The 57,671-nt window shown below is 52.5% G+C and carries 51 protein-coding genes and 1 pseudogene (2 of these 52 only partly in view); 26 read left to right on the top strand and 26 right to left on the bottom strand.

The genetic code is table 11. From position 1 onward, the window contains the following. From JI735_RS14905 to JI735_RS37335, 10 genes are all read right to left on the bottom strand, one after another. Positions 1-217, bottom strand: the beginning of a protein-coding gene (locus JI735_RS14905) for a YjgB family protein (protein WP_202677523.1). The gene continues 506 nt to the left of window position 1, outside the view; 217 of the gene's 723 nt are visible here — the first part of the coding sequence; the start codon lies at positions 215-217; its stop codon lies off the left edge, out of view. 47 nt (positions 218-264) lie between these two features. Then, positions 265-474, bottom strand: a complete 210-nt coding sequence (locus JI735_RS14900) for a hypothetical protein (protein WP_039836310.1) — start codon at positions 472-474, stop codon at positions 265-267. Between the two features lie 403 nt (positions 475-877). After that, on the bottom strand, positions 878-5,515 hold the full coding sequence (locus JI735_RS14895) for a chitobiase/beta-hexosaminidase C-terminal domain-containing protein (protein WP_233476407.1): 4,638 nt from the start codon (positions 5,513-5,515) through the stop codon (positions 878-880). A gap of 260 nt (positions 5,516-5,775) precedes the next feature. Then, positions 5,776-6,480: an alpha/beta hydrolase gene (locus JI735_RS14890; protein WP_039836316.1), complete on the bottom strand. Its 705-nt coding sequence runs from the start codon at positions 6,478-6,480 to the stop codon at positions 5,776-5,778. A 48-nt stretch (positions 6,481-6,528) separates the two neighbouring features. Next, positions 6,529-6,957: a hypothetical protein gene (locus JI735_RS14885; protein ID WP_039836314.1), complete on the bottom strand. Its 429-nt coding sequence runs from the start codon at positions 6,955-6,957 to the stop codon at positions 6,529-6,531. 127 nt (positions 6,958-7,084) lie between these two features. Further along, complete coding sequence (locus JI735_RS37345; protein WP_325175606.1) at positions 7,085-7,870, bottom strand: ATP-binding cassette domain-containing protein; 786 nt, start codon at positions 7,868-7,870, stop codon at positions 7,085-7,087. Then, entirely contained in the window at positions 7,867-8,997 is a 1,131-nt protein-coding gene (locus JI735_RS37340; protein ID WP_325175605.1) for an ATP-binding cassette domain-containing protein, read from the bottom strand. The genes JI735_RS37345 and JI735_RS37340 overlap by 4 nt, the downstream gene beginning before the upstream one ends. A gap of 301 nt (positions 8,998-9,298) precedes the next feature. Next, a complete protein-coding gene (locus JI735_RS14875; RefSeq protein ID WP_083886780.1) occupies positions 9,299-9,508 on the bottom strand; it encodes a P-loop NTPase family protein in 210 nt (69 codons plus the stop codon). A gap of 69 nt (positions 9,509-9,577) precedes the next feature. After that, positions 9,578-9,769, bottom strand: a complete 192-nt coding sequence (locus JI735_RS14870) for a hypothetical protein (RefSeq protein ID WP_039836322.1) — start codon at positions 9,767-9,769, stop codon at positions 9,578-9,580. Positions 9,770-10,382: 613 nt separating this feature from the next. Beyond that, positions 10,383-11,147 (bottom strand): L,D-transpeptidase family protein, encoded by a 765-nt coding sequence (locus JI735_RS37335; RefSeq protein ID WP_325175604.1) that lies wholly within the window; start codon positions 11,145-11,147, stop codon positions 10,383-10,385. Positions 11,148-11,484: 337 nt separating this feature from the next. Here JI735_RS37335 and JI735_RS37825 point away from each other — a divergent pair, with 337 nt between their 5' ends. After that, positions 11,485-11,976, top strand: coding sequence for a hypothetical protein (locus tag JI735_RS37825; RefSeq protein WP_408637977.1), 492 nt, complete (start codon positions 11,485-11,487; stop codon positions 11,974-11,976). Positions 11,977-12,142: 166 nt separating this feature from the next. On the opposite strand, the gene JI735_RS14855 is transcribed toward JI735_RS37825, so the two are convergent. After that, positions 12,143-13,129: an NAD(+)/NADH kinase gene (locus JI735_RS14855; protein WP_202677521.1), complete on the bottom strand. Its 987-nt coding sequence runs from the start codon at positions 13,127-13,129 to the stop codon at positions 12,143-12,145. Continuing rightward, positions 13,126-14,181: an SPFH domain-containing protein gene (locus JI735_RS14850; protein WP_202677520.1), complete on the bottom strand. Its 1,056-nt coding sequence runs from the start codon at positions 14,179-14,181 to the stop codon at positions 13,126-13,128. The genes JI735_RS14855 and JI735_RS14850 overlap by 4 nt, the downstream gene beginning before the upstream one ends. Before the next feature lie 337 nt (positions 14,182-14,518). Here JI735_RS14850 and JI735_RS14845 point away from each other — a divergent pair, with 337 nt between their 5' ends. The 3 genes from JI735_RS14845 (at position 14,519) to JI735_RS14835 (ending at position 18,621) form a co-directional block, all read left to right on the top strand. Further along, a complete protein-coding gene (locus JI735_RS14845) occupies positions 14,519-15,556 on the top strand; it encodes an ABC transporter substrate-binding protein (protein WP_202677519.1) in 1,038 nt (345 codons plus the stop codon). 245 nt (positions 15,557-15,801) lie between these two features. Next, entirely contained in the window at positions 15,802-17,466 is a 1,665-nt protein-coding gene (locus JI735_RS14840) for an AraC family transcriptional regulator (protein WP_202677518.1), read from the top strand. 645 nt (positions 17,467-18,111) lie between these two features. Continuing rightward, positions 18,112-18,621 carry a GNAT family N-acetyltransferase gene (locus JI735_RS14835; RefSeq protein ID WP_039836338.1) on the top strand — a complete coding sequence of 170 codons (510 nt, stop codon included), beginning with the start codon at positions 18,112-18,114 and terminating at the stop codon, positions 18,619-18,621. 338 nt (positions 18,622-18,959) lie between these two features. On the opposite strand, the gene JI735_RS14830 is transcribed toward JI735_RS14835, so the two are convergent. From JI735_RS14830 to JI735_RS14815, 4 genes and pseudogenes are all read right to left on the bottom strand, one after another. Further along, positions 18,960-19,928: a sugar phosphate isomerase/epimerase family protein gene (locus JI735_RS14830; RefSeq protein WP_039836339.1), complete on the bottom strand. Its 969-nt coding sequence runs from the start codon at positions 19,926-19,928 to the stop codon at positions 18,960-18,962. Beyond that, positions 19,929-20,660, bottom strand: coding sequence for a ThuA domain-containing protein (locus JI735_RS14825; RefSeq protein ID WP_039836340.1), 732 nt, complete (start codon positions 20,658-20,660; stop codon positions 19,929-19,931). It abuts the gene before it with no gap. 119 nt (positions 20,661-20,779) lie between these two features. Beyond that, positions 20,780-21,856: a Gfo/Idh/MocA family protein gene (locus JI735_RS14820; protein ID WP_039836341.1), complete on the bottom strand. Its 1,077-nt coding sequence runs from the start codon at positions 21,854-21,856 to the stop codon at positions 20,780-20,782. Between the two features lie 7 nt (positions 21,857-21,863). Beyond that, positions 21,864-22,810, bottom strand: a pseudogene (locus JI735_RS14815) (AraC family transcriptional regulator). Between the two features lie 325 nt (positions 22,811-23,135). Here JI735_RS14815 and JI735_RS14810 point away from each other — a divergent pair. From JI735_RS14810 to JI735_RS14790, 5 genes are all read left to right on the top strand, one after another. After that, positions 23,136-24,140 carry a LacI family DNA-binding transcriptional regulator gene (locus JI735_RS14810; RefSeq protein ID WP_039836343.1) on the top strand — a complete coding sequence of 335 codons (1,005 nt, stop codon included), beginning with the start codon at positions 23,136-23,138 and terminating at the stop codon, positions 24,138-24,140. Positions 24,141-24,340: 200 nt separating this feature from the next. Continuing rightward, entirely contained in the window at positions 24,341-25,603 is a 1,263-nt protein-coding gene (locus JI735_RS14805; protein WP_039836344.1) for an ABC transporter substrate-binding protein, read from the top strand. A gap of 91 nt (positions 25,604-25,694) precedes the next feature. After that, positions 25,695-26,561 carry a carbohydrate ABC transporter permease gene (locus JI735_RS14800; RefSeq protein WP_039836345.1) on the top strand — a complete coding sequence of 289 codons (867 nt, stop codon included), beginning with the start codon at positions 25,695-25,697 and terminating at the stop codon, positions 26,559-26,561. Beyond that, positions 26,558-27,379 (top strand): carbohydrate ABC transporter permease, encoded by an 822-nt coding sequence (locus JI735_RS14795; RefSeq protein WP_202677517.1) that lies wholly within the window; start codon positions 26,558-26,560, stop codon positions 27,377-27,379. The genes JI735_RS14800 and JI735_RS14795 overlap by 4 nt, the downstream gene beginning before the upstream one ends. A gap of 42 nt (positions 27,380-27,421) precedes the next feature. Then, positions 27,422-29,110, top strand: coding sequence for a glycoside hydrolase family 13 protein (locus tag JI735_RS14790; protein ID WP_039836346.1), 1,689 nt, complete (start codon positions 27,422-27,424; stop codon positions 29,108-29,110). Positions 29,111-29,454: 344 nt separating this feature from the next. Here the strand turns inward: JI735_RS14790 and JI735_RS14785 are convergent, their stop codons facing one another. Genes JI735_RS14785 through JI735_RS14775 form a run of 3 tightly spaced genes read right to left on the bottom strand, consistent with a single transcriptional unit; the run spans position 29,455 to position 31,901 of the window. After that, complete coding sequence (locus JI735_RS14785; RefSeq protein ID WP_039836347.1) at positions 29,455-30,237, bottom strand: VOC family protein; 783 nt, start codon at positions 30,235-30,237, stop codon at positions 29,455-29,457. Beyond that, positions 30,234-31,046 carry a pyrroline-5-carboxylate reductase gene (proC, locus tag JI735_RS14780; protein WP_039836348.1) on the bottom strand — a complete coding sequence of 271 codons (813 nt, stop codon included), beginning with the start codon at positions 31,044-31,046 and terminating at the stop codon, positions 30,234-30,236. The genes JI735_RS14785 and proC overlap by 4 nt, the downstream gene beginning before the upstream one ends. A gap of 24 nt (positions 31,047-31,070) precedes the next feature. Continuing rightward, on the bottom strand, positions 31,071-31,901 hold the full coding sequence (locus JI735_RS14775; protein ID WP_039836349.1) for a MetQ/NlpA family ABC transporter substrate-binding protein: 831 nt from the start codon (positions 31,899-31,901) through the stop codon (positions 31,071-31,073). Between the two features lie 316 nt (positions 31,902-32,217). Between JI735_RS14775 and JI735_RS14770 the strand changes: the two genes are divergently transcribed. After that, entirely contained in the window at positions 32,218-32,955 is a 738-nt protein-coding gene (locus tag JI735_RS14770) for a glycerophosphodiester phosphodiesterase (RefSeq protein ID WP_039836352.1), read from the top strand. 4 nt (positions 32,956-32,959) lie between these two features. Further along, positions 32,960-34,216 (top strand): SLC45 family MFS transporter, encoded by a 1,257-nt coding sequence (locus JI735_RS14765; RefSeq protein ID WP_202677516.1) that lies wholly within the window; start codon positions 32,960-32,962, stop codon positions 34,214-34,216. 24 nt (positions 34,217-34,240) lie between these two features. Here JI735_RS14765 and JI735_RS14760 read toward each other — a convergent pair whose 3' ends face one another. Together JI735_RS14760 and JI735_RS14755 are read right to left on the bottom strand one after the other, a co-directional pair. Next, positions 34,241-35,149 (bottom strand): GGDEF domain-containing protein, encoded by a 909-nt coding sequence (locus tag JI735_RS14760; RefSeq protein WP_051051920.1) that lies wholly within the window; start codon positions 35,147-35,149, stop codon positions 34,241-34,243. An 857-nt stretch (positions 35,150-36,006) separates the two neighbouring features. Further along, positions 36,007-36,591 (bottom strand): histidine phosphatase family protein, encoded by a 585-nt coding sequence (locus JI735_RS14755; RefSeq protein ID WP_039836354.1) that lies wholly within the window; start codon positions 36,589-36,591, stop codon positions 36,007-36,009. Positions 36,592-36,871: 280 nt separating this feature from the next. Here JI735_RS14755 and JI735_RS14750 point away from each other — a divergent pair, with 280 nt between their 5' ends. From JI735_RS14750 to JI735_RS14695, 12 genes are all read left to right on the top strand, one after another. Continuing rightward, complete coding sequence (locus JI735_RS14750; protein WP_039836356.1) at positions 36,872-38,023, top strand: phosphodiester glycosidase family protein; 1,152 nt, start codon at positions 36,872-36,874, stop codon at positions 38,021-38,023. Between the two features lie 196 nt (positions 38,024-38,219). Then, positions 38,220-38,918 (top strand): response regulator transcription factor, encoded by a 699-nt coding sequence (locus JI735_RS14745; RefSeq protein WP_039836357.1) that lies wholly within the window; start codon positions 38,220-38,222, stop codon positions 38,916-38,918. Next, complete coding sequence (locus JI735_RS14740; RefSeq protein WP_202677515.1) at positions 38,915-39,907, top strand: sensor histidine kinase; 993 nt, start codon at positions 38,915-38,917, stop codon at positions 39,905-39,907. Before JI735_RS14745 ends, JI735_RS14740 begins: the two co-directional genes overlap by 4 nt. 222 nt (positions 39,908-40,129) lie before the next feature. Continuing rightward, the gene (locus tag JI735_RS14735; protein WP_039836360.1) at positions 40,130-41,710 is read left to right on the top strand and encodes a spore germination protein; all 1,581 of its coding nucleotides are present in this window, start codon (positions 40,130-40,132) and stop codon (positions 41,708-41,710) included. After that, entirely contained in the window at positions 41,707-42,810 is a 1,104-nt protein-coding gene (locus tag JI735_RS14730) for a GerAB/ArcD/ProY family transporter (RefSeq protein WP_039836361.1), read from the top strand. Before JI735_RS14735 ends, JI735_RS14730 begins: the two co-directional genes overlap by 4 nt. Then, complete coding sequence (locus JI735_RS14725) at positions 42,807-44,039, top strand: Ger(x)C family spore germination protein (RefSeq protein WP_039836362.1); 1,233 nt, start codon at positions 42,807-42,809, stop codon at positions 44,037-44,039. The genes JI735_RS14730 and JI735_RS14725 overlap by 4 nt, the downstream gene beginning before the upstream one ends. Positions 44,040-44,051: 12 nt before the next feature. After that, positions 44,052-44,285 (top strand): hypothetical protein, encoded by a 234-nt coding sequence (locus JI735_RS14720; protein ID WP_039836363.1) that lies wholly within the window; start codon positions 44,052-44,054, stop codon positions 44,283-44,285. A 9-nt stretch (positions 44,286-44,294) separates the two neighbouring features. Next, complete coding sequence (locus JI735_RS14715; protein ID WP_039836364.1) at positions 44,295-45,392, top strand: GerAB/ArcD/ProY family transporter; 1,098 nt, start codon at positions 44,295-44,297, stop codon at positions 45,390-45,392. A gap of 159 nt (positions 45,393-45,551) precedes the next feature. Further along, entirely contained in the window at positions 45,552-46,322 is a 771-nt protein-coding gene (locus JI735_RS14710; protein ID WP_039836365.1) for an ABC transporter ATP-binding protein, read from the top strand. Further along, on the top strand, positions 46,297-48,243 hold the full coding sequence (locus tag JI735_RS14705; protein WP_202677514.1) for an FtsX-like permease family protein: 1,947 nt from the start codon (positions 46,297-46,299) through the stop codon (positions 48,241-48,243). Before JI735_RS14710 ends, JI735_RS14705 begins: the two co-directional genes overlap by 26 nt. Positions 48,244-48,440: 197 nt before the next feature. Then, positions 48,441-49,400 carry a helix-turn-helix transcriptional regulator gene (locus JI735_RS14700; protein WP_039836369.1) on the top strand — a complete coding sequence of 320 codons (960 nt, stop codon included), beginning with the start codon at positions 48,441-48,443 and terminating at the stop codon, positions 49,398-49,400. A 103-nt stretch (positions 49,401-49,503) separates the two neighbouring features. Next, positions 49,504-49,962 (top strand): SRPBCC domain-containing protein, encoded by a 459-nt coding sequence (locus JI735_RS14695; RefSeq protein WP_039836371.1) that lies wholly within the window; start codon positions 49,504-49,506, stop codon positions 49,960-49,962. 553 nt (positions 49,963-50,515) lie between these two features. On the opposite strand, the gene JI735_RS14690 is transcribed toward JI735_RS14695, so the two are convergent. Continuing rightward, positions 50,516-50,716 (bottom strand): hypothetical protein, encoded by a 201-nt coding sequence (locus tag JI735_RS14690; RefSeq protein ID WP_039836373.1) that lies wholly within the window; start codon positions 50,714-50,716, stop codon positions 50,516-50,518. A 205-nt stretch (positions 50,717-50,921) separates the two neighbouring features. Between JI735_RS14690 and JI735_RS14685 the strand changes: the two genes are divergently transcribed. Genes JI735_RS14685 through JI735_RS14675 form a run of 3 tightly spaced genes read left to right on the top strand, consistent with a single transcriptional unit; the run spans position 50,922 to position 53,291 of the window. Continuing rightward, the gene (locus tag JI735_RS14685) at positions 50,922-51,176 is read left to right on the top strand and encodes a FeoA family protein (RefSeq protein WP_039836375.1); all 255 of its coding nucleotides are present in this window, start codon (positions 50,922-50,924) and stop codon (positions 51,174-51,176) included. Next, positions 51,173-51,904 carry a FeoB small GTPase domain-containing protein gene (locus JI735_RS14680; protein ID WP_039836376.1) on the top strand — a complete coding sequence of 244 codons (732 nt, stop codon included), beginning with the start codon at positions 51,173-51,175 and terminating at the stop codon, positions 51,902-51,904. Before JI735_RS14685 ends, JI735_RS14680 begins: the two co-directional genes overlap by 4 nt. Continuing rightward, positions 51,882-53,291: a nucleoside recognition domain-containing protein gene (locus JI735_RS14675; protein ID WP_039836377.1), complete on the top strand. Its 1,410-nt coding sequence runs from the start codon at positions 51,882-51,884 to the stop codon at positions 53,289-53,291. The genes JI735_RS14680 and JI735_RS14675 overlap by 23 nt, the downstream gene beginning before the upstream one ends. Before the next feature lie 82 nt (positions 53,292-53,373). Here JI735_RS14675 and JI735_RS14670 read toward each other — a convergent pair whose 3' ends face one another. The 4 genes from JI735_RS14670 to JI735_RS14655 all read right to left on the bottom strand — a co-directional run. Further along, entirely contained in the window at positions 53,374-53,925 is a 552-nt protein-coding gene (locus JI735_RS14670; RefSeq protein ID WP_020433452.1) for a hypothetical protein, read from the bottom strand. Positions 53,926-54,153: 228 nt separating this feature from the next. Further along, positions 54,154-55,422: an alkaline phosphatase gene (locus tag JI735_RS14665; protein WP_039836378.1), complete on the bottom strand. Its 1,269-nt coding sequence runs from the start codon at positions 55,420-55,422 to the stop codon at positions 54,154-54,156. A gap of 97 nt (positions 55,423-55,519) precedes the next feature. After that, positions 55,520-56,266 (bottom strand): YqcI/YcgG family protein, encoded by a 747-nt coding sequence (locus tag JI735_RS14660; RefSeq protein ID WP_051051931.1) that lies wholly within the window; start codon positions 56,264-56,266, stop codon positions 55,520-55,522. Positions 56,267-56,403: 137 nt separating this feature from the next. Next, a protein-coding gene (locus tag JI735_RS14655) for an aminotransferase-like domain-containing protein (RefSeq protein WP_202677513.1) crosses the window boundary here: on the bottom strand, positions 56,404-57,671 show its 3' portion. The gene runs 151 nt beyond the window's last position; 1,268 of the gene's 1,419 nt are visible here — the last part of the coding sequence; the start codon falls outside the window, past its right edge; it ends in the stop codon at positions 56,404-56,406.

The raw sequence follows: 57,671 nt of genomic DNA, 5'->3' as shown, positions 1-57,671 counted from the left end.
CCGGGGCTGCGGACGGTGCTGAGGAACTGCTTGCTTCCGGCTGCGAGGCTGCCGGTGAGACGGTTGCTGCATCGTTGCTGCCGGAGCTGCTTGCTCCCGGCTGCGAGGCTGCCGGTGAGGCGGTTGCCTCATGGTTACTGCCGGAGCTGCAGTCGGTAAGGCCCAGCATACCCGCTAATATTAGAATTCCGGTAATTGTTTTCAATGAGTTTGTCATGGTTGTCATCTCCTTGAGTAAGTTATTCCCTCTGCTTAGACCGGCTGTTAGTTCAGACGGCTGGCTGTAAGTAAAGGTTGCAGCAATAAGCGATTGTCCCATGTGCCAAGCAGCAACGGCTTCACCTTCTTCGAAAGGGGTACCCGTTCCAGCGGGAAATATACGGAGGATTTGTAGCCTGAAACATATAAATCCTCATATTTGCACAAAACGGCTACCCCGTCCTTGCACAAAACAGCTACCTTTTCCTTGCACAAAACAGCTCCCCCTTCCTTGACCGAATAAGTCAGCCGTTTTGGATTTCTCTCTAGCGTTGCCTGGAGGCCCTGCATGGATCGTTCGGCAATTCCAAGTGGAAAAAGGGGCACTAATTTGCTGGAACACCCTATTTCTCCACAGGCGAAGTGGAAAAAGGATAACTAATTCGGCTCATTTCACCCCTGACAAAGGAATATTGCCCAATTAAGTTCCCTTTTTCCACTTTAATCTCCCAATTGTTGATTTTGGGGAGAAATAAGCTCCCTTTTTCCAACTGGCACTGCTCACCTGCTTCTTCGAAAGGCGCTAGGGGTAAGCTTTCGCTTCCCACAAAACCTGCAAATTCTATTTAGAAAAACACCCCGGCTGCCAAGCAGCCGGAGGTGTTAGAGTGAGTTTTAGTTATATCAGATTGGACTTCTGCAGCAATCTTTGGACAATAGCAGCAACCTCAGCTCTAGTAATATACGCCTGAGGTGCCAGCTCTGAAGCACTGCGTCCGGAGACAATGCCTGCCTCAATACTGTCGGCAGCGCTGCTCTGCGCCCACTGCGAGACTTTGCTTGCATCCTTGAACGGACTCAGCAGCTCTGCTGACGATTGGACCGGAAGCTTGTCTTGTAACGAGGTAAGCTTCATCGCCTTGGCTATGATTGCCATCGCCTGTTCCCGGGTGATCTTGTCCGCCGGACGGAAAGTACCATCTTCAAATCCATTGACCAGATGATACGCATAAGCTGTTTGAACCGCACTGCTGTACCAGGCTTCGGCCTTCACGTCCGCAAATGAAGCGGCGCTGCTGTCCAGCTTCAGTCCCAGTCCGCGTACGATAACTGCGGCAAATTCAGCACGTGTAATCTCCGCATCGGGATTGAACAGCCCATTTCCGGTACCGTCAATAATCATCCGCGAGCCCATGTTATTTACGATATCCTTGGCCCAATGTCCGGCCACATCCTTGAATTCAAGCGGATGCCAGATGATCGAATAGGTGCTGTTGGTGAGACTGTTCACTTTTGCATAATACTTTTGGTCGATAGTAGTAACCCTGGTTGGCACATGTCTTACCGATCCATTGGGCTCCACTACGATGGCTGTGGTAATTTTATTCGGGTCCACTCCATCCGGAAGGGCAATTTGCCGTTCTACGTAGGCACTGAATTTGGATATTTCGACTGTTTGGCCGCCATATTCGGCCCGCACCACAAAATTGAGCGGTGGCGCAACCAACGTGAATCCTCCCTGCACCGCAGAGTTTTCTACAGTTCTTAAAGTATCCTCCGCAGGGGCAGCAATTTCAAGTTTGACTTTGATATCCCCCAAAGTAGCGGCGGTACCGAACTGGCTTCGGATCGCGTCCATATTGATTTGCCCGGCGGGCAGGGTGTAGGTTGCATTTTCACTTTTCAACTCTAATACTGCCTGTTTGTCTTCCATATCTTTAACCATTTGGCCGTTCAGCTCGGCAATGACAATATCCGATTTCACAGTTACCGGAATCGTAACTACAGCGCCTTGGCCTTCTGCTGCAAGCTTTTCTTCCAGCTTAGTCTGGTCAATGGCTACAGTCAGAGCCGTCTGCCCATTTACTGTAGCGGTTGTTATTGTTCCGGCATTCTCCACCTTGCCATTTACAAGAACGTTAAAACCTGTTACAGCCGGTGGCGCTGCTGCTGGTGCTGCAGGCACGGAGGGTGGAGTGTCTCCGCCACCGCTGGAAGGAGCGATAGGCATTACGGTATTCGACAAGGCAGAGGTGGTGCTGCTGCCTGCGCTATTGACCGCTTTTACTGTAAAAGTGTACCCCGTCCCGTTAGTGAGTCCAGTTACCGTAATGGGACTTGCAGTTCCATAAGCAACAATATTTCCCGGTGAGGAGGTCACCTCATATCCGGTAATCGAACTGCCTCCGTCTGAATCAGGGGCCGTAAAGGATACCACTGCCTGCCCGTTTCCGGATACGGCTGTTACATTGGCTGGTGCTCCCGGAGCCGTTTTTGGCGTAGCGCTTAGTTCATTGGAGGCTGCGCTGTCCCCTTCAGCATTGGCTGCTTTGACTACAAAATAATAGGTTGTTCCATTCAACAAATTCACCGCATTATAGCTGTAGACAGACCCGCTGACGGTAGCCACTTCGCTGCCGTATTCCGTATCGGCCAGTCTTTGGAAGATTTTATACCCTGTCGAGCCTTCCACGGGTGTCCAGATTAATTGGACCTGGGCGTTGCCGAATACGGCGGACTGCAGAAGAGGTACTCCGGGAATTGGAACCGTTGTGTCGGTAATTGTCATGTCCAAAGTCTGCGCTGCTCCTGCACTAAATCTGAAGGTTAAGCTGGTGGTACCTGCCGCCAAAGAAGCGAGATACGTTTTAGAGATCGTTACGGTACTGCCGGACAGCGTATAATCCGTTCCCGCAGTAAGATTGGCTATCCCGTTTGAGATTCCAATAAGGGTATTTCCGTTCAATGTCAATTCGATGGTCACGTCGGCCTGTTGAGTCTGTTTTTTGTCAAAAGCGGCACTCACCGGGCTAATGATACTATCCGGTTCCGGTTCAGTAGAAAGCGTGTAGGCTTCGCTCATGACGGCACTGTCCGTCATCCCCGCCTTCACAGCGATGGCCTTGATCGTCACCGCACCGGTGACCGGAATCGGCCCGCTGTACTCCGGGCTGCTGCTCGTCGGCACGCTGCCATCCAGCGTGTAGTGGATCGCCGCTCCGCTCGTCGAGCTGCTCAGCGCAACCGTCGTGCCTGACGCTACCGCACCTCCGGCTGGATTCGCAGTTGGCGCTTCGACCTGCGCCATAATCGTATATGCTTCGCTCATAATGGCGCTGTCCGTCATCCCCGCCTTCACGGCGATGGCCTTAATCGTCACCGCACCTGTGACCGGAATCGGCCCGCTGTACTCCGGGCTGCTGCTCGTCGGCACGCTGCCATCCAGCGTGTAGTGGATCGCCGCTCCGCTCGTCGAGCTACTCAGCGCAACCGTCGTGCCTGGCGCTACCGCACCTCCGGCTGGGTTTGCTGTCGGCGCTTCGACCTGCGCCATGGTACCCGTTGTCGTCATAACCAGTTGTGAATTCCCGGAAAGAAGCACTCTTCCATCCGCCTCCATCAGCGAATAGATCGCATTCGGATCAATGGAAGACATATCCACACCGGCATTCCGCCAGGTCGAACCGTGGTCGGCAGTGTAATATACGACGGGAGTATTGCTGCTGTCATAGGCCAGCATATAGAGAGTATTGCCTTTTTGCCCCAGCATGGCTGAGGATGAAAAATAGGTATACGTCCCCGTTAATGTCGGATTGCTCCAAGTGGTTAGATCATCGCTGGAACGGGAAAAAACCTCATATGTGCTAGAATCATAACCGGTCAAAACATATTTGCTTCCATCATACAGAAGGTTATTGAAACCGTCCGTCTGGTTGGGGTATGCCCCGGAGCGGTTGGACCAGGTTTCCCCGTCTGCGGATGTCCAAATGCTGGCAGCATTCAAATAACCTTCATCACTATACCCGTATCCCAGAGCAATAAACTGATTATTGGTGTAGGCGATGGAGTACACTGCGTCTATCGACTGCACGGGCAGCGCGGGTTCATGCCAGGAAATACCGTCTTCCGATGTTTTTATTTTGGGACCTCCCGCCCCGGAGCCTACCGCAACGAATTTCCCATTGCCAAAAGCGATATCCGATAGAGTAGTCGAATCATTTATGCCGCTGCGGAGCGTCCAGGTCTTTCCGTCCGGCGAGGTGGCAAGCGCTGTGGTCGTCTGATTGTTCTCACCGATTGCGACATAGGTGTTATTTCCGTATGCAGCTGCTGTGAAACCTGTTGTCCTCGGGGACAGCGTTACCTGGTTCCACTGGGCAAGATCCGCCGAGTTCCAGATCGCCCCGTCGCCGCCTGTTTTCCCGACTGCAACATACTGTGATCCGCTGCCATGAACAATTTCTGTAAAAGCTCCTCCCCATTTATAACGCCAATCCGCGCCATCTGAGGATACGAGCATTCCTTCATTGCCCAAACGAAAATATTTTCCGTCCAGATAACGGGCATTCTGTGTGACAAAATAATTTTTGAACGGCTGCATGGTCCATGTGGTTCCGTTCGTTGAAGTGTATACTGCTCCATAGTTTGGAGATTCATAACCGAACATGTAATACTTGGTACCATCGTAAAAGCCATTAAACATCTGGTTGTTATGTTGAGAGGCATTCTGTTTAAAAGGAGGACCTAGCAGCGTAAAAGTGGAGAGATCCGTAGAGGTCCATATGTAGGCCATCGGATCTGAAATATAATAGCGGTCATTCATCCAGGTCAGCATGTTGGTGCCAATGGACTGTCCGTCAGCGGTTGAGGGCTGGGCCGAGGTCCAGGCCGTGCCATTCGTGGTGGAGTAAATTCTTCCGTTCGCCCCTCCTACCGCTAACCGGGTGCCGCCATTGCCTACGGTAACTTTGGTTAACGTGAGCGAGGAGTCCACACCCGTTGGAACGATTGAAGTCCAGTTGATCCCATCCGGTGAGGTCAGCAGCTTCCCTTGTGTTGTCGCGTAGAAGGCGCTGCTTCCATTAAAAGTGAGAAATTCAGTACTCCAGATTCCAGTGGTGACTCCAGAACTGCGCTGAGTCCACGTGTTGCCGTCCGGCGAGGTCAGGATCACCCCTTCACTTCCCGTAACAACAAATAAACCCTTCCCGTAAGCCGCCCCGTTAAAAGTAAAAGAACCCGGAGCCGTCACCCCCGTGTAATTAATGTCGGCTTTGGTTTTTACATTCACCCAGGTTTCAGCATCTGCCGATTTGACAATGGCCCCGTAATAGCCGACTGCGATATACACATTGTTGCCGTAAGCCATCGCTGACATTGCACTTGAAGGCAAGCTGCTATAGCTCGTTGTTGTGAAACTGTCCGGTGTGGGACCCGCAGCGTACAAATCTGCCGGACGTAAGCAGAAAAACACCGCAATTCCAAGCAGGAACATTCCAATAAGCAAATGTATTGAATGTTTAAAGCTCCTTTTCATAATTCTGCCTCCAATAATTTTAATAAATCTAAGATGGCCGGGCATGTAAACCCTTTAACGATTCCATAATTCGACAGGTATCGGCATGATTCCTTTAATTTTTATATTAAAAAATGGTAATAACGAAATTTTATTTTAAGCCGCAGCTTCCCCGTCCACTGAGCATAAAAAAAGAGCATTCAGCGGATTTCTCCGCCAAACTGCTCCAGGAAATGGGATCTGAAACCAATTTTCTATTGTAATAGAATAAGTTTTGCTTTTTACCAAATATGTTCCTTCAGCCAATGCCGGAAAAATTGCAGCTGCTCTTTGGTGTGAAAATAATGTTCCCCCTGCTCCATCACCTTTAGTCCGCAATGAAAGCGGCTGGCAAACGCAGCTACAACGTCAAACTCGCACAAGTTATCGTCAGAGCCATAAAGAATGGAAGTCGGCTTATACCAAGCGTCAACCGGATGGGAGTTAACATAGCAGTAATAATCCCAATAGAGTGTCTGCCCAACGGGTGTAGCAACTTCTTGTTCAGCCATTAATCTGTCCTCACTTATGCCGAACCATGCCATCATATTTTCAATAATTTTTTTCATGTCCAGCACCGGAGATAAAAACAGACACTGTTTAAGCGGCAGGTCACGATAAGCAAGCAAGCTGAAATACGCCCCCATGCTGCACGCAAAAATACTTATATCATCCGATAGCCTTTGTGCATAACGCATGATTACATCAAGATCATGAACACAATTTTGGACTTTGCAGCTGTAGGCTTCTTCTTTGCGGTCACCGTGTTCGGGTAAATCAAAACTGATTACTTGATACCCTCGTCTTACTGCTTCTCCGGCAAATATAACAATCGCATCATCTGCTTTGTTTGACATATTGCCGTGGATAGCCACAAACAACTTGTCTGACTGGTCTCCCCACAAAATTGCGGGGATCCCTTCTATTCTAAATTCCTGTCTTACCATCATATTTATCCTCGTATATTAACGCCTCTGCATCGGTCTTTGCCATACTCATTGCTTCTGCACTTTAAAAGTAAACGTCCATGTCGCCGTATTTCCGGAATACCGCCCCCGGTTTTCGACTACAGTCACTTCCACGGCTTTGTTGATGGTTTTGGTCATTGCCGAGGCTTTAATAGAAGCAGTAGCCGTGGCGGATTCCGGGATCTTATCCTGTTCTTCCGCGTAGGCTTTCAGCTTCACGCTTTCTGTTGATTTCAGGTCCAGAACCACGGATGAGCCTTCGCTGATCTCTTTGCCGTTAATATATGCCGTGGTATACCATTCATTGCCCACATGATTGTTTTCGGTCAGTTCCGCACTGACCAGGGTAACTTTGACCTTTATGCTTTTGGACGCCGCCGAAGTGGACTGTACCGGTACGGCCATACTGAACAGAAGCAGCAGCAGTACCATGATTCGAATTCCCTTTTTCTTCATTTGAGAGTGCCTCCCTCATATTTTAGCTTTTCCCTTATTGATTTCGCCAAAATAGAACATGATCCTCTACCCAAACTGTTATTTTTTGGTTTTCTTTCACTTTCCGCACCCACGAGGCGGGCGGGGTCTATTGCAGCCGTTGAATGGTTTGCCGCAGCTCAACAATTTCGGCCATCAGCTCCCGGTCCTCTTTCTCCGTCTGCCTGGGTTCACTGTGCATCAGCCGGGCCAGCCGCAGCTCCAGCAGCTGCAGTTCTCCTTCCCGGGATTGCTCATCCGGTGTAAGCATAAGGCTGCGCTCCTTGGCAGCATACTCTTCGTAAGTCCCCGGGAACAGCCGGGGCCTGCTTCCCCGTTCCAGCAGGAGCAGACGGTTGGCTACTGCAGCATGAAGATACCGGTCATGCGAGACGATAACGAGTCCGCCGGGGTAGGCGGCGAGCGCTTCCTCTACCCGTTCCCGGGTGTCGATATCTAAATAGTTGGTTGGTTCATCCAGCACCAGCAGGTTGGCACGCCCAAAATACAGCCGGAGGAAAGCCACCCGGCATTTCTCTCCAAGGCTTAAATCACCGATCCGCTTGAACACATCCTCCCGCCTGAACATGAAACAGCCGAGAATAGTCCGCGCCTCTGTCTGGGTCATGCCCGGCAGTTCCAGCAAACTGTCCAGAATGGTTGAAGACAGAGGCAGATTATCCAGCTCCTGGGCAAAATAACCCACCCGCGTGCGGGGATGCCTGCGAATTTCACCGTGGCCAGGTGCCAGCAAGCCGGCGATCAGCTTCAGCAGCGTGGACTTGCCGGCACCGTTCGGTCCCAGCACCGCAAGCCGGTCCCCGCGCCGCAAAGTCAGATTGAAGTTCTCCAGCAGTGCAGCACCTCCGCCGTAAGCATAACGAATACCGCTCATATCCAGAAGAGCATCCCCCGGAAAACTTCACCTTCCAATTTCATGCTTAGCTGTGGCGCGGCCTGCGGCCGCTCCACCCGGTTCAGCTCCAGTCGCTCCAGACTCGCCTCCTTGGCGTGGAGCCGGGAGACGTTCTTCTTCGCTTTCGCGCGCCGGAAATCGTTCTGGCCGGCGGCCCGGTGAGCCTGCTGGAACCATTCGGCGTACCGCCGGATGCTCTCCAGCAGCTTTTCCTTCTCCAGCTCCTGCTTCCTGTACTGCACCGCCAGCGTCCGCGCCTCTATCTCCTTTTGCTCCCGGTACTGCGTGTAAGCTCCGGGATAGCGGCGGCAGCCTTGAGGGCCCAGCTCAAGCATTGCCGTCGCTGTCCGTTCAATAAAAGTGCGGTCATGGGAAACGTAGAACACCGTCCCTGGATAATCCCGCACCCACTCCTCCAGCCAAGCCATCGTTCCCTCATCCAGATGGTTCGTCGGCTCATCCAGCACCAGCAGCTTCGGCTGGCGGGCCAGCAAGGCAGCGAGTTGAACTCTTGTCTTCTGCCCTCCGCTGAGCTGGCGGTAAGGCAGGTTCCATACCGCAGCATCGAGCATCAGCTGACTAAGGCATTTCTCTGCCTTGGCCTCCCAGCCGTATCCGTCCAGCTGCAGATAGCGTTCGTAGACCTCTCCGTATTCGGCTACAAGTGCCTCATCCCCGCCGTCTGCTTCCTGGAGCAGCCGCCCAAGCCGCTCTAATCTGCGCTTAAGGTCATTCAGTTCTGGCGAACCGGATAATACATAATCCAGTGCGCTCATATCTGACTGAAGCTCCAGCTGCTGGTCCAGCACGCCCCACTCCTCCGGCGGCAGACCGTAATACACGCTGCCTTCGTCAAAAGGATGCCGTCCAAGCAGCCCCTGCAGCAGTGTCGTCTTGCCGATTCCGTTGCGCCCGAAAAGCAGCACGCGCTCTCCCTCCGCAATTTCAAAGGAGACATTCGCGAACAGCGGAATGCCGTTCCATTCTTTGCGTATATTTTTAACTTTGATTAAGGTCATATCCATTCCTCCGCTTCCATGTAAATACAAAAAAACCGCAGCCAGCGGCCTGCGGCAGAGCATGTATGAAGGAGGAAAAGATGCCATGAAAACAGCACCGTGGACTGCACTCCTCGCGTAATGGCAGGGCAAGCCGTCAACTGTTGGCTGCGTTCATCTGTAATAAGCATCGTAAGGTCCCCGATCGACACACGTATCCCCTGACCGTACACCCCAAAAAAGGCGTCCCGTGGCTTGTGCATAAGCACATCACTAATTAATGGTCATTTGAGAAGGAAACGTGTTAGTTATTCATCAGTCGGGTGAACCTCCGTAGTTGTCCGAAATGTACTAATGCTTACAGCATAGTCAATGCCACAGGAAGAATCAAGGTCAAGAACTGTTTTAGTTAAAGTCCCCCATAATAAATCACGCCCATACCACCATCACCCCTCCGTCTGCACAGGAACGCCGTCTCCGGTTTCAACCAAATCGTTGTACAGGCTGAACCATTATCCGTTTCAAAGTAAGGGATGCCATAACGCTTGGATAATTCTCTGGCCGTATAGGATTTTCCGCTCCCGCAGCCGCCAATGATTCGAATTCGGATTTTGCTCACCTTCCACTTTTTTTCACAGCGGACGCTGCATTTCTATCGCTGCTATTTTCTCGCCCTTCTGATTAAACACTATCTCATTGTGCTGTCCGATATAATTACGGTTGGGCTGTACCGGTTCTCCAGTCCATGCAAAATCTGCTCCGGTGTGAGCGGATACTGGAATTTGGGGCCGGCGTAGAACAGCTCTTCCGGATTCCGCACGAAGCCACAGATGGCTTCCAGGTCCCCAGCCTTCAAGCTGCGGTAAGCTAAAGCGGGCATAAAAGCATTCGCTCCTTCATTCGTTATGTCCCTCTAGGGGTCGGCATCCTTTTATCTTCAATATTTATCCTGTAATTCCTGCCGAACCGAAGCTGCACTAAGTAAACCACAAGCAGAAACGGCTTCACCTTCTTCAAAAGGGGTACCCGTTTCAGCGAGAAATATAAGGATGATTTGTGGCGTGAAACAGATAAATTTGAACAAAAAATCACCCTTGGGTTCCTCTACAGACGCGATTAGCACTCTTCACGATCTATCCGCAACCGTTGCGGACCGGAAAGCCTTTATTTTGCCGAATTAGGCGGTTCTGGAAGTTATGCGGACTGAGATGCCTTTATTTATCCATTTCCCCTTTATTCCAGGCTCATTCGAACGATATAACGGCTCCTGGGTCCGTAACTGCTGTAAAAGTAAGATTTTTGGCAAAATAAGATCCCCTCTGTCCGTTTAACTCCGCTGACGGAGTCCAATCCTCCTACACCACCTTAATCATCTGAGGCTTCCAGTGTATTCATATTTTTTCACACATTGAATAATGTCCTAAAGGATAAAAAAACCGCAGCAGGCATTTGCCCACTGCAGTTTAAGACCTGTACGAAGCTGAAAATCCGCCTTAAAAAGTGACGGTCGCCTCCTGCTTGCTCCATTTGAATGAAAGACCAAACAGCTCTGTCAGGCTGCCCAGCGGCAGATATAGACGGTTGTTCACATTTTTGGATGCGGTCATGGATATCGTTGCACCCTGAACCACAGCTTTGGCGGTCAGCGGTTTATGCGTTACGGTCCGGTTGCCTATAGTGATCACCAGCGCGCCGGTTCCGGCTTCCTGCGTCAGCGTACCTCCCAGCAAAGCTACGGTTTCTCTCAGCGGAACAAAAACACGGGAATTCACCAGGACGAAATCATTCTTCAGCTTCGAAGGCTTACCATTAATAATGAAGGTGCCTGCGAACGTTGTGGACCCGATAGAATAGCCGCTTTTCACAGCAATGCTCTCCAGACTGAGTGTGGAAGAGGTAATAACCACAGTTGTATTCTTGGCAATCTGCGGGTACAGCCAGTGGATATCTTCGTTATGCATCCGGATGCAGCCGGCACTGACATATTTTCCGATGGAAGATTCGTTATTATTGCCGTGGATCGCGTACGTTGTGCCCTTTGTGCCGTTCACTTCCAGTCCCAGCCAGCGGTCTCCCAGCGGGTTGGACGGATCGCCTCCGGGGATATGCTCCTTATAATAAGGCCTGTTTTTGATTTTGACGACAATTTTGAAGCTGCCTTCAGGCGTGAGGCTCTTGGATTTGCCTGTGGCAACCGGAAAAGTCCGGACCAGCTTGCCGCTGCTGAAATAGCCCAGCGTGTTCGTTTTTTTGTTCACAATAATCAGATCCGAGGCTGACGACGACGCTGCGGCCGCTCCTGTGAAACAAAACGTAAACAGAAGCATAAACGCAAGTGGCACCGTGATGCTGCGTCTCCAAAAAGTCCTCGGTCTAGCTAAAAAATCGTGCAGATTCATGCTGCTCCTCCTTCAGGTTATGGGTCATTATGGAAAGCTTTTTCTACATAGACGGTAAGAACCCTCAAAAGTTGCTGGGCAGCCAGTACCTTTCTTGATCAGCTCGTCCCTGGACAACAACCATGAATAAACCGTACTTTCATCACAGATAATAACATCGCATTACAAAACAAAACCTGCCAAGGAGGCAATCACTTTGAATTCAAACATTTCCAGCCAGGTCAGCCAGTGTGAACAAATTATTCAGCAGCTGATCTCCCAGACACAACAGGCCAGCCAAAACTATCAGCAGCTTCTTCAACAGGAACAGCAGAATGTCGCTAAGCTTGAAGAATTGGCAGACCGTGAACGCAAAGCCAGCCAAATGATCCAACAGGCTCTGCAGGGTCATCAAACGGCTGTACAGCAGCTGCAGCATGCATCCCAACTGGTTAGACAGATGGAGCAAACGGCCCAGACTTCCAGTTTCGGCACCGGGGCTCAAGGATTCAGCACAGGATCACAAGGATTTAACCCATCCTTCAATCCATCCTTTAACCCGGCCTTCAATCCTTCCTTCAGCCACCAACCATCACAAATGATGCACAGCCCGCTCAATTCATCCTTTAGTTCACAGCAGATGCATTCCCCACTCTCTTCAGGCCAATCCTTTGGTTCTTCCATGAACCAGGGACGCAGCTTTCAGTAATAGCTATATAGATAGAACTTAAGATTTTTCAGCTTAGGGTTGTGGCCGTGAAGTTCAATCTATATAGCACTTAAAAGGGTTCCCAGCAGCCGTTTTTGGCTGGCGGGGACCCTTTCTCTTATCCGGGCGGCACTGGGACAAGCCCGGTTTCTGCTGCATGCCGGGTTCATACCACCAGCCGCCCGCGCTTTTCGCCGAGTGTTATAGTCGCCTCAACACCGGAGTTGAACTCCAGGAAGTCGCTCTCGACGCCGTCGCTGAAGATGACTCCGTCCTCCGGCATTTGCGAGGTGATCTTCAGCGGGGCCCGGCTGCTGATCTGTCCAAAAACCAGCCCGGCTGAAGTGGTCCGGCTGGGAAAAGGCTCCCGAACCGTAAAGTACAGGTTCGGGTGATCCCATGGAAGCCGCTGCTCTATTCCGGCGGCTTCCGCAACACCTGCTGCCCGCGCTCCGGCGGCTGCAGCCCCGTCCATCTGCAGCTGCGCGGCGCTGCGGGCAATCCCCATGGCTCCGGCGAGCACGCTTTTGAGCCAGCCGGTGGAGCCCATCCCGGTGGAGATGATGATGCCGCTGGAGGACTGCTGCTCAGTGACACCGTTCAGCTCCACCTGATAGCGGGCCGAGACATGGGTTTTGCGGCCGACGAACAGATCGTTGACGCCATAGAGGCTCTGCCCGTCGTTAAGCTGCGCTTTGGCAAGCGTGACCTCGCGCACCTGGCGCTGCCCCCGGAACACCTCCGGCACCAAATGCCGGAGATCCTTGACGGTGAACGGCAGCAGCACGCCGTCCCAGCGCTGCGCATCGGGATTGACCCCGATCAGCGGCTGCTCGTGCAGGTATTTTAGCGTATTCGCTACAAGCCCGTCCTGCCCCAGCACAACTACGGTATCCTGATCTCCAAAAATGAAGTTCGGCACATGCTGGCGCTCCAGCAGCTGTACCCGCCCCAACGCACCCAGCTCCATAACTGCGCTCTCCACCGCCTTGCGGTAATGAAAATCCTCGCTGATATAATCGCTGAAATCCGCTCCCAGCCGTTCAATATAGAATTGGGCCTGTTGAATCGTATTGTAGCGGACCACCAGCTCTTCGAGGCGGGTCTTGCGCTTGATCAGGATGATTTTATTCTCTGAGCTGCGCGTGCTCATCGGCCCCCGCCTCCTCTCGCAGCGTTCCCGCCGTTTCCGGCCGAACCGGCCATCAGTCCCTGCAGCAGATCCGGCGAAATGTTCAGCTGTCCGATCTTGCCTGCATTTTCCGCCAGCTCCTGGAAGGCGATCGCAATCAGTTTATCCGGCTTCATGCCCACATTGGCCAGAGCCTGGAGCACACCAGGCGCTACGCCCTGGAGCGAATTCATTACCGCCGACAGCTCATAGGCTTTGGCATCCGCTTCGGCTCTTTGGTTGGCAACGGTCAGCTCGATCAGCTCCTGCTTCTTCGCTTCAAGCGCTGTATCGAAGCTGAGCTGCTCCTCTTTCATCGCATTCTGCTTTTGCTTTACTGAACGTTCGGCGTCCAGCTGGGTTTCGCGGATTTGCTTCTTTTTCGTCTCTACGGCAATTTCCGTGTTCAGCTCGTTCTCCTTCACGCGGCGCTCCTGTTCAATGGAAGCATTGCGGCGCTCATACAGCGCGTTGTCCGCACTGCGCAGAATTTCTTCCCTGGCCTGTGCCTCCAGGGCGCGCAGCGTTTCTTTATTCGGGACAATAGCCAGAATCGACAGGCCCATCAGCTCGATACCCAGCTTCTCGATCTCCTCATTTCGTCCAATATCCTGGGTAATGGTCTTGGCCAGACGTTCGCTGGACTGAATCGCTTCGCGCAGCGGCAGCTGCTCCAGCTGCTTTTTCGTCAGCACCTTGGCGATATTGATCACACGCTGTGCGAGCTTGCCGGGATCGTCGGACAGGTACGTATTTTTGCGTAAATTATAGGTGTAATTGAGGATCTGAGTGGTCTTGCGGTAATCGACAATCCGGTAAGTCAGCTGCCCCTGGACGGTCACTGTCTGATAGTCATTCGTAATTTCTTCGAACATGAACGGAACATCAATCGAGGATACCGGGACCACAACCACCGAAGTCGTAGGCACATAATAATAAAAAGAAAGACCTACTCCCTCACGCACTACTTTGCCGTTCTTGACCTTAAGTACATACTCGCTGGGCTGGAATTTCACGAATCTGAATCCGAACATAGTCATTACCTCCTGTAATGGTTCTGGTGTTTTTTGTTATTAACAATTTGTTATTAACAACATTGTAGCACGGGTTCTTGATATTATCAAGTTGTTAATAACAATTATATGTATGATCCGCACAGCCTTTTGCACAAAAGCAAATCCCTCTCTGCATTTTGTCCATTGAGTCACAGGGCACTTTATTTTATGATAATTCCAGTTAATCAATATTGATAATGATTATCATTACCGTCTGCTATCATGCTGCAAAACTCAGGGTATGCTTTCGAAGCCAGTTTTGCACGAAGCGGAAGCAAGAAAGCTTATGCTACATAACTTTAGGGGGCAAGATTCTATGAGAAAAATAAGACAACCTTTCGCCGGATTATGCGTCATCTTTCTGATGAGCATAGTGCTGCTGGCTTGCGGTAATTCAGAGAAACAATCAGGCGGCAATGCTGCGGACGCTGCGGCAACACCTTCCGGGAGCAACGCAGCCGTGAACGCGGCTCCTTCTTCCGGGACAACTGGCAACGCTGCTGCTGATACTGCGTCTGGGATGCGCGCATATACGGATTACAAAGGCCACAGCATGGAGATTCCCGTGCAGCCTAAGCGTGTAATTTTTTCGGGGGAAACCTATGGCGACCTGCTCGCGCTGGGTGTACAGGCCGTGGGGTATCCTCTTTCGATGGGCGAAGGCCAAGTATATGAGGATAAGCTGCAGGGCGTGGAGGATGTCGGGTTCCCGATCAATCTGGAGAAGACTCTGGAGCTTCAGCCCGATCTGATTATCTACGCGGGAACGGATGAAGCAGATTTCGAAGCGCTGTCCAAAATCGCACCTACGATTATCTTCAATACCTTCGCCCCGCTGAAGGAAAGGATGCTGGAGCTCGGCGGTATCCTCGGCAAAACTAAGGAAGCGGAAGCATGGCTGACGCGGTATAAAACGGGCGAGCGAGCCATGTGGGAGCAGCTCCAGTCAGCGGGCATGAAGCCGGGCGAAACCGCCTCTGTCTTCACTTATTATCCGGGTGACAGACTGTTTGTAATGGCGGCAACCGGACTTTCGCAGGTACTCTATGGCGAGAACGGCTTCAAGCCTGCGCCCGCCATTCAAAAACTGCTGGATGCAGACCCGGATCTGGGCTTCCAGGAGATTTCCATGGAGGTCATTGGAGAATATGCAGGCGACCGGATCTTCATCCTGACCCCTGTAGCCGACGAAGCGAAGCAATCCACGGATAAGCTGATGCAGAGCAAAGTATGGCAGAGCCTTCCCGCTGTGAAGAACGGACAGGTCTATACACAAGATATTATGAAAACCTCCAGCGATGCGACGACAAGAGAATGGCTGCTGGGTGAAATTCCCCGGATGTTGAATAAGTAGTCTTTCCGCTTTCCGGTTAGAGCAGCTACTGGTGCAGAGCGGGCCTTGCCGCAAAAAGACTTGGTATAGCCTGCTGCCGGTTGCGGATGTCTGAACATGAAACCTCACGGCTACCTGCCCGCTGTAGACAGCCGGCAGCACCACACAAGAAGCTTATCAACATCTGTTGATAAGCTTCTTTGTTTTAGATACAATATAATTCATTGATAATCATTCTCATTATCTTGAAAGGTGGAGAACCGCCATTGCCGCAAGCCCATACGAATCCGGCTCCATTTCACTCCCTGCTGTTTCAACTGGCGGATACCCAGCTGGTTATTGAAGCTGCGGATGCCTGCTCAGTGCCGCAGACTACTTTACACCATACCCTTCTCGTTGTTTCAGGCGGCTGCGGGCAGCTGCACATCAACGGCGAGTCTCTGCCGCTAAGTACAGACAGTTGCTGGCTTCTGACTCCAGGTGACTCCTACAGTACCGGCAATAAGGAGATGTCGCTGTACTATTATCTGATCTCCTTCTCAGCTGTACAGACAGGTGATCCCCCAGGACTCTATAGACAGGAACTGCTTCCGGGAAGACGGGAATTGATTGTCCATCCCTTTACAAAGGTACTCCGGCTGGCAGAAGAGCTGCTCATGAATAGAGACTGCCAGGAGGATGATGTGCTGTTGTTCAGGCAGCAGCTGCGGTTTCAGGAGCTTTTGCTGCTGCTTTTAGAGCATAATTATTCTTCACGGCAGCTGCCGAGCCCGGCTCAATCTGTAGAAAGCACGATCCAATATTTGCAGGACCACTATATGGACAGCATCACCGTGAAGCAGCTGGCGGAACGGGCCAATGTCTCGCTCTGGCAGTACACGCCGATTTTTCAAAAGCTGACCGGCAAGCGTCCTCTCGATTACCTGACGGAACTGCGCATCAGCCATTCAAAAACACATCTGTTGGCCTCCGCCGAACCCTTGCGTGAAATTGCCCGCATGGTGGGTTTTTCCGATGAGTATTATTTCAGCCGCCGCTTCCGTCAGAAGACCGGAGTCACGCCCGGCCAATATGCGCAAACCCATCGCCGGAAAATTACGGTCAAAGACTGGACTGGACATGTCGTTGATATTCCCGAGAGAGCCAGGCGGGTGATCTACCACGGCGAGACGCTTGGCGACCTGCTTGCACTGGGTGTGAAGCCTGTCGGCGGTGATGAGATTTTTGCAAGGAACAGCGTTTACAGCCACCGGATCAAAAAGCTGGCCAATGTCGGATTCCCGCTTGATCCTCAGCGGACCCGCCCGTTAAGCCCTGACCTGATCATTGTCGCAAATGCCGATGAAAAGCTGTATGCAAGTATATCAGGCATCGCTCCAACGCTCACCTTCGATTCATTCGCGCCGCTCGACAGCCGCATGCGGATTTTGGGGCAATGGCTGGGTAAGCAGCGCGAGGCCGAAGCCTGGCTGGGAGCCTTCCACGCCAAAAACGCCGCCATGTGGCAGCTTCTCTATAGCGATATTCTCCGGCCGGGGGAAACCGCGTCCGCCTTATTTTATGATCACGGCAACCATCTGTTCGCCATGGGCAGATCAGGGCTGTCCACTGCCCTGTATGCTCCGGGCGGCTTACAGCCGACAGGGGAGATTCAGGGCATTCTGGATCAGGAGCTGGGCTTCGCCGAGGTTGACCCGGCGGGGCTGCACAGCTATGCGGGTGACCGTGTCTTCATGCTCATCCCGGAGCGTGAGGACTCCCGTACAGCCATGGAACGGCTGATGCAAAGCCCGGTCTGGCGCAGCCTGCCTGCCGTACAGAAGGGGCAGGCCTACCTGCTCGACGGGACCAAGTGGAACTCCGGAGATGCATTAACCCGCGAGCGGCTGCTGGCTCTGCTGCCCAAGCTGCTCGGCGGGCAGTCCCGTTGAGGCTGATCCGCTCATGCTGCCGTGCAATATCCGGTTCAAAAGATGATGCGCTTCTAATTGCACTCTGTACAGAAGACCCTACCGAAAACAGTCGAAAGCAGCCCAAAAACAGATTCTATTGCACTCTGTACAGCAGAATCTATTGGAAAAGGGGTTTTTGTTCTGAAATTCAGAAATCTGCTGCACGAAATACCAGCAGATTGTGTTTCAGCAGAAAATAACGGGCTTTCTATCCTGAAATAACGATTTTCCGATTCTTACGACATGGTTATGGAAGCCTCGAATTTGGCGAAGCCGAATTGAGGGCCTTCTCCGAAATTTCATTATCTGAAGTGCCGCCAATGGGCGGCATGAATGTCTATTGCACAAAGTGCAATCACTCAAAAAATATTTTGTGTTATATTTGGCCGTCTCCGGCGCATCATGCTCATTCGCCGTACGGAGACGCCGCGCTCCTGCACGCTATCCGGCAGCCTAACGGTCAAACCTCTGCCCTCCACGCCCCACGCCAACTTTTCAGCACTGCCCAGCAGCTCCACCTTCAGAATTTACCGGCCATGTAATCTATCATTATATTTTTGATTTGTAAACTTTCATCACATAGATATAATAAAGAGACACTTGTGTATGAAAGGAAGATTGCGGATGAGCCATGATATTACTATCGAGCAGCTTGAGGAATTACAACCGGAGATTGTACAGCAGTTGAACACGCTGATTATAGATGTGGTTGCGGATGGCGCCTCTATCGGTTTCCTGCCTCCGCTTGGAGCAAAGGAAGCGGAAGCCTATTGGCGGGGAGTGCTGGCTCCCGGCGTCCGGCTATGGATCGCACTTGAGGGGGAAACCATTGCCGGCACGGTGCAGCTGCACTCTGTATCCAAGCCGAATGCGCCGCACCGGGCGGAAATCGCCAAACTGATGGTGCATCCGCAGCACCGCCGCAAGGGCATCGCCCGCAGGCTCATGGAGACCGCCGAGCAGGCAGCGGCGGCGGATGGCCGGACGCTGCTGGTGCTGGACACACGTGAGGGTGATCCCTCCAACCTGCTCTATCAGTCACGCGGATTTGTGGAAGCGGGCAAAATCCCTGATTATGTTATCTCCGGCGATGGCGAAATGTCCGCCACGGTGATTTATTACAAGCATCAGTAAAACAAGCGGGCAGCAAGTAAAGCAGAGACGGGGACTGGCACCGCATACAGCAAGAACAATCGACCGCCGGGCCGTGAACAACGCCCTTCCCGGTAACCCATTTGTGACCGCCCAGCAACACGTTTGCAGCGCAATCAGAGGTATTTATACCTCTCATTTGGCCCGGTGGCACGTTTCCGGCGCGGTCAGAGTTACTTATCCAGAGGTGCTTTCTCTTTCGGCCTTCACCCCCGGCCGGATTCACATCAGCTATGCGTGCTTTCCCGGCACGCATACAAAAAAGCCATCACGGCCTGCGAAACGGCAGGCCGGTGATGGCTTTGAATATTTTAATTACCCTACGCCCACCACATATCCAGCGGCTGCTCGCGGATCAGGATTGACTGCAGGTTGGTTACTGCGCGGTAGAAGCCTTCGTCCACGGACATGAGCGGATCTTCGTGTTCAATACTAACCACGTAATCATAGCCGTAAGTACGCAGCGCACTCATAATGTCCGACCATTCGGACAGGCTGTGCCCGCAGCCGACGGAGCGGAAGGTCCACGCCCGGGTCTGCACATCGCCATAGGGCTGCATGTCTGTCAGGCCGTACATGTTGATGTTGTCCTGATCCAGGTACGTGTCTTTGGCATGAAAATGGTGGATCGCGCCGGCTTTGCCCAGAATCTTGATTGCTCCTACAGGATCAATGCCCTGCCACCACAGATGGCTCGGGTCCAGATTCGCGCCAATCGCCGGACCGGTTGCTTCTCTCAGCTTGAGAATCGTATACGGGGTATGGCACAGGAAGCCTCCATGCAGCTCGATGCCAATCTTCACCCCATGCTCTTCCGCGAGCTGGGCGATTTCTTTCCAGTAAGGAATCAGCTTGTGCTCCCACTGCCAGGTTAAAATATCGCTGTACACTGTAGGCCAAGGCGTAACGGGCCAGTTCGGTGCTTTGGCCTCATCGCTGTCTCCGGCGGTGCCCGAGAAGGTGTTAACCACGGCAACGCCCATCAGCGAAGCAAGCTTGATCGACTTGCGCAGGATTTCATCGCCCTGGCGCGCTTCTTCTTGATCCGGCGAAATCGGGTTGTTATGGCAGCTGAAGGCGCTGATCATAATGCCGCGTTTCGTGAACTTTTCCAAATACGCCTCACGGGCCGCTTCACTCGCCAGCAGCTCATCCGTAGGACAATGGGGGTTGCCGGGATTGCCGCCCGAGCCGATTTCGACGGCGTTCAGGCCGGCGGCTGCGATTTTATCCAGCATCTCATCCAGGCTCAGACTTCCAAATACGGGATCAAATACTCCTAATTTCATCTATACTCCCACCTTTTCTCTAATTGGCTCCAGCGCCTCGGAGTGTCCATACACAGGGTAATCACGCTTAGTCGGCGCACACCAGTTCACACCGTTGATAATCACCTGTTGAATCTCTTTATTGTAATAGGTCGGGTAGGACTCATGTCCCGGCTGAAAATAAAAAATCTTCCCGCTGCCGCGCCGGTACGTCGATCCGCTCGGGAATACATTCCCGCCTTCGAACCAGCCGACAAAAATCAGTGACTCCGGTGCCGGAACATCAAAGTGTGCCCCGTACATCTCTTCCTGCTCAAGGTCAATATACTCGCCAATGCCTTCGGCAATCGGATGGCTCGGGTCCATGACCCAGAGGCGCTCTTTTTCCCCGGCTTCGCGCCATTTCAGATCACAGCTTGTGCCCATCAGCTTCATGAAGATTTTGGACATATGCCCTGAGTGCAGCACCACCAGCCCCATTCCCTGCAGCACGCGCTGATGAACCCGGTTCACGATCTCATCGCTCACTTCCTGATGGGCGACATGTCCCCACCATACCAGCACATCCGTGTTATTCAGCACTTCCTCCGTTAATCCGTGCTCCGGCTCATCCAGCGTTGCTGTCGCTGTATCCAGTCCGGCTTCGCTGAGGAACGATGCCAGCTGGGCATGAATGCCCTGCGGGTACACCTCACGGATTCGCTCTTCCTGACGTTCATGACGATATTCATTCCATACGGTTACTCTGGTCACGATGAACACTCTCCTGTTTGTCTCAATCTATATAAACTGAACTTTTGATCCTTGTATTCCAGGCTGGGCGTGACTCCGCCACTTTCCCTATTATTCTTAATTTTCCCAGTTCAATTTAATTAATCAAAAAATACCGGCATTCCCGTTTCGGACGATTTGTAGATGGCTTCCAGAATGCGGGTAACCACCAGCGCCTGCTCCGGCTTCACGACCGGTTCGGTGTTATTTACAATACTCTCGATCCACTGCTTCGCTTCAGCCACCGCAGGGTCATCTCCTGCACCGTCGTAAAAATCCACACCGGCTGCATCCAGGCCAATATGCTTCTCATAGGTTTTGCCGTATTCTTCACCGTTGATGCGCAGGCCCTTCTCCATGTCCGCTCCGCCTTCTGTACCGCAGAGCACCGTTCTGGCCTCGCCCACATCGAGAGTATTCAGCGCCCAGCTGGCCTCAAGAACGATAGTCGCTCCGTTCTCCATCGTAATGAAGCCGATCGCCGAGTCCTCTACCGTGAATTTTTCCGGGTCCCACGGTCCCCACGCATTGGCGGCGTTCTTGCGGCCGGACAGCTTGTGATAGGCATTGCCTACAGCATACTTAGGCTTGTAATTGTCCATCATCCACAAGGTAAGATCAAGGGCATGGGTACCAATATCGATCAGCGGCCCGCCGCCCTGCGCTTCCTCATCCAGGAACACGCCCCAGGTCGGCACCGCACGGCGGCGGATGGCCTTGGCTCTGGCATAATAAATCTCTCCAAGCCCGTTATTCTCGCATACAGTGTGCAGGTAAGCCGAGTCCGCCCGGAAGCGGTTCTGGTAGCCAATGGTCAGCTTCTTTCCGGTCCGCACGGACGCGTCAATCATCGCCTGGGCTTCCGCAGTTGTTTTGGCCATAGGCTTCTCGCACATCACATGCTTCCCGGCCTCCATAGCAGCGATTGAAATTTCCGCATGGGAAATATTCGGCGTACACACATGAATCACATCTATACTTGCATCCTTAAGCAGCTCTTTATAATCGTTATAGGCCGCAGCGCTTTCATTTCCAAACTCTGCTTTTGCCTTTTCGGCACGTTCAGGCACGATATCGCAGAATGCCACCATCACCGCACCTTCCACTTTTTGCAATGCCGGCATATGTTTGCCGTTGGCGATACCGCCGCAGCCGATAATTCCTATCTTTAGCGTCATTGTTGGCCTAACCTCCACTGGTTTTGATATCTCTATCATACAAATCTGCCCCGGCGCTTTCTTCCTGCATTCTTGCTGTATTATTCCTGAATATTGTCTTATGGTACTTCAGCGGGAAATCCCCGTGGCCTCCTTGAAAAAATGGTGAAAAGTCTTCACACTGCCAAACCCCGCAGCTTCCGCCACAGCGGACATCGGCAGGTCCTCGTTTAACAGAATCCACTTCGCTTTGTTGAGGCGGTATTCATTCAAAAAAGCAACAAAGGTCATCCCAGTGTTCCGCTTGAACAGCTTGGTGAAGTAATAGGGGCTGAAGCCCATATAACGGGCCACCTCGCTCAGTGAAATCGACTTCTGGTAATGCAGCTCCACATAGGCAAAAATCCGCTCCAGGCGCTCCATGGTTTCTCTGGACTGGGTCAGCGTATCCTCCGAGAACTTAGGCTGCCGCTGCGTTCTATTCTTAGGAATTTCCCGTAAAATAACCGTCAGCAGCTCGAACATTCTCGCTTTGATCAGATAGGCATACCCTTCCCGGCGCTGGGTATCTTCCTCATAGATGCTCTCGATCAGCGATATTACTTTGGCGGTAGCTGCCTCAGGCCATGAAGGGCTGGAATGCTCCATCTCCGTAAACAGGTCCCGCAGCGAATAGCCGCTGCTTCCCAGGGCGGCAACCTCCTGAAACAGATTCAGGTCGAACTGGATCACCACCCGCTCACTTTCAGGCGATGCAAGAAAATAATGCACATCCCCGCCGTTGATAAACTGGACTTCCCCCTGCTCCATACGGATCGGGGTATCATTTATTCCCAGATTTAGTCTTCCCTTAGTAACGTATATAATTTCAATTTCCTTATGCCAATGCGGATAACACAGCTCATCCCCTCCACAAATCAGACTGCGGAAGGGAAAATGCTTATCCACATCCGGAAGCTCCAGATATATGCTCATGAGTGCGGCTCCTTGTCCGTATGATGTACTGAAGTAACATATAACATCTATACTTAGATAGGGTTCATTATTTATATCGTCCTCCGCAGAAAATTCATGATCCACTGACCTTGGAGTAAACGTTTACTTTATCGTAGGCCCCTCTCGGTTCTTTGTCAATCGCTGTTCTTATTTTGTATAGAGATTACGGGATCTGTCCGATTGCTTTTCATTTTTGTAATCTTCCCGTTGACAAAAATCTGTCTTGCCTTTATATTTCAGGTAAGCGTAAGCGTTTACGTTACACCTTAAATCCGAATGAAACAGAAAACCGAGGAACTGCCTTATGAATCCTACGATCAAAGATGTCGCCCAGAAAGCAAATGTATCCATTGCCACCGTGTCCCGTGTGCTGAATAACCTGACCGGCTATTCGGACAAAACGAAGCAGAAGGTGAATCAGGCGATCAAAGAGCTTGGGTACCAGCCCAATGCTATCGCCCGCGGTCTCATCAACAAGCGGACACAGACTATCGGTGTGATGTTTCCCAAAGTTTCCAGCGCCTTCTCTTCCGATCTGCTCCACGGGATTGACGAATTCGCCCATGACAGCAATTACAGTGTAGTCGTCTGCAACACAGATAATGACGGCAAGCGGACAATGAAGTATTTGCAGCTGCTGCGCGAAAAACAGGTAGACGGCATTATTTTTTCCAGTGAGGTGCTGAGTAAAGAGTACTATGAGGTGCTGGAGAGCATGAAGATACCGGTTGTTCTTGTCTCCTCGCAGACAGATTTTGCCAAGGTGCCCTATGTGAAGGTTGATGATTACCAGGCGGTCTATGACGCGATCCAATATCTGATCTCCAAAGGCCACCGTAAAATCGCCATGATCAGCGGAACCAAAGGCGATCCCATCGCCGGGACTCCCAGAGTACAGGGCTACCGCAAAGCCCTCGAAGCGAACGGAATTGCTTTTGACAGCAGCCGACTTGTGTATGGAGACTTTTCATTCGAGAGCGGCAGCAGGGCAATGGAAGCCTTATTGCGCAAAGCGGGAGAGGTTACCGCCGTCTTTGCAGCTAGTGATGAGATGGCCATTGGTGCACTCTCCGCAGCCCTGAAACACGGTCTGAACGTTCCCGAGGATATCTCGATCATGGGATATGATGATCTCAAACCGGCACAGATGGTTACGCCTCCGCTAACGACGGTCCGGCAGCCGCTGTACGAAATGGGAAAGATCGCCTCCGAGAAGCTGATCCGGATGATTGAAACCGGGGAAATTGCCGCAAACAGGATCATGGCTCATTCGATTGTGGAAAGACAAACGGTGAGAACACTTGCCTAAGTCTTTTTATCAATATAACGTAAACGCTTAACCTAAAGGTCCCGATTATTGACCTTCCTGCCGGAGAAACCTGTATCACAACTGGTTAAATCCAGTATCTACAGGCGTCTAATCCAGGGATAGTTTGGTAGGGACGCAGAGTAAACGTTTACTCAAAATGGCAGTAAACTGCTAAATCCAGTAATCAGGGGATTCCATCCATGAAAAAAACAATGAAACCCGTAACAGTAAGCCTGCTGGCTATGTCACTGCTCAGCGCCTGCGGCAATAATAGCGGGAGCAACGCTGCTACCGATGATGGTGGGAACGCCGCTTCCGGTGAGAAGGTCAAGATTGAGTTCTTCCAGAACAAGACGGAAGCCAAAGCCACCTTCGACAAGCTGGTCGCCCAATTCAACGCCGCGAACCCGGACATCGTTGTCTCGCAGATCAACCCGCCGGATGCTGAAACGGTGCTGAAGACCCGCGCCGCTAAACAGGACCTTCCTGATGTTATCGGCCTTGGTGCCACCGACACTTACAAGACCCTCTCCGCCAGCGGACTGTTCGAGGACTTCACTGGTGATACGCTGGTTTCCTCTATCCAGCCCGCCTATGTCAAAATGCTGAATGACCTGACGGGTTCAAGCGAACTGAACGGCATTCCGTTCTCTGCCAATGCCAGCGGTGTCATCTATAACAAAGCGATGTTCAAGGAGGCCGGCGTAGCCGTGCCAACAACTTGGGATGAATTCATCGCTGCAGCCCAGAAGTTCAAAGACAGCGGCAAGTATGCCTTCTACCTGACGCTGAAGGATTCCTGGACCTCACTCACCCCCTTCAACTCTCTGGAGCCAAGCATTCTCGGCACTGATTTCTTCAAGAAGCGCACCGAAGGCAGCGTGACCTTCAGTGACAGCTTCCGGGAAATCGCCGAGAAGCAGCTGAAGCTGACGGAATTTGCCCAGAAGGACATTTTCGGCAAGGGCTACAATGACGGCAATACGGCATTCGCCAAGGGTGAATCCGCGATGTATCTGCAGGGTGTATGGGCGATCCCCGAAATCATGAAGGCCAATCCATCTCTTGAGCTGGGCGTGTTCCCTTTCCCGGCCACCAATGATCCCGCAAAAAACAAGGTCATTTCCGGTGTGGATACCCTGCTGACGATCTCCAAGGAAAGCAAGCATAAGGAAGAAGCGAAGAAATTCGTCGAATTCCTCCTTCAGCCGGAGAACGTAACGACCTACATCACCGAGCAAAAAGCATTCCCGGCGGTGAAAGGCGTAACTCAGAATGACCCTGCCATGGACGGCTTCAAGGAAGCATTCACCTCCGGCAACCTGGCCGATTTTGCCGACCATTACATCCCTGGGGCGATGAAGGTCGATACGATTATTCAAAGCTTCCTGAACAAAAAAGACATCGACGCCTACCTGAAGCAGCTCGATACAGAATGGGATAAGGTAGCTAACCGGAAATAGGATTGCCAATCGATAGAATGAACTACAAGCATCAGGAGAACAGGGGCGGCAAGCCCCTGCTTCTGCGCTTTTTTCCAAGGAGGATTAACTGATGGCCAAACGGCGAGCCGCTTTTTACCTGATGACTATACCAGCACTGCTGCTGTTCTTCGCCTTTCATACGTTTCCGGCGCTGCAGGGCATTTATTATGCGTTCACGAACTGGGATGGTTACAGCGACAGCTTTGATTATGTGGGGTTCAAGAATTTCATTAATATTTTCAAAGACGAGAATGTGCTGAACTCTTATCTTTTCACCTTTAAATACGCCATCGCTACAACTGTTCTCATCAATATCATCAGCCTGCTGATCGCACTGGGACTGAATGCCAAGATAAAAGCCAAAAACTTTTTCCGAGGCGTATATTTCCTTCCCAATATCCTCAGCGTGCTGATTGTCGGCTTTATCTTCAACTACCTGTTCTCCAATGTATTTCCGGTGTGGGGCGAGAAGCTGGGAAGTGATTTTCTCTCGCAGAACATCCTCGGCAACTCCGATTGGGCCTGGATCGGGATCGTCATTGTTGCGGTCTGGCAGGGCATCGCTTATAACACCATTCTGTATCTGGCCGGCTTGCAGACGATTCCCCACGATCTTTATGAAGCTTCCAATCTGGACGGCGCCAGCCGCTGGCGGGAATTCTGGAGCATTACCTTTCCGCTGCTTGCTTCCTTTTTCACGATCAATATGGTGCTGGCGATGAAAGGCGGATTGATGGTTTTCGACCAGATCATCGCCCTGACCGGCGGAGGTCCCGGCCGTTCTACGCAATCCATCGCCCTATTGATTTACACCGGCGGCTTCCAGGGCGGAGAATTCGCATACCAGTCGGCGAACGCCGTGATTTATTTTATCGTCATCGTCGTCATCTCCGCCCTTCAGCTTAAATTCCTGCAGAAACGGGAGATGGACCTATGATCAAAAAAACAACGAATTGGCCGGTTACGGTAATTATCGCGCTGTGCTCCCTGCTCATCCTCTTTCCGCTGTACATGACGATCGCCATAGCACTCAAAAACCCCGAGGAAATGGCCCGCTCCATTTTCTCCCTGCCCACCGGACTGCATTTCGAGAATTTCGCGAACGCCATCAAGGCGACGAATTTCTTCAACGCCCTGGGCAACAGTGCCACAATTACTGTAACAGCGGTTGTATTTATTCTGCTCACGAATTCTATGGTCGCCTACGCCATTGCCCGGAATATGAACAAGCGCTTCTTCAAAACGCTCTACTTCTATTTCATCAGCGCCATGTTCATTCCGTTCCAGATCATTATGCTGCCGGTGGTCAAAGTCACTACCGACCTGCATATGAACAATATTCCCGGGCTGATTATTTTGTACATCGTATATGGCCTTGCTTTTAATGTCTTTGTGTATGTCGGTTATATCCGCTCCATTCCGTATGAGCTGGAGGAAGCAGCGACAGTTGACGGGGCCTCGACCTGGGGCACCTTCTGGCGGATTATTTTCCCGCTGCTGGCTCCTGTCAATGCGACCATCGGCATCTTGTCCTGCCTGTCCACCTGGAATGACTTCATGCTGCCGCTGATTCTCTTGGGCAACCAGGATTCCTATACGCTGCCGCTTGTGCAGTACGTCTTCCAGGGCCAATTCAGCACCGACTTCAACCTGGCTTTCGCCTCGTATCTGCTGGCTTTGTCCCCGATGCTGATTATTTATTTGTTCGCACAGAAATGGATTATCGGCGGCCTTACCCAAGGCTCCATTAAGTAAATTTTCGTACCGCAGTTTATATAGAGACAGGAGTGCAGAACCATGAACAAGCAATGGTGGAAAGAAAGTGTAGTATACCAAATCTACCCCCGCAGCTTTCAAGACAGCAATGGAGACGGCATCGGTGATCTTCAGGGGATAATATCCCGGCTTGATTATTTGGAGCAGTTAGGCATCAACGTGGTCTGGCTGTGTCCGGTATACCAGTCGCCCAATGACGATAACGGCTATGATATCAGCAATTATCAGAGTATTATGAATGATTTCGGCACACTCGCCGACTGGGAGGAACTGCTTGCCGGACTTCACGCCCGCGGTATAAAGCTGATTATGGATCTGGTGGTCAACCACTCCTCGGATGAGCATGCCTGGTTCGCTGAATCGCGCAAATCCCCGGACAGCCCTTACCGGGACTATTACATCTGGCGCGCGGGCAAGGACGGGCATGAGCCCAACAATTGGGGTTCCTTCTTCAGCGGCCCGGCCTGGGAATATGATGCGCAGACTGACGAATATTTCCTGCACCTGTTCTCCCGAAAGCAGCCGGATCTGAATTGGGAGAATCCGAAGCTGCGGCGGGAAATTTACGATATGATGACCTGGTGGCTCGATAAAGGCATCGACGGGTTCCGCATGGACGTAATCAACCTGATCTCCAAGGTTCCAGAGCTTCCCAGTGTGGTGAAGGACCAGGAGGACGGCGAGCGGACCTATCATTTTGGCGGTGAATATTTCGTAAACGGCCCGCGCGTGCATGAATACATGCAGGAAATGAACCGGGAGGTACTCTCCAAATACGACATTATGACGGTCGGTGAAGCCATCGGCGTCACCCCCGAGGAAGCCGCGCTGTATGTCGGCGAAGACCGGAATGAGCTGCATATGCTGTTCCACTTCGAACTGATGGAGGTCGATTCCGGGCCGGGGGGCAAATGGGATGTGCGGCCATGGAAGCTGGCGGACATAAAGTCTATCTTCTCCAAATGGCAAACCGCGCTGCATGGCAAGGGCTGGAACAGCCTTTACCTGAACAATCATGACCAGCCGCGCATGCTGTCCCGTTTCGGAGATGATAAACACTACCCGAAAGAGTCGGCCAAAATGCTGGCTACGCTGCTGCACACCCTCCAAGGCACGCCTTACATCTACCAGGGCGAAGAAATCGGCATGACCAACGTGAAATTTGACTCTATAAGCGAATATAAGGATATTGAAATCCTGAATATGTATAAAGAATACCGGGCTGCGGGGCATGCGGAGGAAGAAATTATGAACTCCATATATGTCAAAGGCCGCGACAATGGGCGTACCCCCATGCAGTGGAGCGCGGAACCGCAGGCCGGATTCACCACCGGCACACCTTGGCTGGCCGTGAATCCAAACTATACGGAGATTAACGTCGAGCAGGCCCTGGCTGACCCCGATTCTATTTTCCACTACTATAAAAAGCTGATTGAGCTGCGGAAAAGCCATGACATATTCGTGTACGGGGATTATGCGATCCTGGCCGAGGAGCATGAGCAGGTGTATGCCTATCTGCGCACACTTGGAGAAGAGCGGCTGCTTGTCATGCTGAACTTCTTCGGCCAGCCTGCCGCTTTCGAGCTTCCTGCATGTGTGGACTTTCAGAACAAAACGCTGGTTATCGCCAATTACGGAGTACAGCCGGACGAGGATATCCGTTCCCTGTCGCTACGCCCTTATGAGGCCCGGGTGTACAGGCTGAGATAGAGCTTGTGCATGTGTTGTCTCATTGCGATCAAAAAAAGGAGCCTCCCGGCTCCTTTTTTTGAGCTGCACAAGTAGTCTATGTATTGGTTCACTTCCCGCAGATGGAAATTCTCCACTTATTTCTTAGCAAGCTACCTATTATTCAACACTTAGGTGGAATGTATCCACTTACATTAATCAAACAAGACCATATTTTCTGTTTCCCTTCAATTTAAGTGGACTTTTTCCATCTATTTTCGAATTTCTTGCCTGATATAGAGAATTAGTGTACCTTTTTCCACTTCATTCTTGGGACTATACTTGGTGCGATATTGGGATCGGGAATCGGGCAATGCCAAGCAATGCTATAGCGCTGTAAAAACATAATCAGCCTGGCCAAAGCGGATTCTCCGGCCCGCCAAACCGGGGGCATCCGTTGCCAGCAGCAGCTCCTGCATCTGCTCCCCGTTCCCCTGCCGGAACACAAACGCCTTGTCTCCGATAGGAAGGGATACGGAGCCGTCTGCCGCAGATCCAGGATTCTGGAAGGGCAAGCCAATCACTTGACTCCAATGTGCAGCGGTTGCCGCCGGATCAGTAACGGAGAAAACAGCCGCCCGTACTTCAACTGCTCCGGCAGGATGGGGCCTAATAATGCCTGCTGTCTTAAGCTCCTGTTGACGCTGCCCGTCTGTGCCTTTCCACTGAATGATGAAGGGGTAGACCAGTCCCTGAAAATGTCCGCCAATGGTCAGCATCCGCCATTCAATCCATTGCCCTTGCTTGTTCAGCCGTCTGCCGTCCATAATCGGCGACAGCTTAAGGCCTTGCTGCTGGAGCAGCGCCGCAGTCTGCTCAATATCATCAGTGCGGATAGCCACCCTGCTGAAGCCCTCATGCTCGGGCAGCAGCTTTACAGCATCCTTGACGACAAGATTGGCAGTATCCGCCGATTCTGCCAGCTCCCGGTTCTCCACTGCCAGAAATTCCACATAGTTCAGCCCGAAGTAGCTCAGCGCATTATGGGTGCCCCACAGCTTGTGCGACCCGCCCGGGAATGCGGCAAGGCCATTGTCCGTAAAGGTCTGCACAGCCTGCTCCAGATCATTGATATAATGAACGGTATGATCCCATTGGAGGCTGCTCATGGATGTACCTGCCCCAGCTCTGTCGTGCGCTTCACGGCAGCCTTGACACTGCGCTGCAGCCCGGCTGCGAAATCGCTGTTGTTCAGCTCATACAGGGCATGGATACCGACGCCGCCCGGAGAATTGTTGATGTTGAGAAGCTGGCGCGGATGCTTGCCGCTGTGGCGCAGCATGGCAACGGCCCCTTCCACATTCTCCAGCGCGACCTGCCAGGCCTGTTCCCGGGGCAGACCGGCAAGCACTCCGGCATCGGCCAGGGACTCGATGAAATAATAGACATAATTCGGCCCGGCCACCCCGTAGCCGGTAAAGATATCAATCTGCGCTTCTTCCAGATACAGCACCTTGCCAAAGGCGTTCAGGAAGTCATCCACCTGGGCTTTGTCGGCAAAACCGTTCAAAGCCGCACCGCTGTAGCCCAGGCCGGTATCGGTCAGCGTATTCGGAATCACCCGGATAATCGGGCGTTCCGCACCCGCATACCCGCCCAGCCTGGCAATGCTCACTCCGGCCACGATCGACAATACCGCAGCCTGGCCTGCCGCATGTTCGGCAATCAGCCTGCCGACCTCTGCCAGATCATCCTGCGGCCGCACCGCAATGATGATCAGATCCGCCTCACCCAGCTCCGCTGCCTGGGATACAGCAGCGTGAACACCGTAGGTGTTTTTCAAATAGAGGTTGCGCTCTTCATTCACATCCGCCACGCTGATCTGCGCGGCCTTATAGGCGCCTTTGCCGATAACCGCCCGAATGATCGCCTCGGCCATTTGGCCGCCCCCGATAAAATGAATTCTTTTTGCCGCCATCCTGTGATCTCCTCCGCTCATTTATCAGTTATTGGCCCACGCATCCGGAAGTATAAAACCGTCATATTTGTCCTGCGCGTGGATGTACTCCTCAAATTCCTTGGATTCATAGGCTGCTTTCAGATCCTTCGCCCATTGGGTATCCAGATCGTCTTTGTTGACAGTTACGGTGACCCGGTGCTGCTCCGGTGTGTTCTCAATCTTCAGCGCTTCGGTAATTTGACGTTTGGCATTGGCAATATAGTTGCCGTTAACCACTCCGTAATCCACATCGGCCAGCGAAACGAGAATCTGGGCAGAATCCAGCGCTTCCAGCTTCAGCTGATATTTGTCCGGCTCTACGCTGCTAAGGTTGAAATCAGTTGTTCCGGCACCGGGTTTGACTTTCACCCAGCCCAGCTCCTCCAGAATCCGCACCGCCCGCTCCTGGTTCACCGGGTCATTCGGTATTGCGATAACCGAGCCGTCCTTCACCTCGTCGAGCGACTTGTGCTTCTCGGAATACAGTCCCTGCGGCGCACTCGGCACGAAATTCAGCACTGCCATATCCGCACCAATTTCCTTATTAATGCCCTCCATATACGCGGTACTCTGAAAAATGCTGGCATCGATAGAGCCTTCCTTCATCGCCGGGTTGACCTGCATATTCTGGGAAAAGGTTTTGATCGTCACCTTATAGCCCTCTTTCTCCAGAATCGGTACAATGCCGAGGCGGAACTGCTCCTCATAAGTGCCTACACCAAAGCCGACGACGATGTCCTTTTTGTCTGCACCGGCAGCCTCTTTGTTCCCGCACGCGCCAAGCACTACCGACATTCCTACCAGTGCTGCAGCTGCCAATGTTCTGATTTTCATGCGCCAAACCCCTTTTCATCTTAAAAAAAGTTTCCGAAAGCAAAAACATAGTTTACTTATCGGATTTAAAAGAATTAGTGGTATGATAGCATGGCCAAATTTGAATCGTCAATGAGATTTTCGTTACCGAAAGCAAACCAAAATAGCCCGCTTAATGTTTCATTAACGTCAGCTCAATGTTAAAATTGCCAAATCAGCGCCCTTTCCCTTCCGGCGGACAGGGTTTCCTGCTGTGGTGTGGAATATGAAATAGGAAGACCCGCACCTGCTGCGGCAAATGTACACTTACACTAATGAGACGGAGGAACTGAATGAGATGAACAACACAATTAATTTTGCGCACCGCGGCGCATCTGCGGTCTGTCCGGAGAATACGATGGCTGCATTCCGCAAAGGTCTTGAGCTCGGGGCAACCGGCATTGAAACCGATGTGCAGATGACCCTTGACGGAAGGCTGGTCCTCATTCACGACGAGAGCCTGAACCGCACAACGAATCGCAGCGGATTGGTAAAGGATATGACATTGAGTGAGGTACTGGAGGCGGATGCCGGATCGTGGTTTGGCGCTGAATTTGCCGGAGAACGGATTCCTGCCCTGGAAGAACTGCTTGATCTGCTGCAAGGTCGTGACACCATCCTGAATATCGAGCTGAAAAACGGCACATATCTCTACCCCGGCATGGAGGAAAAAGTGATCGCCGCTGTGCGGGAGTATGGCATGAGTGAGCGCATTGTGCTGTCGAGCTTCAACCATTATTCTCTCGCTTACTGCAAGTCGCTGGCACCGGAGATCCGCACCGGGATTTTATATGGAGAAGGCTTGTACCGCCCATGGGATTATGCCTCTTCTCTGCAGGCCGATGCGCTGCATGCCTATCATTTGGCCGTGCTGCCTGAGTTTGTAGCCGGGGCGGCGGAACATGGGGTTGTCTATCATCCATGGACCGTAAATGATCCGGAACGGATGAAATATTTAATTGAGGCCGGTGTAGCGGGGATTATTACCGATGTTCCGGATGTACTCGCCGGACTGCTGGCATCCAGAGGAGTGTGATGGAGTGAAAAAAGTCTGGCTGCTTGGCTTCGGCTTTTTCAGCATCAGCATTACATGGAGCTTGTACAATGCGTTTGTTCCTTTTTTTCTGGAAAAATATGTGCATAGCGTCGCCCTGATCAGCTTCATGATGACCATCGATAATTATTTCGCACTGTTTCTGCAGCCGTGGATCGGCAACCGCAGCGACCGTACGGCGACCCGCTTCGGGCGCAGAATGCCCTATTTGATGATCGGCATGCCACTGGCTGCCGTGCTGACTATGTTGATTCCGTTCCACAGCGGACTATTCACTCTCCTGCTGTTCATGATGCTGATGAATCTGGCCATGAGCCTGTACCGGTCGCCAACGGTGGCGCTGATGCCGGACATCACGCCGGAGCATCAGCGCACCAAGGCCAACGGGCTGATTAACTTTATGGGCGGAGTAGGTTCCATTCTCGCTTTTGGCGCAGGGTCCTATCTTTACGATTCGAGCCCCGTGCTGCCATTCGTGGCGGCTGGCCTGATCACACTGCTGTGCCTGTTCATTGTATCGCGATTCATCAAGGAGGGCCGGGATGGCGTCAATACGGCGGCAGCCAATGCCCCGGCAGGTCCTGCTGCTGACACGGCTCTTCAGCCGGGGGAACTTGTTCTTCCCTTGAGCAGACCTGCACGCGTCTCCCTGAAAAAACAGCTGGACCGGACAACGGTCTGGCTGCTGGCGGCCATCTTTTTCTGGTTCGTGGCTTATCAGGGTGTTGAGACGTTGTTCACCTTGTACGGCAAACATCATCTTGGTCTTAGTGAGCAAGCGGCTTCCTTCTCGCTCACCTTCTTTTCGCTGGCATTTGTGATTTTTGCGATTCCGAGCGGCTGGCTGGGCGGGCGGTTCGGGAAGAAACCGGTTATTATTCTCGGGGTATGCGGACTGATGGCGGTATTTGCACTCGTAGGCTTTGCGGAAAATGTGCTGCTGCTGCGTGGTCTGCTGCTGCTGGGCGGAATATTCTGGGCTTGCATCAATATCAATTCTTATCCTTTTGTAGTGGCTACAGGAAATGAAGAGAGTATTGGCACGCGGACCGGAATATATTATTTGGTCTCCTCGCTTGCTGCTATTACATCGCCTCCCCTGCTGGGGCTGCTGATTGACCTTACGGATTACTCTACCCTGTTCTATGCGGCAACCGCCAGTATGGCGTTTGCCCTCGTGTGCCTGCTGCTGATGAAAGGACGTGCCAGAGCAGTGAACACCGTCCATTCCAATAAAGCGTAACCGCGAAAAAACAGAACCCCCTGCTCACGCCCGCATGGAGTTCTGCTTATCGCCAAGTCTATTCGTGCTGGAAGCGCTGCTGTGGAGCAGGCTGGCGGAGCCGCCGGCGGGGTTGCTTGGACTTGCACTTTGGCCCTGCTTGTGCAGGGAATAGCGGCCGCTGCCCAACTGTTTGGCGTTGTACATGGCAGAATCGGCCTCTTTGAGCAGCTTCTGGCGGTCGATTCTGCCATGGCTCATAGTAATGCCGATGCTGGCTGAAACAAACAGCTCATGCTTCTCCAGCTTATAGTTCCGGGTCGTCTTCTCCAGAATCCGCAGCGCCAGCTGTTCCGCATCCTTGCGGCTGCAGCGTTTGGCGATGATCACAAATTCATCCCCGCCAATGCGGAAGATATGCCGCTTGCCTTTGCTGGAGAATTGGCTCAGCGTGGTACCGACTGCCTTAAGCAGCAAATCGCCCACATGATGTCCAAGCGTGTCGTTGATCGCTTTGAAGCGGTTCAGATCCAGAAACAGCACGGCGAGCTGCTCGTTAGGCTTGCAATGGTCCCAGAAGTGATCCATGCCGTTCTTGTTCAAAAGACCGGTCAAGGAATCCCGGTAGGCCAGTTCCTTCAACTGTTCCCGTTCCGCCAGGAGCTGGTGCAGCCGGGAGAACAGGAACAGCATCCCCGCCAGCGTCAGAACATAAAGGGTGAGCGGGAGGAACAGACTTTCCCTATCAGGGGCATATTCCGAGAGGGTCTGCACCCCTAGCAGATGCATGACGCTTAATCCGGCGCCTGCAATAAGAATCACGAAGACCGCGCGGATTGCGCGGGCTTTTTGATGTTTGCCGCCGAATTTTGGGGACAAATAGTAAATACTATAGATGGTCAATGCTGCTATGAGCACCGACGATAAGGCCAGCATATAATTTCGGGCTTCCATCGTTCACTAGCACTCCCTTTTGCGTGTGAATAGTTTCGCACTCTGAAGCTGTACTGTACAATAATACACTGAACATTATCTGAACACCACTATCATTCACAGCGGGAAAAAAGCAGACAGCATAAGTATTATGCTTATTATCGGCAGGTTTGCCTCCTCCCTGCATGGGATGTTTTGGAATCCGATGCAGCAGGCTAAGTGCAGAAGAAAAGGACAGCATAATTTCCTAAGTAAGAACAAAACGGCTACGCCGTCCTTCGCTGGACAACTTAGCCGTTTCCGATTTCAATTTTGCGCTGCCTGGAGCCTCCCATGAATCGTGCCGTAATTTCAAGTGGAAGCAGGTTAAGTGTTTCGGTTCGAGAACCTTGTGATTCGCTTCTAAGTGGAAAATTTGTCATACTACTCAGCTCGAACACCTTGTCATTCGCTAACTAAGTGGAAAAAGGTTAACTAATCTGCTCGATCACCTTGTGTTCCGCTAGCTAAGTGGAAAAAGGTCAACTAATCTGCCTCGAACACCTTCTGTTCCGCTAGCTAAGTGGAAAAAGGTCAACTAATTCGGCTCACTTTGCTCCAAACAAGGTATTTTAGACCAATTAAGTTCCCTTTTTCCACTTAAATCTCACAATTGTTGATTTTCGGGAGAAATAAGTTTACTTTTTCCAACTAAACTAATAACTGATCCAAAAAAAACTGTCCGGTGAATGGACGGATTGGCATCCTTGATTTCAGTTGCCAACCGATGGGCCAGGCGCGCTAATTCAAAGGTATTTTTACCTTTGAATTACCGGCCGCCCGCAGGGCCTTCATTCCCGCGGCCCGAAGCTCTGCCCGGACTGCCCGGTCCATACCGTTCAGCGTTCAGCTTCCATATGTGCCACGCAGTTGTACAATGCACAGGTCCAGCCGCTGTTGTCCTTGACGATTTGGGTGATCGAGGTGTTTTTGAGCAGCTCGCTCACATCGAGGCCCGGAACCAGCTTTCTCAGGCTGCTGCGCAGAATGGCGCCGTGGCTGACGATGAGGATTCTTTTGCCGGGATGCCGTGCCGCAATTTCCTCGATGGCCCGGCTGCCTCTCTGCTGGCCCGATTCATCGCTTTCCAGCCCCATGTCCATGCTCTTCCATCCGCTGCCCCAGCGCTGCACACGTTCGTCTTCTGTGGTGCCTTCAATCAGACCGCCGTTCATCTCCCGAATCCCCGGCACCTTCCCTGCAACCGGAATACCGAGCCGCTTCGAGATCACCTCCGCTGTCTGTACCGCTCTCAGCAAATCGCTTGAATAGATGTAATCCCATTGTTCCCCGCTTAGACGTTCGGCGATAGCCGCTGCCTGCTGCAGCCCCTCCTCATCAAGCGGATTATCCGTATGCCCCTGAATCCGGCCTTCCTTATTCCATGCTGTGCTGCCGTGCCGAATCAAGCCTATGGTTGTCATTGGGTGGCCCACCTTTATTCATTGTGTGTAGTATTCTGTAGATTATAAACCATCGCTGCAACAGATGCATGCAGGCGCCGCTGAATCCCAAGGAAAGCATAACGCGTACGATGGGAATCATTGACGGTACTTCCACCTGGATATATGATGATATGGGCCTGTTTGCCGCAACCCGGCATCCATTCCTTTTTACATACAGTCCTCTCAAAGAGGGCAAGTTTCTATGTCCGTTCCTCTACAACGGATAAGTATCATAATTCAAAGGAGCTTACTGTTTATTATGAAAAAGCTGTCCATTCTATCCCTCGTGCTCACGCTCATGCTCACTGCGCTCCCGGCTCTGCCTGCCAGCGCCGCTGCTGCGGCACCCAAAACCGCTGTCTATGTCGACAAAGACAACCACGCCTTCATTCCGCTAAGGTTCCTGAACGGTTTTGCCGGTATTCAGGCAGGCGTGGGCGGCCAAACCGGCAAAGAAATGACCCTCTCCAAAAACGGGACAACTGTAGTCCTGGTATCAGGCCAAGCGTCGGCCTCCGTGGGCGGCAAGTCCGTTAAGCTGAGCGAACGGCCTTTCAGCGGCAATGGGACAACTTATGTTCCCCTGTCCCTTATCAGCCAAACCTTTGGCCTGCAGTTAGTGTGGAATAAAACTTCCGCTTCCCTTACCATAGCTGCCGGTGATGATTCTGCTACTTTGCCTGTGTTATCCGGTGCTCTTATCTCCGCAGGCTCTCCGGCGGCAGTAAGCTCCAGGCACACCTATACAGTAGGCGGCAGATCCTTCCCCGTACAGATGGTGACCGTGTCCCTGCTGCATCCCGCGCTCAAGCTGGATGTCGTCCTTGCAGGCAACACTGTGGGCAGGACGGAAGCGCTCGGCAGCATCGCCAAGCGCAGCGGGGCTGTTGCCGCCATTAACGGTACGTTTTTTGACGCCTATACAGATGCGGCCTACAAAGCTCCTTACGGCTATATTATCAGCCGCGGAAAAATGCTGAAAGACAGCCCGGCAGATAAACGGACCGTCTTCGCTTATGACAACAACCTTCTGGCCGAACTGATTCCGGGCAGTCAATTCCTGGCGCGCTTCAATGCCGGTACTGTAACAGGAGCAATCCAGGCGGGTCCCCGGCTGCTCGTAGACGGCAAAGTGGCGCTGAATGTAGCCGCTGAAGGCTTCCGGGACCCCAAAATATTAACCGGCGGCGGCTCCCGCAGCGCGCTGGGCCTGACCCGGGACCATAAGCTAATCCTTCTGACCTCCGGCGGGGCAACCATCCCCCAATTGGCACAGATCATGAAGCAGGCCGGAGCGTATCAGGCGATGAACCTGGATGGCGGCGCATCCAGCGGCCTTTTTTACAGCGGTAAATATCTGACCTCCCCCGGACGGCTGATCAGCAATGCGCTGGTAGTCAAAACTAACTAAAGCCCCCGAAATCTGGTGCCTTAATCCTTCTATTAACCCCGCCAGCCTCCAAGCACCGGTCCTTAGGACCGGAAGCTATGGGGGCTTTGCTGCGGAAAATGCTCCTTCACCCCCCCGGTCCGCAGCGGGATCTGTCTAGACTTTGCAGGATTTTCCCTGGACATGTTACTGTATAACTGGATAAAGGAGTGAACTCATGGAAACGATTCTGATTGTTGAGGATGACGCCAAGCTGGCGGACCTGCTGGATGCCTATCTCTCCAAATATGATTTCCACACGGTAGTTGTGGAGGATTTCAACCGGGTGCTGGAGACCTTTGAGCAAGCGGCTCCCAGCCTGGTGCTCCTGGATGTCAATCTCCCCAGATATGACGGGTTCTATTGGTGCCGCCAGCTGCGCAAGTCTTCGCTGTGCCCGATTCTGTTCATCTCTGCCCGTGACAGCGGAATGGATCAGGTAATGGCGCTGGAGAACGGCGGCGACGATTACATTACCAAACCCTTTCAATATGAGGTGGTGCTGGCCAAAATCCGCAGCCATCTGCGCAGAGCCTACGGCTCGTATGCCCAGAACCAGGAGGAGCGCAAGCTGGAGACGGGGGGCCTTACCCTTTTGCCGGAAAGGTATATCATTCAGTATGCCGGCCAATCCGCAGAGCTTACCCAGAAGGAAGCCGTGCTGCTGGAAGCGCTAATGCTCAAGGAAGGGCGGGTTGTCACCCGTGAACGGCTGCTTGATCTGATGTGGGAGGACCAGCATTTTATTGATGACAATACCTTGAATGTATATATTACACGGGTGCGGAAGAAGCTCAAGGATCTGGGGCTTGAGGAAATCGTGGAAACGGTCAGAGGCGCAGGCTACAGGCTGAGCGCTTCCGGAGACAGCCTGTGAGGCTGTTCCTCAAGGACCAGCGGCCGCTGCTGCTCTTTTATCTGCTGCAGATGATCCTCGTTCCGGTTCTGTATTATTTGTCCGGCGAATCCAGGCCGCTGTCGATCATCCTGTATGGAATGGCCCTTAGCGCTGCGGTTCTTCTCGTCTATCTGGTGTACCGATATATCCAGCATCATAAGCTGTACAGCCGCCTGGCCCAGCCGGCCGCCGCACCCGGCGAGCTGCCTGCTCCGCTGGATGATGCACCGCTGCCCGAAGCCGTGGGCGAACTGCTCCAGGTGACTCACCGCCACTATCAGGAGCAGCTCCAGAGCCATATCAGCCGGATGGATCAGCATATCATTTTTATCAACCGCTGGGTACACCAGATGAAGACTCCGCTGTCCGTTATCCAGCTTACGCTGCAGGAGCTGGACGATGAGGCGGCAGGCAGCATTCAGGAAGAGCTTGAACGGCTGCGCAAGGGGCTGGAGATGGTCATTTACACTTCCCGCCTGGAGCGGTTTGAGGATGACTTTCAGGTGCAGTCTCTGCCGCTGCGCCGGATCATCAGCGAGGCGGTAGCTGAGAACCGCAGGCTGTTCATCCGCAGAGGCATCAAGGTTGATATCCGGGTGGATGAAAGTTTGACCGTCTACAGCGATGCCAAATGGCTGATGTTCATGCTGACCCAGATTCTGGTCAATGCCGTGAACTATACTTCCGGGTCAGGCAAAACCGTTGCCGTCACGGCACAGGCCATGGGCAAAGACATCCAACTTGACATTACGGATCAGGGCATCGGCATTTCCTCTGAAGATCTGAAAAGGGTATTTAATCCCTACTTCACGGGTGAGCGCGGACGGCAGTATCATGAATCGACCGGGATGGGCCTGTATCTGGTCCGCGAGATTTGCAGCCGTCTCGGCCATAAGGTCGGCCTGGAGTCCAAGCCCGGAGAGGGAACCACGGTGCGAATTATTTTTAACGGAACTGGCCTCCAATAAAATCAGACAGAGGGTCCGGGACCCAGCTATCACAGCTGGGGCCGGGCCTTTTTTTGGCGTGTACGGTTTGGCATACACGGTTTGCGTGCCCCGTTTGGCGTTCCCGACTCGGCGGCTCCGGCCTCTTAGAGACCACTCTCGCATCCAGGCAGAATAAGGAATGGAAGGCCCGGGGATAATAACGCCAAAGAATCCAGATTCCAGCAGAACGGAGGCGTTACGATGCCAGGCAACCCGCAGCGGGCCAACCGCAACAAGAGCGACAACCCAGAACAATCCGCACTTGCCCCGTTTCCTCTTGATCCTTCACTCGAGGTGAATTTGCAGGAGCTTGGCCGGAGGATTGGCCATAGTTCGGATATTGTGGTCCGCAGATTTACCAATGAGTCATTGGGCTCGCTAGAGCTGGCTTTTATCTATATTGACGGACTGGTCAATGCCGACGTGGTCAACCAGGGTGTGCTTCAACCCTTGCTGGAAACAACCAAGCTGAACAGCGAATTCATCAGTGCCGCTGATGCCTTTCATGTCATCAAGAATCAAATGCTGCCCATTGGAGGGGTTAAAGAAGGCAATACCCTGGAAGCGCTCCTGCCCATGCTGTTCGACGGCTATACCTTAATCCTGCTGGGAGGGCTTCAAGCGGGAATGGCTGCGGCTACCTCCGGCTGGGAGAAACGCGGCATCAATGAGCCAACCTCCCAAGGCGTCATCCGGGGCCCCAAAGAGGGGTTCACCGAAAGCCTGCGGACCGGCACCTCCATGCTGCGGCGCAGACTGAAAACCCCTGATCTGCGGATTGAGGAATATAAAATCGGCCAGCGCACCCAGACCGGAGTGGCCCTGGTCTATTTGGAGGGCATCGCAAGTGAGCAGGTGCTGAAGGAAATCCGCCGCCGCCTGAATGCGATCAATACCGACAGCATTCTGGAGAGCAACTATATTGAGGAATTCATCCAGGACGGCGGTCTGACTCCGTTTCCAACGATCCAGAATACGGAGCGCCCGGATGCGATGGCCGGGGGCATTCTGGAAGGGCAAGTCGGCATCATTATTGACGGTACGCCCTTTGCGCTGCTTGCACCATCCACATTCTTCAACTTTTTTCAGTCCAGCGAGGACTACTATCAGCGTTATGATATCACTTCGTTCCTGCGGCTGATCCGGTATTCGGCATTTTTTGTATCTATGCTGCTGCCTGCTCTATATATTGCAGTCACTACTTTTCATCAGGAAATGCTGCCGACCACCCTCCTGATCAGTCTTGCCGCACAGCGGGAGGGGGTTCCGCTCCCGGCGCTGGCGGAGGCGCTGCTGATGGAGCTGACCTTCGATGTGCTGCGCGAAGCGGGGGTGCGCATGCCGCGCACCATCGGCCCGGCGATTTCCATCGTGGGCGCCCTGGTGCTGGGGCAGGCTGCGGTTCAGGCCGGACTGGTTTCGGCCGCAATGGTAATTGTTGTATCTTTTACTGCGATCTCCAACTTTGTGATTCCATCGCTGGCGATTGCCAACTCGATCCGGCTCATCCGCTTTGTCATGATGTTTATCGCTGCGACGCTGGGGCTCTTTGGCATAATGTCCTTTCTGATCGTGCTGCTGATTCACATGGCCGGACTGCGTTCGTTTGGGGTGCCGTACCTGTCCCCGGTGGCTCCGATGGTTCCGCGCTATCTTAAGGATATCTTTATCCGTGTGCCGCTCTGGGATATGACAATGCGTCCCAAGACCATTCTGGGCCGGGAAACACGCAGGCAAGGTGACAAACAAAAACCCAAGCCGCAAGGGGAGGATCACGCATGAATAAAAAAATCGGCACTACCCAGGCAGCTATGCTGATTGTCAACACAATACTGCCCACCGCCACAGTCGTGCTTCCCGCAATTATCAGCAGCTATGCGGAACAGGATGCGTCGCTTGCTATTCTGCTGTCCACCTTTTTCGGGCTCCTCATCGCATATATTGTCGGCAGCGCGGTCCGCTGTACCAACGGCGCCCCGTTTCTGACATGGGTCGGCGAAAAAAGCTCGCCCGTAATTGCTGTAGTCCTGGGCCTCTTCATGCTGCAGTTCTACCTGGACACTTCTGCGACGATTCTGCGGGAATTCGTCAATTTCCTGAAGGACAATGTACTCATCAATACACCGATTTCGATATTATGCGTATTGATTCTGCTCATTACCATTTATATGGTAAGACAAGGCCTGGAAGCCATCGCCCGGGTGAACAGCCTGGTGATCCTCTTGTACTTGTTATTTGTGCCGCTGTATATATTCGGTTTGGCTAACGAGATGAATGTGCACCAGCTGCTGCCGATGTTCGATCACTCTCTCGCTGAACTGACCCTTGCCAGCATTACTCCAACCACCTGGATGTCCGAAGTGGCGGTGCTGCTGTTCCTGGCGCCGTATCTGCAAGCTCCGCGGCAGGCCCGGATCATTGGCTGGACCGGTCTGATTTTTGTAGCCCTGCTGATGATGTTTTCCCTCGTTATTGCGCTGATGGTGTTTGGCCCCGACCTTGCCAGGCTCAGTGCGTATCCCGGATTCTCTGCCGCCGGCATCGTACATCTCGGAAGATTTATCGAGAAGCTGGATATTCTCTTCATTTCTTACTGGGTATTGTCCATCTATGTGAAATTTTCGATTTTTTTGTTTGCTACTGTAGAGTGCTTCAAGCAAACCTTCAGGGTGGGCAGCAGCCGGCCTTTTATCGGCACCTTAGGCCTGCTTATCGTTCTGGAGTGCCTGTATACCTGGGAGAGTACAGAGAAACTGAACCTCTATAACAAGGAAGGGCGTTTTCTGGTTTTCTTTATCTTTAATGTACTCGTTCCTTTGGGGGCGGTGGGACTGGACCGGTTCACGAAGGCTAAAACCAGGCGGAAAGGATGGGGAGCATGAATATTTCAAAAAAAACCCTTTTCTGCCTGCTGTGCCTTTCCCTCTTGTCCACACTGCTGTCCGGATGCTGGGACGACCGCGAGCTGAGCGAGCTTGGCATTACCTCCGGTTCTGCCTATGACTGGGAGGATAACCAGTGGAAGGCCACTTACCAGGTGATCAACCCTTCTTCCGGCGCCAGCAATACGGGGGGCAGTGGGGGAGGAAGCACCAGTTCGCCTCCATTCGTCACCTTTACGGTCAAGGGAAGGACCATTATGGAGGCGGTTGAAAAAAGCAACCTGACCAGCACACGGGAAATGTTCTTTTCCCATTCACGGATTACCGTTCTGGGCGAAAGTGTGGCCAGACACGGTGTCAATCAATTAATTGATTTGTTCTTGCGCAAGCAGGACGCCAGGGAAACCGTCTTTGTATTTATTGCCAAAGGTGAAGCCGGCGATATTCTGGATCAGCTCATGCAGCTGACCAAAAACCAGGGAGCCGGTATCCAGTTGATGATAGAGCAGGAATCCCGGCTGCTCTCCTATTACCCCGGCACGCGGATGTTCGAGCTCGCGATGGCCCTTTCTTCCGAATCGGGCAGTGCGGTCCTTCCAGAAATTCTCCTTACCGGGCCGGAGATTATGGACGAAACGCAAGAAACCGGACGAACAGACCTGAAGACCCGGCTGGCCCTGGGAAGGCTGGGCGTGCTGAAGGGCGAGAAGCTGGTCGGGTGGCTCAGCCAGAAGCAGGCCTTCGGCTTGTCCTTTATGACGGACAAAATAAAGACAGCCACAATCGCCTTCCCGTCCAAGCCCGAATCCGGCGGCAAGCCGGATGCTTCTTTTGTTCTCCAGAAATCCAGGACCACGGTTCATCCGAAATGGGAGAAAGACCATTATGTTATCGATATGAATATTAAAGGCAGCGGGGTATTAACCGAACTCGGCAGCGTCATGGATTTGAACGAGCGGGCTTCGATTACAGAGATGGAGCAGTCTCTCGAACAGCAGGTGCTGGAGCTGGTGGACAATTCCTGGAAGGAGGTCAGGAAGCTGGGTGCTGATGTCACCGGCTTCGCAATCAAAATCCACCGCAGCGACCGCAAACGCTTCAAGCAGATCCGAAAGGACAAGAGCTGGGACCGCGTATTCCAGGAGATCGAAATCCGGCCTCATGTCTCGATTGAAATTGAGCGGACAGGACTCAGCAATAAATCCTTTGAATCTGTTCACGAGAAATAAAGGAGCTTGTCTATGAAAATAGCTGTAATTCTAGGGCTCTATATCCTCGCTTTCTGGCGGGGTTGCGTCCTGCTGCAGGGTCATAAGCGCAAACTGCACAGGCTATGGTTCGGCTGTATCCTGGTCTATTGTGCCTATGTTCATATTTGCGGCATTACGGAAACTTCGCATTTCGGCGTGTCTGCGCTATATATCGCATATTTCCAGCCTGCGGGCCGGGCAATCATCAAGTGGTTAGGAGGCTGACCTTATCCCATGCACAACAAGGAGCAGGTGTCTGCCCTGCAGCTCTCGTTCATGATCATGCTGTTCGAAATCGGCAGCACACCGCTGTTTCTGCTTGGCGCCAAGGCCAAACAAGACTCCTGGCTGGCGATGTGCACCGGCTCGGCAGCAGGTCTGGTTCTGCTGATGCTTCTGATGTGGATTCAATACCGTTCCCGGCACAACGACCTTATCGGCATGCTCGCCCTTCACTTTGGAAAGATTGCCGGTTCAGCCGTCGGCGGAATGTACAGCCTGTATTTCGCCTACCAGTCGATGCGCAATGTCCGGGATCTGGGTGAACTGACCTCGCTGACCATGCTGCCGAACTCACCAATGTCTGTTACGATGCTGATTTTTGTCGGGACTGCCCTTTACGCCATCTGGAAAGGGACCGAGGTGGTCTTCCGCCTGCCGGAGGTCCTGCTGCCGGTGGTGTTGTCTTTTTATGCTGTGCTTGTTCTTCTGCTCGGCATCATGGGCTCCCTGGACTTCAACCAGTTGGCGCCTGTTTTTGAGAACGGATTTAAGCCGATTGCGGACGCCGCGCTGCCCGATATTGTCTCCTTCCCCTTCGGACAGATGATTGTATTCCTGATGCTGTGGTCCTTATGGGATAAACCGGGGGTTCCGGTAAAAAGCACGGTGACAGCTTATCTACTCATCAGTATATTTCTGATCTTCATGAACGCACTCAATGTAGCCGTTCTCGGGCCGTCCATTGCAGGGACCAGTCAACTGCCCTTTCTAAAAACCGTACGCACCCTGTCGAGTCTGAAGTTTATCGAACGCCTGGACATTCTGGTTACCATTCAGCTTTTTATCGGTTTGCTGATCAAGATGATGCTGTTCTACTTCTGTTCTGTGAAGGCCTTAACCGGGCTGACCGGAAAATCCGCCAAATGGTGGGTATTCCCCGTAGGTGCAGTCATTTATGGTGCTTCTTTTCTGGAAAGAGACTATACGCAGCATATTGCTATCGGCCTTGGACCCAGTCTGAAAATCGATCCTGTGTTCCAGGTGGCGATCCCTCTGCTGCTGGCTGTTTCCATCCTGCTGCGCAGCTGGTTTGCACGATCCTCTTCTTAATCTACGAACATAACCTTAAACGGACTGTAAGAATTCATTAAGATAAATCCATAGCTTACCGGATGGCCATCCTGTACACTCGGAAACAGAAGCGAAACCTTAAGCATATCCGCACCAGATTAGGGTGACTTAAGTTTCCAACAGGAAGGAATGAAAGAAATGAATGTACTGGAAGTAACCGCTCTGAACAAAGTGTATCCGGGCAAAGTCAATACCCAGGCCCTCACAGATATTCACCTCAGTATTGAGCAAGGCGAATTCGTTGGCATTATGGGACCCTCGGGCAGCGGCAAAACCACCCTGCTGAACATGGTTTCCACGATTGACCAGCCCTCTTCGGGCGCCGTGAACATCGGGGGCAGCGATCCCTACCTCATGAACAAAAAGGAGCTGGCCCTGTTCCGCCGCAGGCAGCTTGGCTTTGTCTTTCAGGATTTCAATCTTCTGGAGACGTTGACCGTAGCTGAGAACATCGTTCTCCCCTTGACCCTGGACAACCGCAAGCTGGCCGAAATGGACGCTCTGCTGCATAAGGTTGCGGACCGGCTGAATATCAAGGATATCCTGAATAAGCGGACCTATGAAATCTCCGGCGGACAACGCCAGCGCACGGCGATTGCCCGGGCAATGATCACTTCCCCCGCAATTATACTGGCCGATGAACCTACTGGTGCGCTGGATTCCAATTCCTCACGGATCGTAATGGAGTCGCTGGAGGACATCAACCGCAGGGAAGGCACCACACTGATGCTGGTCACGCATGACCCGCTGGCGGCAAGCTATTGCAACCGCATCGTCTTCATTAAGGACGGCAGGCTGGCGGCGGAAATCCACCGCGGAGACAACCGCCAGGCCTTCTTCCAGAAAATTATCGACACACTTTCATTCTGGGGAGGGAATTCGCATGAGCTTTCCTCAATTCGCGTTTAACAATGTGCGGCGGGGTGCGCGTACGTATATGGCTTTTTTTCTCAGCAGCGCCTTCATGGTCATGATCTTCTTCTCCTATTCAGTATTTATGTATCACCCTGGAGTTACGTCTATTGAAATGGGCGAAAATTCGGCTGCCGGGATGATGATTGCTTCATACATTGTGTTCATTTTTGCTTTTTTCTTCGTGATGTATTCCATCAGCGCCTTTCTGAAGCTGCGCAATCAGGAATTCGGCATTCTGATGATTCTTGGCGCACGTCCGGGGCAGATCAACCGGCTGATTATGCTGGAAAACATGCTGATCGGCCTGCTGTCGATCGTAACCGGGATGGCCGCCGGAATGCTGCTGTCGAAGCTGTTTCTGCTCCTGAGCACCAAGGCTATGGGCATTGACAATCTGCCGTTCTACTGGCCGGTCAAGGCGCTGGTTACGACCTCCACTGCTTTTATTGCCCTTTTTCTGGCCAATTCCGTGTTCACACTGTTGTTCATCCGCAAAAATCAGGTGCTGGAGCTGCTGAAGGGCAGCGTGAAGCCGAAAAAAGAGCCCAAAGTCTCCTGGCTGCTGTCGATCCTTGGGCTGGCCCTGCTGACGGCTGGTGCCTACTTCATCTGGACTCCGTTATCGCCTCTATCCCTGCTGTCCGCTGCTGTTACAGGGATTCCCGGCACCTATTTCTTCTATTCGCAGCTGTCCGTGCTGGGGATGCGCCTGCTGAAGATCAGCCGCAAACGGGTGTGGCGGGGAACCAATCTGCTATGGATTTCAGAGATGAGCTACAAAATTAAGGACAACGCCCGGATGCTGTTTCTGGTTACAGTCGTTACCTCTCTGGCCTGTATGGCTGCGGGGTTCCTGCTGTCCGTCAGCCAGTCGAACCGGACGGGTTATATGAACAGCCCGTTTGGAATTATCTACACGATCTATGATCGTGGTGCTGCTGCGGCGGATACCGGAAGACAGAAAATCTTAAGCACACTGGAGCAAAACGGAATCAAATATACAGAGAACAAAGTTAATTTCATCCGCAGCTCTATTAAAGACCAAAGGGACAAGTTCAAGAGTGTTATGCTGCTCCCCTTTTCCCGCTTCAATCAGCTCGCCGGACAAATAGAGTCTAACGCCCTGCCTGCTCTTACGGACGGAGAAGCCGTGCTGATGCTTAATCCCCGGTATAGGGATGTCAAGTTCGATTCCGGCCAGACGGTATCCTTACCGGCTCCAAATGAGCAGAAGCTGGCCTTGAAGCAGGTTCAAACACCAGAGGCGATGCCTTTCGGCCAATATACCGCACCTGTATTAATTGTGAGCGATGGTTATTATGAACAAGCCGCTGCCGCGGCTGACCGTTCCAACCTAATGGAGTATTACTTATATAACATCCCGGATTGGGGCGATGCGCCGCCCAAAGCAGGTGAACCGGAGACCGTCATTTCAAGCGAACTGGAGACATGGAGCCGGAACTGGAACTCTGCCAATGACAACTGGGATACCCTAATCAGCACTTCGGCGGGCGACTATATGGCCTCGAAGCAGGGAACGTCCATGCTCAGCTTTATCGGCATTTTTATCGCCCTGATCTTCTCACTGTCGTCTGCCAGCTTCCTCTATTTCAAGCTGCATGCGGAGCTGAACGCTGATATGAAAATGTACCATTCTTTGTCCAAAATAGGCCTGAGCGTCCGAGAAATGTCGGCAGCCGCAACCCGCCAGATTGCTTTGCTGTTCTATATCCCTATTCTTGTCGCTGCGGTGCAGACGCTGGTGGTCATCCGTCCGGTGCTGTATCAGATCAGCATCCGCAATGTCACGATGCCGGTTCTGGTAACGGCAGCAGCCTTTTTGGCGGTGCAAACAGTATATTTCATCATTGTCCGATCCCGCTATATTCATAGTCTGAAGAAAATGATGGTGTAGACTCCCTGTGCATTGGCTGGTCCTGTGCCCTTGGGCAGTGGAACCGACCCACCCAGCGGACAACGGACTGGCGGTGCCTCCAGGCTAAACCCGCCGCAGCTTAGCGAATACCGCCTATCCCAGGTTGGACGGCAAGCCGTGATACAGGTACACTGGCTATATTGAAAACAGCCAATGAATAAGGGGGTTACGGACGTATGTCCAAGGCCGATTACATGTTGTCCATTCTGTGGATACTGCAGCAGCACAAGAGAACCGCTGCGGAGCTGGCCGGGGAGCTGGAGCTGAGTGTGCGCTCAGTCTACCGCTATATTGACGCCCTCTGCGCGAGCGGTGTTCCCGTCATTGCGGATGCCGGCCCGGGCGGCGGCTATAGCCTGCCGGAGCATTTCAGTGCGGCTCCGCTGTTCTTCGACGCCGGGGAACGGCGGGCGCTTGTACAGGCCTCGGCCTTTGCAAGGGGAAGCGGCTATCCCTATGAGCAGGCGTTAGACGGGGCGATTGCCAAGCTTAAGCGTTACAGCAATGCTGAACAGCTCTCGCAAATGGAGCGCCACGAGAGCGGTCTGGAGACGCTCCATTCACCGGCTGCCCCGCTTGCGCAGCTGCTGGAAGAGCTTGAGGCCTGTACGGCAGACAGCCTGACGCTGGAGATGGAATACCGCAAGGGCAGCGGCGGATTTCCATCCTCCCGCTGTATTGATCCTTACGGACTTGTGTTATGGAAAGGCCAGTGGTACCTAACCGGGTTCTGCCATCAGCGCCAGGAGGTCCGCAGCTTCCGGGTGGACCGGATCGCCGGCCTGCGCAGGACGGGGGCAGGCTTCATCCGCCCCGCCAGCTTCTCGGCACGCGAGTTCCTGCTGCAGAGCCTTCTCCCCGGCCAGAACAATCCGGCGGAGCTGACTGCCGTTGTCATTTCAGCCGCAGAGGCCGTATTAAATGATCTGTGCAGCCATTGGCTGTTCGGACATACACTGGAGCAGCGAAGCGAGAACACAGCAAGGTTCCTGCTGGATGAGGCCACTCTTTACAGCTACGCTCCGTACTTTCTGCTGCCCTACGGCAAAGCGCTGACCATCCGGGAGCCCGCCGCCTTGAAGAAGAAGCTCGCTGAAGTGACTGCAGAGCTTACAGCCTATTACAACGAATCTTAGATTTCCTCCTGGATCACTGACCATAACTGTCAGTGGTCTTTTGTTATAGTGAAGACAGGCTTAAGGCCGTATGAAAATACACTTCCAGGGAGGAACAAATGAAATGAACGAATTGAAATATGAATTTTATATTGCCGGCACCCCGGCCCAGGTGTGGGATGCCTTGGTTTCCCCCGGGCAGGTACAACAAATTTATTACGGCAGTGTAATCCGCTCGAGCTTCAACCCGGGAGAACTGCTGGAATATGTCGGTCCTGGAGCGGAAGGCGATGAGACTGTGCATGTGTATGGAACGCTGCTGGAATATATCCCCGAGAAAGTGCTGAGCTTTACGCACAAAGTAGGCCCTTCCTACCTGAAAGACAGAGAAAATTATGAGTCACGCATCTCCTGGCGGCTGGAGCCGGAAGGAGCCTGTACCCGTTTGGCACTCATTCACGATAACTGGCATCCGGACGACCCTGCCTATGCAGCCAGCGACAGCGCCTGGTGGCATATCCTAAGCAACATCAAAACCCTGGTCGAAACCGGCCGCACCCTGGATTTCGGCAGCTGGGAATAACTGACGGGAACATGCAGGGGGTGTATTTCCGCTGCAAGCATGCAGCGGCTTGCTTTAGCTTTGGTAACACCCAGTGCACCTGCCGCCGGATGGTACACTGGGTGTTCGGCCTGAAAGCGCTCAAAGGTAAAATACATTTGAACCCGCCAGAAGTAGGCTAGTGGATGAAATTAGGGATGAAAATACGCTTTTGATTTCGGGAGTGGGGTAAGCCAAGTGGAAAAAGGGAACTTAAATTCCTCAGAAATCAACAATTGTGAGGTTAAAGTGGAAAAAGGGAACTTAATTTGGTAATATCCTCTTATCTTGAGCGATAAAGGCTAAATTAGTGTACTTTTTTCCACTTAGCCTTCCGGGTTGATTGATGCTCAAGCAAATTAGTGATACTTTTTCCACCTAACCGCCAAACGATGCGCCAAAAAATACGTACTCTCCTTACACAAACTTCTTGACACTACCACTTTTGACCAAATCAAAGGTATTTTTACTTCTTCCAATTAATTACTTTTTATTCCAAACCCAAGTCTTCATTATACACCATCCCCTCATAGTTTCACCAGCCAAAACGAACCTCTTCTTTCGACCTTTCAGCCTTATCATCTTTCCACTTCTCACCCTTATCGTCTTTCCACTTCTCACCCTTATCATCGTTCCACTTCTTAGCCTTATCTTCTTTCCACTTTCCTGTCTTATCCTCAGCAAAAAATAACATTTCTATCAATAATAGACCAAAATATACCATTATTATCTGCATTTATCATCTGTATTTTATTCGTTTTTTTCGTGTTATGACCAGCTCAGCCTGCATTTATAAATATCTCTCATTTATTTTTCCCTAGGGAAACTTTTTTGTTGCCAAGACAAATTTATTTACGTATACTACTATTGTGGCAGACTACAAGAGTCTATCCCTAGTGCACAATATATACTTAATTCTAAATATGAAAGTAGGGGATGTTATGGCTGGAGCTGTTATTCCATTATCTGAGGCAGTAAACGGCAGCAAGCTGGTGATCAGCAGCATAGAAGTGCAGGGCGTGCTGCGGAGAAGGCTGCTTGATCTCGGATTTGTCGTCGGCAACGCTGTAGAGGTGCTGCGGCGCAGCCCGCTGGGTGACCCTACGGCATTCCGTGTAAGCAATACAACCATTGCACTGCGACGGGAAGAAAGTGAATTGATTTATGGAACTTTGATTGGAGGTGGAGACAAATGAGTCAATTTACTGTGGCTTTTGCCGGCAACCCCAATACGGGGAAAAGCACGCTGTTTAATCTTTTGACCGGACTGCGTCAGCACACAGGCAACTGGGCGGGCAAAACCGTCATTACCGCCGAAGGCGAATTTACCCACAACAACCATACGTACCGTGCAGTCGATCTTCCAGGCACCTACTCGCTGTACTCCAATTCCGCCGACGAAGAGGCGGCCAGAGATTACATTATTTTCGAGGAGCCCGATGTGACGCTGGTGGTACTGGACGCAACGTCGCTGGAGCGCAACCTCAACCTTGCACTGCAGGTGCTGGAGATTACCGGACGGGCCGTGATCTGTATCAACCTGATCGATGAAGCCCGGAGGCTCGGCATCGACATCGATTTGAAGGCGATTTCAAAACGGCTGGGCGTACCGGTTGCAGTCATTTCTGCCCGGGGCAAAATCGGCATTGAAGCTCTTCTGGATCAGATCGAGCGCGTGGCCACCGGTGCTTTTACGGCACAGCCGCTGCGCATCAGCTACAGTGACGAAATTGAACAAGGCATCGCCGAGCTTATCCCCATGGTTGAACAGACTGTTGGCTCAAGATATCCGGCACGCTGGATTGCCCTGCGGCTGCTGGATGGTGATGACAGCCTGCTCACTTCGCTGAAGGCCCATATGGGACGCCAAAATATTTCCGGAACAAAGGAGGTCATGGCCCATGGAGTCACCGCATGCCATTAAAGGAACTGACGCCATGGATTCCCTGCTGTCCGCTGCGAAGAAGCTCGCGGACAAAGGCGCGATCCGGGATGAAATTGTCAGTGGAATTTACGCGGTTTCGGCCGGAATTTGCCGGGAGGCTGTCACCTACAAGGACCAGAAGAAACTCGCCAGCACCTATAAACTGGACAGTATCGTCACCTCCAAAATCTGGGGCTTCCCCATTATGCTCGCCGGCCTCGGCCTCGTGTTCTGGATTACAATTGCAGGCGCCAATTATCCTTCGGGCTGGCTCGCTTCCCTTTTTGGCTGGATTGAAGGCTATCTGACTGCGGGTTTTGAGGCTGTGAATGCACCGGCCTGGCTGCATGGCGTGCTCGTGCTGGGGCTGTACCGCGGAACCTCCTGGGTCATCAGTGTCATGCTGCCGCCCATGATGATTTTCTTCCCGGTGTTTGCGCTGCTGGAGAATTTCGGCTATCTGCCGCGCGTGGCTTTTAACATGGACCGGTTGTTCAAAAAATCCGGCGGCCACGGCAAGCAGGCCCTGACCATGTCAATGGGCTTCGGCTGCAATGCCGCCGCCATTCTCTCCACCCGCATTATCGAATCGCCCCGGGAACGGATGCTGGCCATTCTGACCAATAACTTCGTCCCCTGCAACGGACGCTGGCCTACGCTGATTCTGCTCTCATCCTTGTTTATGGCCGGCGGGGCCGCAGCGGGCGCACTGCGCACTTTATCAACAGCCCTGGTGCTGATGGGCATTGTCCTGATCGGTATCATCGTCACCTTGACCGTCTCCTGGGTGATGTCCAAGACCGCGCTGCGCGGAGTGCCAACTCACTACACGCTGGAGCTTCCGCCATACCGCCGTCCGCAAATTTGGAAAACCATACTGATTACCTCCAAAGAAAAATCCCTGAACGTGCTGACCCGGGCAATCGTGGTCGCTGCGCCTGCCGGGATTCTCACCTGGATACTGGGCAATGTGATGGTCGGAGGAGACAGCGTCCTTAACCATATGGCTGCTTTTTTTGATCCTTTTGCGAATTTGCTTGGGCTGGACGGCTTCATTATTATGGCCTTTATCCTGGGGCTCCCTGCCAATGAAATCGTACTGCCGATCCTGCTCATGGGCTATATGTCCTCCGGCGCCATGGTCGATATCGATGGACTCGGCGGCATTAAGGATATCTTCCTGAGTCATGGCTGGACTTGGCTGACCGCGCTGAATATGATGCTGTTCTCCCTGCTCCACTATCCATGCGGCACCACACTGATCAATATTTACAAAGAAACCCGCAGTATGAAGTGGGCAGTGCTCTCTGCCGTCATTCCGCTCGGGATTGCCATTGCTGTAACTTTTGCCGTTGCCCAGGCAGCCCGTTTGTTCGGCTGGGTGTGATGGCGGAAAACCACAGAAGCAGACGCAAAAAGCTCCTTCACAGCCAAAACCGTGAAGGAGCTTTTGTTAACGAAGCAGCAGCTTATTTCGCAGCCTTGGCAGCAGCCAGAATAGCTTTCAGGTAGCCTTGGGTGTCTACCAGGGTGGCTCCGCTGACAGCATCAACCATCTGTTCTTTGCTCTTTGCAGCCAGTGTAGCTTCAAGCGATTTGATCGTTTTGCCTGTTGCAAATTTCTCAATAGCAGCCATGTTCTTATCATAGGAAACCGTGGATTTGGCTTCTTCTTTCATATGTTCGCTATAGTATTTAGCATTGGCTTTCTTCGAAGCCAGGACCATTGCAGGATCTTTGTAATTCTGTCCGAAGTCCTTGTCGGAGTTAGGCACTCCTTTGGCCACATCCGAACCCAGGAATTGATAGTCATCCAGCGAAGCGGCAACGATAACGCCATTCTGGACTACGGCAACTGCCACAGTGAAGCATTTCGTGCCATGAGCGGCAGCTTCGATCCGTCCAACCTTAAGCGGTGCGCTAGCAGCTGAAGATATATTGCTCAGAACGCCGCTGCTGCCTACGCCGACTACTGCCAGCGAGATGCCAGCTGCCAATAATAATTTTGTTACTTTTTTCACAACCATTCCCCCAGTCGATTAATAAAAACGCTTACATGATATATTTATCAGTTCCCGGCCCAGACCGTCAGTTACAAATGTTACTAAGAAAATGTAAATATACGGAATGGAAGCGGCACAGCGGATATTTGCCAGACAATAAAGCATATGATTCACAACAAAAACTAGCCAGCCGGAAAATCCGGCCAGCTAGTTTATTGCATAAGGAAGAAGGCTCCTTCTGCCGTATTATTTTTTTGCATTAAAACCGTACGCCTGCATCAGCTTATCGAACACGGCAGTATTCTCAAAAACTCCCGTGAAGAGCTGGGCGTTTTTGCCCACCGCGGTAACCGGAATATCTACCGCTGTATGTCCGGAGGTTGTCCAGTCCACTACAAAGCTTTCCTTGGAATTGGCGATAGCGAACGGACCATCTTCTTGGGAGATGCCGTCTCCTGTTTCATCCTCTGCATCCACCGGTTCGATGGACAGTCCCCCGGTTTCATGGTCAGCCAGCACCAGCACCAGCGTGTCCGGGTTCTTTTTGGCAAAATCCTTGGCTACCTGCACAGATGCATCCAGAGCCTGGCCGGATTTGATCGTCATCTTGGCATTATTTTTGTGGGCAAACTCATCCGTGCCTTCTTCCTCCACCATCAGGAAAAAGCCTTTTTGGTTCGTGGACAGCGTGTCGATTGCTTTCTTAGTCATTTCCGGCAGCGAGACTACAGGATTATAAATATCCCCTTTGCCTTCCTCATTCTGCTGGAACATTTCCTCGTTGGCGAACAGTCCGAGCAGCTTGCCGCCTTTGGCCTGCTTCAGGCCGTCTTTGGTCGACACATAGCTGTAACCAAGCTGCTTCGCTTTGGTGACAAGATTCCCCTGGGTTCCTTTGCTTTTCTCCGAAGGATCTTCTGCCGGGGCATCCGGGAACTTGCCTGCTTCGCCTGCCGGATACCAGAAATCCTCACCGCCGCCGAGCAGAACATCCACTTTGCTCTTGGTCAGGAGCTGCAGTGCGATGTCGCTTTGCTTCGAGCGGTCTTCCACATGTGCGCCAAAAGCTGCGCCCGTAGCATCTGTAATTTGGCTGGTAGTTACCACGCCTGTGGATTTGCCGGCTTCTTTGGCGTATTCCGCAATCGTTTTAACCGATTTTTTGTTGGCATCCATGCCGATGGCGCCATTATATGTCTTCACTCCGCTGGCATAGGCCGTGGCGGATGCAGCTGAATCTGTAACCGGTACAGTAGAGCTCGTATGTACCAGGCCCGCGTAGGGCATATCATCCATGGCCAGCTTGCCTTTTTCGCCTACAGTCGCCAGACGGATTGCATTGCGTGCTGCTGTTCCCATGCCGTCGCCGACAAAAAGAATGACATTTTTCGTTTTTGAAGAAGCCGCCTGAGCCGGTTTGGCAGGCTGTGTAGCCACTACACTTGTAGCCAAAAGCGCCCCTGCCGCAGTTACGGTCAAAGCCGTCTTAAATCTATTCTTTTTCTGAGATTTCATATATACCCTCCTTAAGGTTAATTACTCCCTCATACTAGAGTAAATATATTAAGGGGATATTTGGCGAACATCCGATTAATGTAAAACCACACAGAAACTATTCAATGTCCGTAAAATCAACTGCACGATGGAATGGACATCCAGCCGGTGAAGTATCGTCATCCCGCAGATAATACTGTTTGTATTCAAGATTCCCCTCCGATCCGTACGGCTTCAATTCCGGATGGGCCGGGGCTGTGTCGTAAGCGGACAGGCGGGCACGGATTTTGGGAGCAACCGCAGCTGCTTTTTGAGGATGTGCATTCCACCGGTCCAATACCCAGCGGGGTGTGAGAGCCAGCATAAAATAAGGGAAACTCCGGCTCTGCCGGGCTGTATGTGCCGGGGTGCCGCAATAGACGAAATACCGCTCGTCTTCATAACAGAACTCCCACAGCGCCTGTTCCGGATCTTCCGGAATGTCCACCGGCCACGGCGTACTGTCCGTACGGCTTACCTGGCTTAATAAGTCCCAGAATACCGCTTCATATTCCAAGACATCCCTAACCTTCTCCTCCGCTTCAAAAAAGACAACCAGTGATGAGTAATCACCGAAAGAACGCGAAGATTTACCATACTCGGCAATAATCTCCGCCAGCTTCCGCCCTGCTGATTCATGCCAAGGGTTAGGCGCAAAACCATAGCGGAAATGGCCCAGCGTGAATGCTTGTGTGGCTGGAATGCAGGGAAACCGGACTTTCCGGTCACTCATCCTGGAAGCAAACAGGCGGCAGGCCTCCTTCTTCCAGGCTTTCAGAGGAAGCTCCTCATTCTTGATTTCCATATATTGATGCAAAAGCGTCATGATCAGCCCTCCTTTTACCTACAGCATATCGCTAAGAGGCAAAAAGGTGACTGTCCAGACAGCTTTCACCACAGGATACGGTCCGTCAATGAATCAGCCGTAGTCCCGGAACTCCCCCCGTACACATTGCCCCCTCTTTACAGCTCCCGCGCAAGTGCCGCCAGACGGCGTATTCCTTCACGCAGCATCCCTTCGCTGGCGAAGGAGTAGCTGAGGCGCAGCCAGGACTTCATCTCTCCCAGCGGATCGAGAATTTCACCCGGGACAAAAGAGATGGACTGCTCCATAGCGCGCGCAAACAGTGCAGACACGGAGACCGGCTCCGGCAGCTTCACCCAGAGATTCAGCCCGCCCTGCGGAGGCGTCCATTCCCACCCGGTGGCGGCCAGCTCCTCCTCCATGATCTCCTTGTGCACCTGGAGCGCAATCCGCAGCTTCCCGAGATGCTGCTGCAGACGCGGCGAGGTGTAGTAGTGCAGAAAGATTTTCTGGTTCAAAATCGGCGTACCGTTGTCTGCCAGCGATTTGGCGGTAATCAGCTGTTCCATGAACGGATAGCGGCACCCTACGGCGCAGATCCGCAGGCCCGGGGCCACATATTTGCTGAAGCTGCTGATGTAGATTACCCAGCCTTCCGTATCATAGGCAAAAAACGGGGGCGGCGGCGGCTCCGCGAAGTACATATCGCGGAACGGGTCGTCCTCCACGAGCAGACAACGGTAGCGCTCCGCCAGCTCAATCAGGAGCTTGCGCTGCCGCGCCGGAACGGTAAAGCCAGTAGGATTGTGATGCGTCGGGTTCATGTAGAACATCCGCGGCCGGTGCCTGCGCATCAGCTCCTCGACCTGCTGCAGATCATAGCCCTCCGGAGTAATTTCCACCGGCACCAGCCGTGCCCCCAGACGACGGAAAATATCCATCGCCACGCTGTACGTCGGCCGCTCAACCAGCACCGTATCCAGCGGACCCAGCACAATGCCTGCGATCAGATTGATCGCCTGCTGAGCCCCCGAGGTTATCAGCAGCTCGCGCGGCGACAGGTGCAGCCGGTGCTGCTCCCGGAAATGGCGGCTAAGCGTTCCGCGCAGCTCCTCATCTCCCTGGACGGAAGAGTATGTTCCCATAACTTTCGGGTAGAGGTCGAACACTTTTTTGACATAGTCGGACAGGAACAGGTTGGGCAGCAGTCCCGGATCTATGAGCGCCTGCGAGAACTGGTAGCTGACTTGCATCCGCTGAATATCGGACATGGGATTCGCCAGCATGTAAGAGGAAATTGCTGCTCCGTCCCCTTCCGCTGACTCCTTCGTCGGGCTGCTGACCGGAGACATGTAATAACCGGATTTATCTTTTACATACACTCTGCCGTCTTCAGTCAGCTCCCGGTAAGCCTTGAAGACCGTAA

This window comes from Paenibacillus sonchi, from assembly GCF_016772475.1.
Lineage (GTDB): Bacteria > Bacillota > Bacilli > Paenibacillales > Paenibacillaceae > Paenibacillus_AQ > Paenibacillus_AQ sonchi.
Note: the sequence above shows the minus strand (reverse complement) of the source record. Positions and strands in the feature narration are given on the sequence as shown.

Coding starts and splice junctions, on each gene's coding strand:
- JI735_RS14895 (WP_233476407.1), bottom strand. CDS start 5,515: ATGAAAAGGAGCTTTAAACATTCAATACATTTGCTTATTGGAATGTTC.
- JI735_RS14890 (WP_039836316.1), bottom strand. CDS start 6,480: ATGGTAAGACAGGAATTTAGAATAGAAGGGATCCCCGCAATTTTGTGG.
- JI735_RS14885 (WP_039836314.1), bottom strand. CDS start 6,957: ATGAAGAAAAAGGGAATTCGAATCATGGTACTGCTGCTGCTTCTGTTC.
- JI735_RS37345 (WP_325175606.1), bottom strand. CDS start 7,870: ATGAGCGGTATTCGTTATGCTTACGGCGGAGGTGCTGCACTGCTGGAG.
- JI735_RS37340 (WP_325175605.1), bottom strand. CDS start 8,997: ATGGCATCTTTTCCTCCTTCATACATGCTCTGCCGCAGGCCGCTGGCT.
- JI735_RS14870 (WP_039836322.1), bottom strand. CDS start 9,769: ATGCCCGCTTTAGCTTACCGCAGCTTGAAGGCTGGGGACCTGGAAGCC.
- JI735_RS14855 (WP_202677521.1), bottom strand. CDS start 13,129: ATGAGCACGCGCAGCTCAGAGAATAAAATCATCCTGATCAAGCGCAAG.
- JI735_RS14850 (WP_202677520.1), bottom strand. CDS start 14,181: ATGTTCGGATTCAGATTCGTGAAATTCCAGCCCAGCGAGTATGTACTT.
- JI735_RS14845 (WP_202677519.1), top strand. CDS start 14,519: ATGAGAAAAATAAGACAACCTTTCGCCGGATTATGCGTCATCTTTCTG.
- JI735_RS14835 (WP_039836338.1), top strand. CDS start 18,112: ATGAGCCATGATATTACTATCGAGCAGCTTGAGGAATTACAACCGGAG.
- JI735_RS14830 (WP_039836339.1), bottom strand. CDS start 19,928: ATGAAATTAGGAGTATTTGATCCCGTATTTGGAAGTCTGAGCCTGGAT.
- JI735_RS14820 (WP_039836341.1), bottom strand. CDS start 21,856: ATGACGCTAAAGATAGGAATTATCGGCTGCGGCGGTATCGCCAACGGC.
- JI735_RS14810 (WP_039836343.1), top strand. CDS start 23,136: ATGAATCCTACGATCAAAGATGTCGCCCAGAAAGCAAATGTATCCATT.
- JI735_RS14805 (WP_039836344.1), top strand. CDS start 24,341: ATGAAAAAAACAATGAAACCCGTAACAGTAAGCCTGCTGGCTATGTCA.
- JI735_RS14800 (WP_039836345.1), top strand. CDS start 25,695: ATGGCCAAACGGCGAGCCGCTTTTTACCTGATGACTATACCAGCACTG.
- JI735_RS14795 (WP_202677517.1), top strand. CDS start 26,558: ATGATCAAAAAAACAACGAATTGGCCGGTTACGGTAATTATCGCGCTG.
- JI735_RS14790 (WP_039836346.1), top strand. CDS start 27,422: ATGAACAAGCAATGGTGGAAAGAAAGTGTAGTATACCAAATCTACCCC.
- JI735_RS14785 (WP_039836347.1), bottom strand. CDS start 30,237: ATGAGCAGCCTCCAATGGGATCATACCGTTCATTATATCAATGATCTG.
- proC (WP_039836348.1), bottom strand. CDS start 31,046: ATGGCGGCAAAAAGAATTCATTTTATCGGGGGCGGCCAAATGGCCGAG.
- JI735_RS14775 (WP_039836349.1), bottom strand. CDS start 31,901: ATGAAAATCAGAACATTGGCAGCTGCAGCACTGGTAGGAATGTCGGTA.
- JI735_RS14770 (WP_039836352.1), top strand. CDS start 32,218: ATGAACAACACAATTAATTTTGCGCACCGCGGCGCATCTGCGGTCTGT.
- JI735_RS14760 (WP_051051920.1), bottom strand. CDS start 35,149: ATGGAAGCCCGAAATTATATGCTGGCCTTATCGTCGGTGCTCATAGCA.
- JI735_RS14755 (WP_039836354.1), bottom strand. CDS start 36,591: ATGACAACCATAGGCTTGATTCGGCACGGCAGCACAGCATGGAATAAG.
- JI735_RS14750 (WP_039836356.1), top strand. CDS start 36,872: ATGAAAAAGCTGTCCATTCTATCCCTCGTGCTCACGCTCATGCTCACT.
- JI735_RS14745 (WP_039836357.1), top strand. CDS start 38,220: ATGGAAACGATTCTGATTGTTGAGGATGACGCCAAGCTGGCGGACCTG.
- JI735_RS14735 (WP_039836360.1), top strand. CDS start 40,130: ATGCCAGGCAACCCGCAGCGGGCCAACCGCAACAAGAGCGACAACCCA.
- JI735_RS14730 (WP_039836361.1), top strand. CDS start 41,707: ATGAATAAAAAAATCGGCACTACCCAGGCAGCTATGCTGATTGTCAAC.
- JI735_RS14725 (WP_039836362.1), top strand. CDS start 42,807: ATGAATATTTCAAAAAAAACCCTTTTCTGCCTGCTGTGCCTTTCCCTC.
- JI735_RS14720 (WP_039836363.1), top strand. CDS start 44,052: ATGAAAATAGCTGTAATTCTAGGGCTCTATATCCTCGCTTTCTGGCGG.
- JI735_RS14715 (WP_039836364.1), top strand. CDS start 44,295: ATGCACAACAAGGAGCAGGTGTCTGCCCTGCAGCTCTCGTTCATGATC.
- JI735_RS14710 (WP_039836365.1), top strand. CDS start 45,552: ATGAATGTACTGGAAGTAACCGCTCTGAACAAAGTGTATCCGGGCAAA.
- JI735_RS14705 (WP_202677514.1), top strand. CDS start 46,297: ATGAGCTTTCCTCAATTCGCGTTTAACAATGTGCGGCGGGGTGCGCGT.
- JI735_RS14700 (WP_039836369.1), top strand. CDS start 48,441: ATGTCCAAGGCCGATTACATGTTGTCCATTCTGTGGATACTGCAGCAG.
- JI735_RS14695 (WP_039836371.1), top strand. CDS start 49,504: ATGAACGAATTGAAATATGAATTTTATATTGCCGGCACCCCGGCCCAG.
- JI735_RS14690 (WP_039836373.1), bottom strand. CDS start 50,716: ATGCAGATAATAATGGTATATTTTGGTCTATTATTGATAGAAATGTTA.
- JI735_RS14685 (WP_039836375.1), top strand. CDS start 50,922: ATGGCTGGAGCTGTTATTCCATTATCTGAGGCAGTAAACGGCAGCAAG.
- JI735_RS14680 (WP_039836376.1), top strand. CDS start 51,173: ATGAGTCAATTTACTGTGGCTTTTGCCGGCAACCCCAATACGGGGAAA.
- JI735_RS14675 (WP_039836377.1), top strand. CDS start 51,882: ATGGAGTCACCGCATGCCATTAAAGGAACTGACGCCATGGATTCCCTG.
- JI735_RS14665 (WP_039836378.1), bottom strand. CDS start 55,422: ATGAAATCTCAGAAAAAGAATAGATTTAAGACGGCTTTGACCGTAACT.
- JI735_RS14660 (WP_051051931.1), bottom strand. CDS start 56,266: ATGACGCTTTTGCATCAATATATGGAAATCAAGAATGAGGAGCTTCCT.